The 56,366-nt window shown below is 73.1% G+C and carries 50 protein-coding genes and 2 pseudogenes; 27 read left to right on the top strand and 25 right to left on the bottom strand.

Features of this window, described 5'->3' with window-relative positions:
• Nucleotides 1–39: 39 nt before the first annotated feature.
• Entirely contained in the window at nt 40–1,008 is a 969-nt protein-coding gene (locus ACFV7Q_RS11950) for a DUF4344 domain-containing metallopeptidase (RefSeq protein ID WP_385427057.1), read from the bottom strand.
• Nucleotides 1,009–1,153: 145 nt separating this feature from the next.
• On the bottom strand, nt 1,154–1,636 hold the full coding sequence (locus ACFV7Q_RS11945; RefSeq protein WP_385427055.1) for a hypothetical protein: 483 nt from the start codon (nt 1,634–1,636) through the stop codon (nt 1,154–1,156).
• A 109-nt stretch (nt 1,637–1,745) separates the two neighbouring features.
• Between ACFV7Q_RS11945 and ACFV7Q_RS11940 the strand changes: the two are divergent.
• Together ACFV7Q_RS11940 and ACFV7Q_RS11935 are read left to right on the top strand one after the other, a co-directional pair.
• Nucleotides 1,746–2,143 (top strand): annotated as a pseudogene (locus tag ACFV7Q_RS11940) (GNAT family N-acetyltransferase).
• A gap of 161 nt (nt 2,144–2,304) precedes the next feature.
• On the top strand, nt 2,305–2,604 hold the full coding sequence (locus tag ACFV7Q_RS11935; protein ID WP_385427053.1) for an acylphosphatase: 300 nt from the start codon (nt 2,305–2,307) through the stop codon (nt 2,602–2,604).
• A 54-nt stretch (nt 2,605–2,658) separates the two neighbouring features.
• Here ACFV7Q_RS11935 and ACFV7Q_RS11930 read toward each other — a convergent pair whose 3' ends face one another.
• The 4 genes from ACFV7Q_RS11930 to ACFV7Q_RS11915 all read right to left on the bottom strand — a co-directional run bounded on the left by ACFV7Q_RS11930 (nt 2,659) and on the right by ACFV7Q_RS11915 (nt 5,968).
• Nucleotides 2,659–3,309 carry a LuxR C-terminal-related transcriptional regulator gene (locus ACFV7Q_RS11930; RefSeq protein WP_385427051.1) on the bottom strand — a complete coding sequence of 217 codons (651 nt, stop codon included), beginning with the start codon at nt 3,307–3,309 and terminating at the stop codon, nt 2,659–2,661.
• Nucleotides 3,261–4,547, bottom strand: a complete 1,287-nt coding sequence (locus ACFV7Q_RS11925) for a sensor domain-containing protein (RefSeq protein WP_385427049.1) — start codon at nt 4,545–4,547, stop codon at nt 3,261–3,263. The genes ACFV7Q_RS11930 and ACFV7Q_RS11925 overlap by 49 nt, the downstream gene beginning before the upstream one ends.
• Complete coding sequence (locus ACFV7Q_RS11920) at nt 4,537–5,310, bottom strand: CPBP family intramembrane glutamic endopeptidase (RefSeq protein ID WP_385427046.1); 774 nt, start codon at nt 5,308–5,310, stop codon at nt 4,537–4,539. The genes ACFV7Q_RS11925 and ACFV7Q_RS11920 overlap by 11 nt, the downstream gene beginning before the upstream one ends.
• 109 nt (nt 5,311–5,419) lie before the next feature.
• Nucleotides 5,420–5,968 (bottom strand): ATP-binding protein, encoded by a 549-nt coding sequence (locus ACFV7Q_RS11915; protein ID WP_385427126.1) that lies wholly within the window; start codon nt 5,966–5,968, stop codon nt 5,420–5,422.
• A 188-nt stretch (nt 5,969–6,156) separates the two neighbouring features.
• Here ACFV7Q_RS11915 and ACFV7Q_RS11910 point away from each other — a divergent pair, with 188 nt between their 5' ends.
• From ACFV7Q_RS11910 to ACFV7Q_RS11885, 6 genes are all read left to right on the top strand, one after another.
• The gene (locus ACFV7Q_RS11910; RefSeq protein WP_385427043.1) at nt 6,157–6,762 is read left to right on the top strand and encodes a TetR/AcrR family transcriptional regulator; all 606 of its coding nucleotides are present in this window, start codon (nt 6,157–6,159) and stop codon (nt 6,760–6,762) included.
• Between the two features lie 120 nt (nt 6,763–6,882).
• Nucleotides 6,883–7,797, top strand: coding sequence for a cyclase family protein (locus tag ACFV7Q_RS11905; protein ID WP_385427123.1), 915 nt, complete (start codon nt 6,883–6,885; stop codon nt 7,795–7,797).
• 165 nt (nt 7,798–7,962) lie between these two features.
• Nucleotides 7,963–9,543 (top strand): GMC oxidoreductase, encoded by a 1,581-nt coding sequence (locus ACFV7Q_RS11900; protein WP_385427040.1) that lies wholly within the window; start codon nt 7,963–7,965, stop codon nt 9,541–9,543.
• A 212-nt stretch (nt 9,544–9,755) separates the two neighbouring features.
• The gene (locus ACFV7Q_RS11895) at nt 9,756–10,550 is read left to right on the top strand and encodes an SDR family oxidoreductase (RefSeq protein ID WP_385427120.1); all 795 of its coding nucleotides are present in this window, start codon (nt 9,756–9,758) and stop codon (nt 10,548–10,550) included.
• 75 nt (nt 10,551–10,625) lie between these two features.
• A complete protein-coding gene (locus ACFV7Q_RS11890; protein ID WP_385427118.1) occupies nt 10,626–12,071 on the top strand; it encodes a cytochrome ubiquinol oxidase subunit I in 1,446 nt (481 codons plus the stop codon).
• Nucleotides 12,068–13,111 carry a cytochrome d ubiquinol oxidase subunit II gene (locus ACFV7Q_RS11885; RefSeq protein ID WP_385427038.1) on the top strand — a complete coding sequence of 348 codons (1,044 nt, stop codon included), beginning with the start codon at nt 12,068–12,070 and terminating at the stop codon, nt 13,109–13,111. Before ACFV7Q_RS11890 ends, ACFV7Q_RS11885 begins: the two co-directional genes overlap by 4 nt.
• Before the next feature lie 236 nt (nt 13,112–13,347).
• On the opposite strand, the gene ACFV7Q_RS11880 is transcribed toward ACFV7Q_RS11885, so the two are convergent.
• Together ACFV7Q_RS11880 and ACFV7Q_RS11875 are read right to left on the bottom strand one after the other, a co-directional pair.
• Nucleotides 13,348–15,192 (bottom strand): glycoside hydrolase family 15 protein, encoded by a 1,845-nt coding sequence (locus ACFV7Q_RS11880; RefSeq protein ID WP_385427036.1) that lies wholly within the window; start codon nt 15,190–15,192, stop codon nt 13,348–13,350.
• A gap of 223 nt (nt 15,193–15,415) precedes the next feature.
• Entirely contained in the window at nt 15,416–16,753 is a 1,338-nt protein-coding gene (locus ACFV7Q_RS11875; RefSeq protein ID WP_385427033.1) for a geranylgeranyl reductase family protein, read from the bottom strand.
• Between the two features lie 239 nt (nt 16,754–16,992).
• On the opposite strand from ACFV7Q_RS11875, the gene ACFV7Q_RS11870 reads away from it, so the two are divergent.
• Entirely contained in the window at nt 16,993–17,355 is a 363-nt protein-coding gene (locus tag ACFV7Q_RS11870) for a hypothetical protein (protein ID WP_385427031.1), read from the top strand.
• Nucleotides 17,356–17,390: 35 nt separating this feature from the next.
• Here the strand turns inward: ACFV7Q_RS11870 and ACFV7Q_RS11865 are convergent, their stop codons facing one another.
• On the bottom strand, nt 17,391–18,623 hold the full coding sequence (locus ACFV7Q_RS11865) for an FAD-dependent oxidoreductase (RefSeq protein WP_385427028.1): 1,233 nt from the start codon (nt 18,621–18,623) through the stop codon (nt 17,391–17,393).
• Nucleotides 18,624–18,887: 264 nt separating this feature from the next.
• Nucleotides 18,888–19,580, bottom strand: coding sequence for a lipoprotein (locus tag ACFV7Q_RS11860; protein WP_385427025.1), 693 nt, complete (start codon nt 19,578–19,580; stop codon nt 18,888–18,890).
• Between the two features lie 224 nt (nt 19,581–19,804).
• On the opposite strand from ACFV7Q_RS11860, the gene ACFV7Q_RS11855 reads away from it, so the two are divergent.
• Both ACFV7Q_RS11855 and ligA read left to right on the top strand, forming a co-directional pair.
• The gene (locus ACFV7Q_RS11855; protein ID WP_385427022.1) at nt 19,805–20,425 is read left to right on the top strand and encodes a carbohydrate-binding module family 20 domain-containing protein; all 621 of its coding nucleotides are present in this window, start codon (nt 19,805–19,807) and stop codon (nt 20,423–20,425) included.
• A gap of 51 nt (nt 20,426–20,476) precedes the next feature.
• On the top strand, nt 20,477–22,540 hold the full coding sequence (gene ligA / locus ACFV7Q_RS11850; protein ID WP_385427020.1) for an NAD-dependent DNA ligase LigA: 2,064 nt from the start codon (nt 20,477–20,479) through the stop codon (nt 22,538–22,540).
• Nucleotides 22,541–22,646: 106 nt separating this feature from the next.
• Here ligA and ACFV7Q_RS11845 read toward each other — a convergent pair whose 3' ends face one another.
• The 4 genes from ACFV7Q_RS11845 to ACFV7Q_RS11830 all read right to left on the bottom strand — a co-directional run bounded on the left by ACFV7Q_RS11845 (nt 22,647) and on the right by ACFV7Q_RS11830 (nt 28,763).
• Complete coding sequence (locus ACFV7Q_RS11845; RefSeq protein WP_385427017.1) at nt 22,647–25,214, bottom strand: ABC transporter permease; 2,568 nt, start codon at nt 25,212–25,214, stop codon at nt 22,647–22,649.
• Between the two features lie 66 nt (nt 25,215–25,280).
• Nucleotides 25,281–26,090, bottom strand: coding sequence for an ABC transporter ATP-binding protein (locus ACFV7Q_RS11840; protein ID WP_385427014.1), 810 nt, complete (start codon nt 26,088–26,090; stop codon nt 25,281–25,283).
• A 187-nt stretch (nt 26,091–26,277) separates the two neighbouring features.
• Nucleotides 26,278–26,973, bottom strand: coding sequence for a response regulator (locus ACFV7Q_RS11835; RefSeq protein ID WP_385427011.1), 696 nt, complete (start codon nt 26,971–26,973; stop codon nt 26,278–26,280).
• Entirely contained in the window at nt 26,970–28,763 is a 1,794-nt protein-coding gene (locus tag ACFV7Q_RS11830) for a sensor histidine kinase (RefSeq protein ID WP_385427008.1), read from the bottom strand. Before ACFV7Q_RS11830 ends, ACFV7Q_RS11835 begins: the two co-directional genes overlap by 4 nt.
• Nucleotides 28,764–28,898: 135 nt before the next feature.
• Here ACFV7Q_RS11830 and ACFV7Q_RS11825 point away from each other — a divergent pair, with 135 nt between their 5' ends.
• Nucleotides 28,899–29,456: a pyridoxamine 5'-phosphate oxidase family protein gene (locus ACFV7Q_RS11825; RefSeq protein ID WP_385427005.1), complete on the top strand. Its 558-nt coding sequence runs from the start codon at nt 28,899–28,901 to the stop codon at nt 29,454–29,456.
• A 62-nt stretch (nt 29,457–29,518) separates the two neighbouring features.
• On the opposite strand, the gene ACFV7Q_RS11820 is transcribed toward ACFV7Q_RS11825, so the two are convergent.
• From ACFV7Q_RS11820 to ACFV7Q_RS11810, 3 genes are all read right to left on the bottom strand, one after another.
• Nucleotides 29,519–31,210, bottom strand: a complete 1,692-nt coding sequence (locus tag ACFV7Q_RS11820) for an ABC-F family ATP-binding cassette domain-containing protein (RefSeq protein WP_385427003.1) — start codon at nt 31,208–31,210, stop codon at nt 29,519–29,521.
• Nucleotides 31,211–31,541: 331 nt separating this feature from the next.
• The gene (locus ACFV7Q_RS11815; protein ID WP_385427000.1) at nt 31,542–32,447 is read right to left on the bottom strand and encodes an aldo/keto reductase; all 906 of its coding nucleotides are present in this window, start codon (nt 32,445–32,447) and stop codon (nt 31,542–31,544) included.
• A complete protein-coding gene (locus ACFV7Q_RS11810) occupies nt 32,444–33,397 on the bottom strand; it encodes an NAD-dependent epimerase/dehydratase family protein (RefSeq protein ID WP_385426997.1) in 954 nt (317 codons plus the stop codon). Before ACFV7Q_RS11810 ends, ACFV7Q_RS11815 begins: the two co-directional genes overlap by 4 nt.
• A gap of 70 nt (nt 33,398–33,467) precedes the next feature.
• On the opposite strand from ACFV7Q_RS11810, the gene ACFV7Q_RS11805 reads away from it, so the two are divergent.
• The 3 genes from ACFV7Q_RS11805 (at nt 33,468) to ACFV7Q_RS11795 (ending at nt 36,090) form a co-directional block, all read left to right on the top strand.
• Nucleotides 33,468–34,382 (top strand): LysR family transcriptional regulator, encoded by a 915-nt coding sequence (locus ACFV7Q_RS11805; protein WP_385426995.1) that lies wholly within the window; start codon nt 33,468–33,470, stop codon nt 34,380–34,382.
• 170 nt (nt 34,383–34,552) lie between these two features.
• A complete protein-coding gene (locus ACFV7Q_RS11800) occupies nt 34,553–35,443 on the top strand; it encodes an arginase family protein (protein WP_385426992.1) in 891 nt (296 codons plus the stop codon).
• Between the two features lie 104 nt (nt 35,444–35,547).
• A complete protein-coding gene (locus ACFV7Q_RS11795) occupies nt 35,548–36,090 on the top strand; it encodes a nucleotidyltransferase domain-containing protein (protein WP_385426989.1) in 543 nt (180 codons plus the stop codon).
• On the opposite strand, the gene ACFV7Q_RS11790 is transcribed toward ACFV7Q_RS11795, so the two are convergent.
• Complete coding sequence (locus ACFV7Q_RS11790; protein WP_385426987.1) at nt 36,087–37,307, bottom strand: cytochrome P450; 1,221 nt, start codon at nt 37,305–37,307, stop codon at nt 36,087–36,089. The two genes, ACFV7Q_RS11795 and ACFV7Q_RS11790, sit on opposite strands and share 4 nt — an antisense overlap.
• A 74-nt stretch (nt 37,308–37,381) precedes the next feature.
• Complete coding sequence (locus ACFV7Q_RS11785) at nt 37,382–37,810, bottom strand: contact-dependent growth inhibition system immunity protein (protein WP_385426985.1); 429 nt, start codon at nt 37,808–37,810, stop codon at nt 37,382–37,384.
• Nucleotides 37,811–37,897: 87 nt separating this feature from the next.
• On the opposite strand from ACFV7Q_RS11785, the gene ACFV7Q_RS11780 reads away from it, so the two are divergent.
• Nucleotides 37,898–39,343, top strand: a complete 1,446-nt coding sequence (locus ACFV7Q_RS11780; protein WP_385426983.1) for a DUF6493 family protein — start codon at nt 37,898–37,900, stop codon at nt 39,341–39,343.
• A 53-nt stretch (nt 39,344–39,396) separates the two neighbouring features.
• On the opposite strand, the gene ACFV7Q_RS11775 is transcribed toward ACFV7Q_RS11780, so the two are convergent.
• Nucleotides 39,397–41,103, bottom strand: a complete 1,707-nt coding sequence (locus tag ACFV7Q_RS11775; RefSeq protein ID WP_385426981.1) for a WG repeat-containing protein — start codon at nt 41,101–41,103, stop codon at nt 39,397–39,399.
• Nucleotides 41,104–41,281: 178 nt separating this feature from the next.
• On the bottom strand, nt 41,282–42,214 hold the full coding sequence (locus tag ACFV7Q_RS11770) for a DUF1963 domain-containing protein (RefSeq protein WP_385426978.1): 933 nt from the start codon (nt 42,212–42,214) through the stop codon (nt 41,282–41,284).
• A 236-nt stretch (nt 42,215–42,450) separates the two neighbouring features.
• On the opposite strand from ACFV7Q_RS11770, the gene ACFV7Q_RS11765 reads away from it, so the two are divergent.
• Nucleotides 42,451–43,383 carry an ion transporter gene (locus tag ACFV7Q_RS11765; protein WP_385426976.1) on the top strand — a complete coding sequence of 311 codons (933 nt, stop codon included), beginning with the start codon at nt 42,451–42,453 and terminating at the stop codon, nt 43,381–43,383.
• Nucleotides 43,384–43,464: 81 nt separating this feature from the next.
• Here the strand turns inward: ACFV7Q_RS11765 and ACFV7Q_RS11760 are convergent, their stop codons facing one another.
• Nucleotides 43,465–43,860, bottom strand: a complete 396-nt coding sequence (locus tag ACFV7Q_RS11760; protein WP_385426974.1) for a hypothetical protein — start codon at nt 43,858–43,860, stop codon at nt 43,465–43,467.
• A gap of 400 nt (nt 43,861–44,260) precedes the next feature.
• Here ACFV7Q_RS11760 and ACFV7Q_RS11755 point away from each other — a divergent pair, with 400 nt between their 5' ends.
• Nucleotides 44,261–44,953, top strand: coding sequence for a DUF4232 domain-containing protein (locus tag ACFV7Q_RS11755; RefSeq protein WP_385426971.1), 693 nt, complete (start codon nt 44,261–44,263; stop codon nt 44,951–44,953).
• Nucleotides 44,954–45,184: 231 nt separating this feature from the next.
• Nucleotides 45,185–46,264 carry a PP2C family protein-serine/threonine phosphatase gene (locus ACFV7Q_RS11750; protein ID WP_385426968.1) on the top strand — a complete coding sequence of 360 codons (1,080 nt, stop codon included), beginning with the start codon at nt 45,185–45,187 and terminating at the stop codon, nt 46,262–46,264.
• Nucleotides 46,265–46,385: 121 nt separating this feature from the next.
• Here the strand turns inward: ACFV7Q_RS11750 and ACFV7Q_RS11745 are convergent, their stop codons facing one another.
• Nucleotides 46,386–47,303: an immunity 49 family protein gene (locus tag ACFV7Q_RS11745; RefSeq protein WP_385426965.1), complete on the bottom strand. Its 918-nt coding sequence runs from the start codon at nt 47,301–47,303 to the stop codon at nt 46,386–46,388.
• Nucleotides 47,304–47,582: 279 nt separating this feature from the next.
• Here ACFV7Q_RS11745 and ACFV7Q_RS11740 point away from each other — a divergent pair, with 279 nt between their 5' ends.
• Both ACFV7Q_RS11740 and ACFV7Q_RS11735 read left to right on the top strand, forming a co-directional pair.
• Entirely contained in the window at nt 47,583–48,749 is a 1,167-nt protein-coding gene (locus tag ACFV7Q_RS11740; RefSeq protein WP_385426962.1) for an alpha/beta hydrolase family protein, read from the top strand.
• 186 nt (nt 48,750–48,935) lie between these two features.
• A complete protein-coding gene (locus tag ACFV7Q_RS11735) occupies nt 48,936–49,796 on the top strand; it encodes a DUF4389 domain-containing protein (RefSeq protein ID WP_385426959.1) in 861 nt (286 codons plus the stop codon).
• 76 nt (nt 49,797–49,872) lie between these two features.
• Here the strand turns inward: ACFV7Q_RS11735 and ACFV7Q_RS11730 are convergent, their stop codons facing one another.
• Nucleotides 49,873–50,271: a hypothetical protein gene (locus ACFV7Q_RS11730; RefSeq protein WP_385426956.1), complete on the bottom strand. Its 399-nt coding sequence runs from the start codon at nt 50,269–50,271 to the stop codon at nt 49,873–49,875.
• A 770-nt stretch (nt 50,272–51,041) separates the two neighbouring features.
• Between ACFV7Q_RS11730 and ACFV7Q_RS11725 the strand changes: the two are divergent.
• From ACFV7Q_RS11725 to ACFV7Q_RS11700, 6 genes and pseudogenes are all read left to right on the top strand, one after another.
• Nucleotides 51,042–52,064, top strand: a pseudogene (locus ACFV7Q_RS11725) (alpha/beta hydrolase fold domain-containing protein).
• A gap of 249 nt (nt 52,065–52,313) precedes the next feature.
• A complete protein-coding gene (locus ACFV7Q_RS11720; RefSeq protein ID WP_385426953.1) occupies nt 52,314–53,204 on the top strand; it encodes a helix-turn-helix domain-containing protein in 891 nt (296 codons plus the stop codon).
• A gap of 669 nt (nt 53,205–53,873) precedes the next feature.
• Nucleotides 53,874–54,188, top strand: a complete 315-nt coding sequence (locus tag ACFV7Q_RS11715) for a hypothetical protein (protein WP_385426950.1) — start codon at nt 53,874–53,876, stop codon at nt 54,186–54,188.
• Between the two features lie 19 nt (nt 54,189–54,207).
• On the top strand, nt 54,208–54,987 hold the full coding sequence (locus ACFV7Q_RS11710; protein WP_385426948.1) for a hypothetical protein: 780 nt from the start codon (nt 54,208–54,210) through the stop codon (nt 54,985–54,987).
• A gap of 268 nt (nt 54,988–55,255) precedes the next feature.
• Complete coding sequence (locus ACFV7Q_RS11705) at nt 55,256–55,519, top strand: hypothetical protein (RefSeq protein WP_385426945.1); 264 nt, start codon at nt 55,256–55,258, stop codon at nt 55,517–55,519.
• 39 nt (nt 55,520–55,558) lie between these two features.
• Complete coding sequence (locus ACFV7Q_RS11700) at nt 55,559–55,924, top strand: hypothetical protein (RefSeq protein WP_385426942.1); 366 nt, start codon at nt 55,559–55,561, stop codon at nt 55,922–55,924.
• 82 nt (nt 55,925–56,006) lie between these two features.
• Here ACFV7Q_RS11700 and ACFV7Q_RS11695 read toward each other — a convergent pair whose 3' ends face one another.
• On the bottom strand, nt 56,007–56,210 hold the full coding sequence (locus ACFV7Q_RS11695) for a hypothetical protein (RefSeq protein WP_385426940.1): 204 nt from the start codon (nt 56,208–56,210) through the stop codon (nt 56,007–56,009).
• Between the last annotated feature and the right edge of the window lie 156 nt (nt 56,211–56,366).

Raw genomic sequence — 56,366 nt, 5'->3', positions numbered from 1 at the left:
GACCAGTACTTCACTGCTCGGCGTGAGGACGGATGCAGCTCATTGACCGCTGCGGATCTCGTCCAGCTTTTCCGCCAGGGCCTTCATCTCCGCGATCATCCGGGCGCGCGCCTCCTCCTGGCTCATGTCGCCCTGCGCCTTGAACGCCTTGCGGAAATGCGGCTTGAGCTGGGTCCACCAGCCGTGGTCCAGCATCGCCCATGCCTGCGGGCAGAGCGGGGAGCGGGATTTCGGTAGGTAGCCGGCGCCGACCAGCGGGCCGTCGAACTTCTTCGGGTCGCTGCCGTGGAGGTAGCAGAGGAAGTTGAAGACCCGCTGCTGGGTGACGGGATGATCGCTCGACAGCCCTTCCAGCGTGAGCTCGCCCTCTTTGCGGGCGAGCGCGTCGAAGACCATCGCGCTGGCGAGCGAGGGGCCGGGGCCGGCCTCGTTGACGGTGTGGAACGAGGCGAACCCGTCGGCGGCGTCCTCCTCCAGGCCGAGGTTCGGCAACTGGAGCTGGCGCTGCAGGGCGTGGCCCACCTCATGGCCGAAGATGAACCGGGTCGACAGCGCGGTCAGGTCGTCGGCGTTGAACTCGCCCGCGGGGACGAGGGCGGGCCGCTTCACGGTCTTGGCCACTTCACCGGCGACCCCGTGGAGCCGGGTCAGGAACGCGGGCGGCACGTAGATCGTTCTGCCGTCGGGCTGGGTGACCGCGTCCGTCACCCCGGGCGGGACCTCGTCGGTGACCTTGACGACCAGATCGTGCGGAAGGGCGACCGAGGTGTTCACCCAGTCGGCCGTCCGTTCGAGCACGCGGGACTTCCGGATCACCTCCACCGCCCGGCGGTCCTGCGGCTTGGTCGCACCGTCCTCGTAGACGACCGTGACCTTGCCCTCGCCGTCACCCCCGCCTTCGTCCTCGCCCGCGCTGCCGCTCCACGAAACGACCGCGAGCCCCACGGCGAGCAGTGCCCCCGCCGCAGCGGCCCGCGCCATGATCGAACGCCCACCACTGATCGGCACCCCGGCCGGCTCCTTTCCTCGGTCGAGGCACCCACCCACGGGGCCCGCACCCGACACGCGGATTATGATCGACCGGCCGCAGGCCCGCAATGACCGATTTATAACGTTTTGCCGCACTGGTGGCGCCGGATCCAGGGGCGACGGGCTACGTCCCCGTGCCGGACTGCTCGCGGGGGCCGTTCTCGGAATCCAGGGCCACGACGGTGAAGCAGACTGCGCCTCCTAGGCCGAAGAGGAAGAAGACCGGGTTGACGTATCCGGGGACGGAAGTGGTGTAGTCGCCGACGTCCTCGGTTTCGCACACGAACCGCAGGGGCACGTACTCCACCCGGTAGCCGGAGATCCCTTCCCCGCGGTACTCCCAACCCGAAGTGCGGCAGGGCCGGATGGGGATCGAGTCCGTCCCGCCGTCCTCTGCCGACATGACCGCGCCGGTGAGGTGCAGCAGGCCCCAGGCGTACACGCCCACCGCGACCGCCGCTTGGGCGAAGCCGGCGGCCCGCAGCCACGCCGCGCTGTCAGCACGTCGCGGACCGCCGACACGGGCCAGAACACCGACGGCCCGCCCCGCGAAGACGAACGGGAGGACCAGACCGGCCGGGACGAGGAGCAACAAGAAGTACGCCATCGCCCGACTCCAGCAGCACACCGGCCGTGAGCGCTGTGCCGGAGCCCACAGCTCCTGGAACAACTCGGTAACCGTTCGACAGGGCGTGGCACCGGCATACGATCGAGGCGTGACGATCACCTACGAGTGGCGGGGACCTTCGACGACGACGCCCTCGACGCCCTGCACGCCGACGGCTTCGACCACCCGGTCACCCCGACCGAGTGGCGGGAACGACTCGAACGCCACAGCCTCGGCTGGGTCTGCGCGCGGGAGGACGGCGGCGGTCTGATCGGCTTCGTCAACGTCGTCTCGGACGGCGGGGCCCACGCCTTCGTCCTGGACACGGTGGTCGCCCGGCACCACCGGTCGAGCGGGGTCGGTGCCGCCCTCGTCGCCACCGCGGCCCGCGAAGCCCGCGCCGCGAACTGCGCATGGCTCCACGTCGACTTCGAGGAACACCTGCGGCCGTTCTACTTCGACGCCTGTGGCTTCCAGGCGACGACGGCCGGGTTGATGGCCCTGTAGCGCCCCGCCCCCGTTGCCGCCCAAGGACATCTTCGAGCACGGCTGGTCGTGGCCCGCACCGGCTCCCACCCTCAGCACGGTGCTCCCCCGAACGGGGGCGGTCCGCGTGCCCCCGCGCGTCGCGCAGCGGGACGGCAGCGGGAACGGGGCAGGGTCGGGGCATGGTGCGGAAGCGTGTGATCGTGTCGGGGCGGGTCCAGGGGGTGTTCTTCCGCGACAGCTGTCGGAGTGCCGCCCTGGAACGGGGGGTGTCCGGGTGGGTGCGCAATCTGCCCGGCGGTGAGGTCGAGGCGGTGTTCGAGGGGGACGAGGAAGCCGTCGCCCGGATGGTCCGCTGGGTGCACACGGGGCCGCCGGCGGCCGCGGTCCTGGGTGTCGAGGTGCACGAGGAGCCCCCGGCCGGATCGGGAGCGGCTGCCGAGGGGTTCGAGGTACGGCCGACGCCGTACGGCGGCGGCTGACCGCCGGCCGGGACGCAGCGGGTCGGCCCCGCGCCGCATGCGGCTCCGGAGGGGTCAGCGCTTGAGGTAGGCCAGGACGGCCAACACCCTGCGGTTGTCGTCCGACGACGGGCTGATGTCCAGCTTGGCGAAGATGCTCGCGGTGTGCTTGGCGACCGCGCTCTCGCTGATGTGCAGGCCGCCCGCTATTGCGGCGTTCGATCTGCCCTCCGCCATCAGCTCCAGGACGTCGCGCTCACGCGGCGTCAGGCCGTCGATGGTCCCGCGGGCGTCGCCGCGCGACAGCAGGCGGGATATGACCTGCGGGTCCATCACCGTGCCGCCGGCGGCGACGCGGCGGACGGCGTCGATGAACTGCTCGGTGTTGGTCACCCGGTCCTTGAGCAGGTAGCCGACGGCGCCCTCTCCCCCGGCCAGCAGCTCGTTGGCGTACAGCTGTTCCACGTACTGGGAGAGGACCAGGACCGGCAGGCCGGGCGTGCGGCGGCGGGCGGCCAGGGCCGCCTGGAGGCCCTCGTCCGTGAAGGTGGGCGGCAATCGCACGTCCACCACCGCCACATCGGGCGCTTCGTCCCCTTCGGCGAGCAGCGCCCGGCGGAGGGACGGCCCGTTGTCCACCGCCACGACCTCGCAGCCGTGCTCCTGCAGGGTGCGGGTCAGCCCGTCCCTGAGGAGGAAGAGGTCTTCGGCCAGGACAACGCGCACGGTATCTCCATCGCCACGGTGGTCGGTCCGCCCTGCGGGCTGTGCAGGGCGAGGGTCCCGTCGAAGGTATCCAACCGCTGCCGCACGCCGGCCAGTCCGGTGCCCCGGGACGGGTCGGCGCCGCCGTGCCCGTCGTCCGTGACGGCGATGTGCAGCAGGCCGTCGTCGTACGCCAGGGCTATGCGCACCTCGCGGGCTCCTGAGTGCTTGGCCGCGTTCGCCAGCGCCTCGCTCACGGCGAAGTAGGCCGCGGATTCGACGGGGGCCTGGAGCCGGCCCGGCAGTCGGGCCTCGACGTGGACGTCGAGGAAGCTGTCGAGGGCCAGTGACCGGACGGCGTCGCCGAGGCCGCGGTCGGCGAGGACCGGTGGGTGGATGCCGTGGACCAGGTCGCGCAGGTCCTGCAGGGCCCGCTCGGATGTGCTGCGGGCGTCCGACAGGAGCTCGCGCGCCGCGGCCGGGTCCGTGTCCAGCAGTCGGGCGGCCCGGTCCAGGGTCATGCCCATGGCGACCAGCCGGGCCTGTGCGCCGTCGTGCAGGTCCCGTTCGATGCGCTGCAGTTCGGCGGCCAGGGTGTCGAGGGCCCGGCTCCTGGTATCGGTGAGCCGCTCGATCCGCCGGGCCATTCGGGTGCTGCGCGGTGCCGAGAGCAGCCGTCGGCTCAGGCGGGCGTGCAGCCGGAGCACGGCGGGGGCCGCGTACAGGCCGGCGGCTACGAAGGCGAGCCCCAGCGCCAGCGCGGCGAGCATGGTGGCGGTGGTGTGCACGGGGACGAACGCGTACCAGTTGCCGTCGTTGACGGTCCTCCAGATGAACGGCTGCACCAGCGCGCCGAAGACCCCGTACCAGGCCAGGGCGAGCGGGACGGCGACCAGGAGGCCCCCCGTCACCGGCTCCAGCCAGGCCCATGCCAGGTCGCGCCAGAACCCGTCGTCGGCCAGGATCCGGCGGGACCGTTCGCGGGCGCGCGCCTCCCGGTCGGCGGGCAGCGGCTCGGGCGGGCTGATCCGGACGCCCGTCCAGCTCGCGGCCCTTGAGCGGGAGCGGTCGGACAGTGCGCGCAGGGCCCGTGCTGCGGGCGGGAGCAGCCGGAAGCCGATACCCACAGGCAGCAGGAGTACGGCGAGCACCACCAGCGAGCCGGCCGCGGACACGACGAGCGCGTGCAGGCTCGCCAGCTGGCAACGGCGGAGGGCGAGGCAGGCGCCCGGCAGGGCCGGGCGCGGTCTATCGGACATTCTCCATGATCGCGGCGAGCCTATCCGGTGCCGGTGCCGGTGCCGTCCGGGCGGTCCGCCCCCGGCGCATGCCCGACCACGTCCACAGGGCCGCTGCCGTCAGGCAGGACGCGCCGAACAGCACCATGGGGGTGACGGTGCCGGCCTCCTCGTCCATGAAGAGCAGCATGCCGATGTTGACGAGGGCGTGGAACCCTCCGGCGAGCAGTAGCCGGGACGCCCCCGTCCCGTCGAGCGCCCAGCCCATCACGACCGACAGGGACACCGCCGTGATCAGGAAGGCCGTGGCGTACAGCGGGTGCTGGGTGAAGACCTGGACGTGCCAGACGCCCCACACCGCGCCGACCGCCACCGAGGTCCCCAGGGGGCCGAAGCGGGGGCGCAACAGCGGCTGGAGGAGGCAGCGCCAGCCGATCTCCTCGGCGCATGCGCCGATCAGTTGCGCCGCGGCGACGAGCGCGAACGGGGCGTCCGGTCGTACCGGACGCGCATGCCCGCCGAGTACCGCGTACGTGGCGGCAGCGGCCGCGATGACCAGCGGCGCGGTCAGGATCAGGAGGGCTCCGCGGCCGTCGCCGCGGGCCGGGCCGCCGGCGAGCAGCGCCCGTACGCGCCCCGGCCACAGCAGTGCGGCGGCGCCCACCCCCAGCGCGGGTCCGAACTGTGTCAGCTGGAGGACCTCGGGAGGTATGCGGGTGGCGGGCTGGGCCGCCCCCAGCAGGCCGGCGGCGAGGAAGGCGACGGCGAGGAACGTGGCCGTCATCTTGTGATCCACGGGTGTCATTCGCATGGCACAGACGATGCCGCTCCGCAGGGCCGCGGCCCCTGTGCCTGATTGCCGAGCCGGGGTGTACCCAGGTACACCCTCCGGTTCAGCGCTTCGCGGCGGACAGTTCGAACCAGGTGGTCTTGCCGGTGGCCGTCCGGTGGCTGCCCCAGGCCTCGCTCAGCAGGTCGAGGAGTTCGATGCCGCGGCCGCCCTCGGCTCCCCGGTGCGCGGTGCGGCGTACGGGGTCGGCGTCGCAGGCGTCCTCCACCTCGCACAGCAGCCGGTCGCCCGCCACCCTGAGGTTGAGCCGGACCGGGCCGCGCGCGTGGCGCAGGGCATTGGTGACGAGTTCGCTGACCAGGAGTTCCGCGGTGTCGGCGAGCCCGCCCAGGCCCCAGTCGCGCAGGCGGCCGGTCACGACGCGGCGGGCACGGCCGGCCGAGGTGAGGTCCCGCACCAGGGGCCAGGAGGCCTCCCTGGCCGTAGCCCGGGCAGCGGGCGCGCAGAGGGGGCGCAGGGGCTGCAAGCTGCGGGCCCAGAGGCCCAGGTGCCGTGCGCGCCACGACGTCGATGCGTTCTTCGCGACCCACTCCCTGCCGCGTTCGGCGAACCCCTCGTCGACTGGGCTTCCTGCCCGGTCCTGCCGATGCATACGGAAGACGGTGAGGTGGGCCATGCTCATCAGTCCCTTCTGTGCCGGGTGGCCCGGCCGCTCGTGGCGAACGTTCGACGTTCCTGTAGCACTCGCTACACCAATAGATTACATGTAGCGGACGCTACGGTAAAAATTGGGGCAAAACAGACGCCTGTCCGTAGGTGTTCGATTCTGGGGAGGTCCCGGTGCCACGTGCCGCTGACCAGGACAAACGTCGCGATCTGCTGTCCCGGGTACGCGCATACCTGCTCCGCAACGGCCTGTCCGGTCTGTCGCTGCGGCCGCTCGCCCGGGCCCTGGGCACCAGCGACCGCATGCTGCTGTACTACTTCGGCACCAAGGAGCGGATGGTCGCCGAAGCCCTCGCCCTCGACGAGCGGCGTCCCCTCCTCAGGCTGCGGGCGCTGCTGGAGGCGCGCGGCGCGCCCCGGGACGCCGCGGGGCTGAGGCGTCTCCTGGAACAGGTGTGGGAGCAGTTCGGCGCCACGGACCGGCGGGCCGTGCTCCCGCTGTACCTGGAGATCATGACCGCGAGCCTGATGCACCCGGACCGGTACGGACCCGTGATGCACGACGTGGTGACCGGCTGGACCGACCTGGCCGCCGGGCTCCTCGCCGGAACGGGCCTGTCCGAGGCGCGGGCCCGCGACGAAGCCACCCTCCTCGTCCACAGCGCCTTCGGGCTGCTCTTCGCCCCGCTGGCGGACGGCGACCGGGACCGGGCGGACGCGGCCTTCCGCCTCCTCCTCGACCGCCTCGAACCCGGCTGGCGCCCGACCGCGGAGGAATGACGCCGTCGGGATGCACGGGCCACAGCGGCGCCGGACAGTGGAGGCAGGCCCTTCGGCCGAGCAGGAGGAGCCGGCGTGACCGATGACAGGACGCCCCGCCGCACGGCCCCGGCGCACCCCATGGCGGAGGAGGCCTTCCGGTCCCTCTACGTGCACCTGCGCCACGGGGCGCGGACCGGCGAGGAGCGCCGGCGCGGGGCCATCGCCCACCTGACGCCCGAGCGGGTCGCTGCGGCCGCGGCCTCCGTCCGCCACGGCCGCACCGTGTCGCTGGCCGCGCCCATCGGGACGCGGCCAGGGCCGGACGATCCCCAGCCCGCCGTCCACCACCTGACCGCACCGTCCGCGCAGGACACCCGGGCCCCCGGTCTGCACTTCGCCCTGGACCGGTTCGCCATGAACGTGCACGGGAACGCCCACACCCATCTCGACGCCCTCTGTCACGTCATCTTCGACGGCGAGCTCTACGGCGGCGTCCCGGAAGGCGCTCTGCGGGCGGGCAGCGACCGCGGGATCACGCTCGACCTCGTCCGGGGCGGCATCGTGGGCCGCGGCGTGCTCCTGGACGTCCCCCGGCTGCACGGCGTGCCCTGGCTCGAACCCGGCGACTGCGTGGACGCCGACGACCTCACCGCGGCCGAAGCCGCCCAAGGGATACGTACCGGTCCGGGCGATCTGCTCTTCGTACGCGTCGGGCACTGGCGCCGGCGCCGGGAAACCGGCCCGTGGGACGTGGCGCGGGCCCGGGCGGGCCTGCATCCGGACGCGGTGCGGCTCCTGGCCGAACGGCACGTCGCCGTCCTCGGCTCGGACGGCAACAACGACACCGCCCCCAGCCCGGTGGCCGGCGTCGCCTTCCCGGTGCACGTCCTGACGATGCACGCCCTGGGCATGCACCTGCTCGACTACCTGGACCTGGAGGAGCTGGCGCACCTGTGCGCGGAACTCGGGCGCTGGCACTTCCTGTGCACGGTCGCGCCGCTGCGGCTGCCGGCAGCCACCGGCTCCCCCGTGAATCCGATCGCCCTCCTCTGACCGCAGGGGCGCAGGGCCGCAGGGCCCGCAAGGTCGCAGGAGCACTCCCGCACCCCTCCGGATGCCGCAGCTGCGGGGGGCGTATACGTTCGAATGGGATCCCGCCGTGACGGACAGGCCCGGTGCGGGCGCGACACCACAGACCGAGGACGGACGGTGGTCGCCGTGAGCGACACCCCCCACTACGACGTCATCATCATCGGCACCGGCGCGGGCGGCGGCACGCTCGCCCACCGGCTCGCCCCTTCCGGCACACGCCTGCTCCTCCTGGAACGCGGCGACTACCTTCCGCGCGAGCGGGACAACTGGGATTCCACCGCCGTGTTCGTCAGGGGGAAGTACCGCGCACCGGAGTTTTGGTTCGACCAGCACGGCCGCGAGTTCCCGCCCGAGGTCAACTACTACGTGGGCGGCAACACCAAGTTCTACGGCGCGGCCCTGTTCCGGCTGCGCCCGCAGGACTTCGGCGAACTGCGCCACCACGACGGGATTTCGCCCGCCTGGCCGATCCGCTACGAGGACCTGGAGCCGTACTACACCCAGGCGGAACACCTGTACCTGGTCCACGGCAGGCACGGCGAGGACCCCTGGGAGGGGCCGGCCGGCGAGCAGTACGCCTACCCGCCGGTGGAACACGAGCCGCGCATCCAGCAGTTGAGCGACGACCTGGAGCAGCAGGGCCTGCACCCGTTCCACCTGCCCATCGGGGTCGACCTGACCCAGGACGGACGGGGGCGGGCGACCCGTTCCAGCACCTGCATCCGCTGCAACCGGGTGGACGGCTTCCCCTGCCTGGTCCGCGGCAAGTCCGACGCCCAAGTGATCTGCGTGGAGCCGGCCCTGCAGCACCCGAACGTCGAACTGGTCACCGGCGCCCACGTGGTCCGACTCGAAACCGATCCGACGGGGCGCACGGTGAGCGCGGTCGTCGCCCGGCTGGACGGGGACACGGAGGTCCGGTACGCGGCGGACCTCGTGGTCGTCTCCTGCGGGGCGGTCAACTCGGCCACGTTGCTGCTCTCCTCCGCGAACGACCGCCATCCCCGGGGGCTGGCCAACAGCTCGGACGTGGTCGGCCGGTTCTACATGCGGCACAACAACCTGGCCCTGATGGCCGTCTCCGAGGAACCCAACGACACGCAGTTCCAGAAGACCCTGGCCCTGCACGACTGGTACCTCGGCGCGGACGACTGGGACTACCCCCTGGGTGGGATCCAGATGCTCGGCAAGTCGGACGCCGAGCAGATCCACGGCGAGGCCCCGCGCTGGGCCGGGGCGGTGACCCCGAACATGCCGTTCGAGGTCATGGCCCACCACGCCGTCGACTTCTGGCTGTGCGGGGAGGACCTGCCGCTGCCCGACAGCCGCGTCACCCTGGACGGCGACGGCCGGATCCACCTCGCGCTCGACGAGACGAACAACACGGCCGGGCTGAAGCGGCTGCGGCACAAGCTGCAGCACATGCTCGGGAAGCTGGGCATGCACGAGCACCACCTACTGGACCACAGCATCTACCTGCACAAGGGCATGCCGATCGGGGCGACGGCGCACCAGGCCGGGACCGTCCGCTTCGGCACCGACCCGGCCTCCTCGGCCCTGGACGTCAACTGCAAGGCACACGACCTGGACAACCTGTACGTGGTCGACACGAGCTTCTTCCCCAGCATCGGTGCCGTCAACCCGTCCCTGACGGCCATGGCGAACGCCCTGCGGGTGGGCGACCACCTCCTCGACCGGATGGGCTGACACGCGGCGGAACACCGCCGACCGGGCGAAGTCGCTCAGCCGGCTGGTGCAACACGGATCGCGGCGCGCCACCGTGCCCCGACCGCGCTGGTTGTGTGAGGTTCGAGCCCGCTCGGGTGTCCTCGCCCGGACCGCGCGGGGTCCCGCCGTCGAGGAGGCAGGCTGTCGTGAGTTCCACCGAGGACGTACCCCGGCGCGTGATTCCCGCGGACCTGCTCCGGGGCCAGAAGGCGCTGGTGACGGGCGCCAACTCGGGGATCGGCAAGGCCACCGCCATCGGCCTGGGCCGGGCCGGCGCCGACGTGGTCGTGAACTACGTGGCCGGCCGCGAGGAGGCCGAGAAGGTCGTCGCGGAGATCGCCTCGTTCGGGGTGCGCGCGGCGGCGTACGAGGCGGACGTGTCCGACGAGGACCAGGTCGTCGCCATGACGAACCGCATGGTCGAGGAATTCGGGACCATCGACATCCTCGTCGCCAACGCCGGGCTCCAGCGGGACTCCGCCTTCACCGAGATGACCCTCGCGCAGTGGCAGAAGGTCATCGACGTCAACCTGACGGGTCAGTTCCTGTGCGCCCGGGAGGCGACGAAGGAGTTCCTGCGGCGCGGTGTCGTTCCGGAGGTCTCCCGCTCCGCCGGCAAGATCATCTGTATGAGCTCGGTGCACCAGATCATTCCCTGGGCCGGGCACGTGAACTACGCCTCCTCCAAGGGCGGCGTGCAGATGATGATGGAGACCCTGGCCCAAGAGCTCGCCCCGCAGAAGATCCGCGTCAATGCGATCGCCCCCGGCGCCATCAGGACGCCCATCAACCGCAGCGCCTGGGACACCCCCCAGGCCGAGCAGGACCTCCTGAAGCTCATTCCGTACCGCCGCGTCGGCGACCCGGAGGACATCGCGAACGCGGCCGTCGGTCTGGCCTCCGACCTCATGGACTACGTCGTGGGGGCCACCCTGTACGTCGACGGGGGGATGACCCTCTTTCCGGGCTTCGCCACCGGCGGCTGACCCACCCGCCTCGGCCCCCGGGGGGAGACACCCGTGCACACCACGCTGCACCTGCTGGCGGAAGCACCGCCCCAGATGCTTCCGGCCAGATCGCTCATGGCCTTCACCCTCGCCTCGCACATCATCCTGGTGCCGTTGGGCGTGGCACTGCCGCTCATCACCCTGATCATGCACGGCTACGGGCTGCGCCGCGGCGATGCGACCGCCCTGCTGCTGGCGCGGCGTTGGTCGGCGGTGATGGCGGTGCAGTTCGCGATCGGCGTCGTCACCGGCACCGTCCTGTCCTTCGAGTTCGGCCTGTTGTGGCCGGGGCTGATGGGCAGGTGGGGCGATGTCTTCGGGCTCGGCTTCACCGTCGAGGCCTGGGCCTTCTTCCTGGAGGCCGTCCTCATCGCCGTCTACCTTTACGGCTGGCGCAGACTGCCCGCCCGCACGCACTTCCTGCTCGGCCTGCCCCTGCCGGCCACTGCCCTGCTCGGGACCTTCGGCGTCCTGGCGGCCAACTCCTGGATGAACACGCCACGGGGCTTCACCCTCGACTCCGAGGGCAAACCCGTCGACGTGGACGTCCGCAAGGCGATCTTCACTCCGATGTTCGGGCCGGAGTACTGGCACTTCGTCGTGGCGATGCTGCTCACCGCCGGATACGTCGTGGCCGGCGTCTACGCCGTCGGCTGGCTGCGCGGCCGCCGCGACCGCTACCACCGCCTCGGCTTCACCGTGCCGTTCACGGTCGCGGCCGTCTTCACCCCGGTCCAGCTCGTCCTGGGCGACGCCATCGCCCGTGCCGTGTTCCACCAGCAGCCGGTGAAGTTCGCCGCGATGGAGATCGTCTGGAACACCGACACGCACGTGCCGGAATACCTCTTCGGTCGCCTCCACCCCGACGGGAGCATCTCCGGCGGCATCAAGATCCCGCAGCTCGACTCCGTCCTGGCGGGCTTCAGCCCCGACACGGAGGTGACGGGACTGACCTCCGTACCGGCGGACCAGCGGCCGAACGCCGCTCAGGCCACCATCACCCACTGGGCCTTCGACATCATGGTGGGCATCGGCACCGCGCTCGTGCTGCTCGCCCTCTGGTACGGGATCGTCTGGTTGCGCCGTCGCCGACTGCCCGCCTCGCCGTGGTTCTACCGCAGTGCCGCGTGCGCCGGAGTGGCGAGCGTCATCGCCGTCGAATGCGGCTGGATCACCACCGAAGTGGGCCGGCAGCCGTGGATCGTCTACCAGAACATGAAGGTCGCCGAAGCGGTGACCGCGACCCGTTCCGGTGCCTTGTGGTCCATGTTCGCACTGGTGGTCGTGGTGTACGTGTTCATCTTCGGTTCCTTCCTGGTCGTGCTGCTGAAGATGCGCACGCGGTGGCGGCTGGACGACGAGCGGCGCAGTGGGGAAGGAACGACGGAGACCCCGGAGACGGACACCCCGTACGGCCCCCGCTCCGCGGTGACGGCCGCCAGCACCCCCACCGCCCGCGACGGCGACGGCCCGGAATCGACCGGGGCAGGCCGCCGGTGACCGCCGATGTGGTGGCGGCCGTCCTGCTGCTCGCGGTCGCCGCGTACGCCTGCGCGGGCGGTACGGACTACGGCGCCGGCTTCTGGGACCTGACAGCGGGCGGAGCGGAGCGCGGGAAGCGCCCCCGGTGGCTGATCGACCACGCCATGGCGCCCGTCTGGGAGGTCAACAACGTCTGGCTCATCTTCGTCTTCGTCATCATGTGGACCGGGTTCCCGGTGCTCTTCCAGACGGTGTTCCTCTCGATGTGGCTGCCGCTGGCCCTCGCGGCCGTCGGCATCGTGCTCCGCGGCGCCGGATTCGCCCTGCGCAAGCCCACCCGCAGGATCGCCGGACGGCGGGTCTACGGGGCCGTGTTCGCGATCTCCTCGCTGCTCACGCCGTTCTTCCTGGGGGCCGCCGCGGGCGGGATCGCCTCCGGCCGGGTGTCGCCCGGCACCGAGCCGTCGGCGCACGCCTGGGCCAACCCCACCTCCGTGCTGTTCGGCCTGCTCGCGGTCGTAGCCACGGCTCTGCTGGGGGCCGTGTTCCTGGCAGCGGACTCCGTGCGCTTCGAAGCCCCCGACCTGCACGCCTACTTCCGGTGGCGGGCGGTCGCCGCGCTCGCCGGACTGGCCGTGCTGGCGGTGGTCACACTGGTCGTCACCCACGGCGACGCCCCGCACGTGTGGCGCGGCCTCACGCACGGCGCCGGGCTGCTCTTCGTCATCGTGTCGGTGGTGGCGGCGCTGGTGACGGCTTGGCTGCTGCTGCGCACCTCCGGCGCGTGGTCGCGGGTCTCGGCCGTGGGCATCGTCGCCGCGGCGGTCATCGCCTGGGGCACGGCGCAGCGCCCGTACCTGATCCCGGGCTCGCTGACGGTGGCCGAGGGGGCGGGCGCTCCCGCCACCCTGCACTGGCTGGTCATCGTGACCCTCGTGTCCGTCGTGCTGGTCTTCCCCGCGGTGGTGCTGCTGTACCGGCTCGACACGCGCGGGACGCTGGAGCCCCTCACCGACGCCGACCTGCGGCGGGGCGGCGACCCGGAGGGCCGGGGCTGACCGGCCGTGGCCCGGGCCGCGGAGGCGCAGGAGGGACGAGGGGTCCGTGAGCGAACAGCAGATCCTGCTCGGCACCGCACTGAACCGTCGTCCTGGCCGTTGGGCTCCCAGATCCTGGCGAGCCGGCTGCGCGTCCCGTCGCTGCGCGACGCCGCCCCGGCGGAAGGCGACGCGCTCGTGCTCCTCGGGCCGGTGCCGGCCGGAAGGGCGGACCCCGCCAGGGGGGGCGACGCTGACTACCGGTGTGCCGAGGCCCGGTTCAGGGCCGCGTCGAGGGTGATCGCCGCGTCGATGAGGGCCAGGTGGGTGAACGCCTGCGGGAAGTTGCCCAGTTGGCGTCCGGTCAGGTCGATCTCTTCCGAGTACAGGCCGAGGTGGTTGGCGTACCCCAGCATCTTCTCCAGGACGAGGCGGGCCTGGTCGAGCCGCCCGGCGCGGGCGAGGGCGTCGACGTACATGAAGGTGCACAGCGAGAAGGTGCCCTCGGAGCCGCGCAGCCCGTCGGGCGACGCCTCGGGGTTGTACCGGTACACCAGGCTGTCGGTGACCAGCTCGTTCTCGACCGCGTCCAGGGTGGAGGCCCACATCGGGTCCTCCGGGGTGATGAAGCCGACCGTCGGCATGCGCAGCAGCGACGAGTCGAGGACGTCGCTGCCGTAGTGTTGGACGAACGCCCCGCGCGCCTCGTTCCACCCCTTCGCCATGACCTGCTCGTAGATCGCGTCCCGGGTGCTGCTCCAGCGCTGTGCGTCCGACGGACGCCCGGTGTCCTGGGCGAGCCGCAGCGCGCGGTCGAACGCCACCCAGGACATCACCCGGCCGTAGGTGAAGTCCTGGCGGCCGCCACGGGTCTCCCACAGGCCTTCGCCCGCCTGGTCCCAGTGGTCGGCCAGCCAGTCCAGGACGCGGAGCAGCCCGGTCCACCCGTGGTACCCGAGGTGGATGCCGTGGCCGTGGGCGAAGGAGATGCTGTCCATCGCCTCGCCGTAGATGTCCATCTGGATCTGGGTGGCGGCGCCGTTCCCGATGCGCACGGGGGCGGACCGCTCGTAACCCTCCCAGTGCTCCAGGCTCTCCTCCTCCAGGTCGGAGGAGCCGTCGACCGCGTACATGATGTTCAGCGGCCCGGATTCCCCCTCGCCGCCGGCCCGTTCCTTGATGCGGTCGTCGAGCCAGCCGATGAAGGCCTTGGCTTCTTCCGTGAACCCCATGCCGAGCAGGGCGTACACGGAGAACGAGGCGTCCCGGATCCATGTGAACCGGTAGTCCCAATTGCGCTCGCCGCCCAGCTGCTCGGGCAGTCCGGCGGTGGGGGCGGCGACGACGGCGCCGGTGGGCGCGTAGGTCATCAGCTTCAGCGTCACGGCGGACCGCTCCACGGCCTCGCGCCAGCGGCCCCTGTAGCGGGACTTGGCCAGCCAGGACCGCCAGTAGCTGATGGTGTCGTGGAAGAGCTCCTCGTACTCGGCGAGGCGCATCTGGCGGGGCGGCCCGTCTGCGGCGGACTCCAGGACCAGCCCGCGCTGCTGGCCCGCCTGCAGGCTCAGCGTGAGGTGCAGGTCGTAGTCGCCGCTGAGGGAGTGCACCAGTCGCTCGTCGTCCTGCTCGCGGACCGTGTGCACGGTCAGGGCCGATCCGTCGGAGGCGAACACGGCCCCGTTCTCCGTGACGTGCAGCTCGTGGGGTTTGCGCCCGTAGTCGAAGCGCGGCGCGAGGTCGACCTCGAAGGTCATGCTGCCGCGTACGCAGCGGACCATGCGGACCAGGCGGTGGCGGTCCGTGGCCGTGGGGCTCGTCAACGGCATGAAGTCGACCACCTCGCCGGCGCCGGCCTCGGTCATGAACCGGGTCACCAGGACCGCGGTGTCGGGAAGGTACAACTGCTTGGTCGCGTACGTCGTGTGCGCGGGGCGGACCGTGCAGTGCCCGCCCTTGTCATGGTCCAGCAGGGCGCCGAAGACGCTGGGCGAGTCGAAGCGCGGGCAGCAGAACCAGTCGACCGATCCGTCGGCGGTCACCAGGGCCGCGGTCTGCAGGTCGCCTATCAGGCCGTGGTCCTCGATCAGCGGGTACTCGTCCATCAGGGCGTCCCTTCCGGCACGCGGCGTCATCCGGATCAGCTCCCCCGACCAGCCTAAGCCGGGGACGCGGCCCCGCCCCGCCGGGCCCCGTCCGGCCGCCCCTGCGCGGGGCGCCAGCACCGGAGTTCCGCACGTGACCACGGTGTCCCGGCGCGGCGGGCAGCGGTCGGTGCGCCGGGGCCCCGGGGAGGGTCATCCCCCGGAGGATCCCGGGGCGGGCGTCTCAGCGCCGCGGTGCGGGGACGGCGCGCAGGAGGGTGTGGACGACGGCGTCGATGCCGTCCTGGGCAGGCTCGTCGGCGACGTGGGTGAGGAGGCGGGCCAGGGTGCGCAGGAGCGGTGGCGAGGCCATGACGCGCGGGTGGAGCAAGGGCCGGTAGCCGTAGCGGCCGAGGACGAGGTCTCCGGCGAGGGCGCCCAGACGGTAGTAGCGGCCCCAGCGGCGGCGGAGCTCCGCCGGGTACTGCTGGAGCGCGTGTTCCCGCCGGGCCCCGGCGGGCCGGGCCAGAGCCAGGGCGATGGTCTCCGCGGCCACCTCGGCCGCTTCCAGCGCCTGGGCGATGCCCTCGCCGCTCCAGGGGCTGACCATGCCGGCGCTGTCGCCGACCAGGAGCAGACCGCGCCGGTACTGGGGGCGCCGGTTGAGGCCCATCGGCAGGGGTGCGCTGCGCAGCGGCGAGGCGGCGCTCTCCTCGTGCACGCCCCAGGTCGCGGGCAGGCGCGGCAGCCAGTGCTCCAGGGCCGCCCTGAGGTCCACGGGCCGGCGTCCGCGGCGGGGCAGGGCGCCGAGGCCGATGTTGATGCGCCCGTCGCCGAGGGGGAACACCCAGCCGTATCCGGGCAGGTCCAGTTCGGTGCCCGGGCAGCGCAGGTCGGCCCACAGCTCCAGGTACGGGTCGTGGGTGCGGGCCTCGCTGCGGTAGTACCGGCGGGCGGCCGTCGCGACGGGCAGGGCCGCGTCCCGCTCCAGTCCCAGGGCCAACGCGGTGCGTGCGGAGGCGCCGTCGGCCGCGACGACGAGCGGTGCCCGGTAGTACACGGGTTCCCGGCCGGCGCCGCGGGTGGCCGAGACCCCCGTGATGTGGCCCGCCCGGTCGCACAGCGGGGCGGTCACCTTCACCTGGGTACGCAGGCGGGCTCCGGCGGCGCGGGCGTGGGCGGCGAGCAGTTGGTCGAAGTCGTAGCGGCTGCGGGTGAGCCCGAAGTCCGGGTGGCTGCCCAGCCGCGGCCAGTCCAGCTCCACCTCGCGGCCCTCGCACACCCAGCGCATGCCCTTGTTCCGCATCCAGCCCGGTGCGTCGATGTCGATGCCCAGCCGCACCAACTGGCGTACGCCCCGCGGGGTCAGCCCGTCGCCGCACACCTTCTCGCGGGGGAAGCCGCTCTTCTCCAGCAGCAGTACGTCCACGCCCGCGCGCGCCAGGTGCGCCGCGGCGGCGGATCCGGCGGGTCCGGCTCCGATGACGATGACCTGTGCTTCCTCGTCACCGGCCCCGTCCGGTTGCGGGGAGGTGCCGTCCGTGGTGGGTTCGCCGCTTGCGTCGTCGCGTTCGCTGGTCACTGCACCACTATGCCCGGTCCGGGCCCGGCGATCCCGTCCGGCAGGGCCGATGACGCCGGCGGCGGGCGGTCGGGCGGGTGACCTGCGCCGGGAGCGGCATGAACGGCCCTAAACAGTCGCACTGTTGTGCCCAAAATATGACTGTCTGCGGCCGGGCGGGTCGGATAGCAATGGGGGCGGCACCTGGGCACGGCCCGTCGACGGTCGACGGGTTCCAGCGCGCCCGAAAGGAAACCCCCTTGATCCGCACCCGCTTCGCCGCCCTCGCCACCATGGCGTTCACCGCCCTCGCGGTCGCCGCGACCCCTGCCTCCGCGGCGCCGGGCACGACCCAGAACATGTGCGCCAGCACGCTCACGCCCAGCGGTTGGGTGGACGTCCAGTGGTGGAACAGTGCCGGCTGCGGCTCCGGCTTCACCCCCAACACCAAGCAGATCAAGGACCTGACCGGGTACCCGGTCGGCACCCAGGTCAACGCCTGCGCCTCGACGTGGCCGCCCGCCGGCTGGACCATCGTCAGCAGCTACTACTCGAGCGGCTGCCGCTACTCCGCGGTGCCCAGCTTCAACGCCAACAGCTGGACCCTGAAGCGCACCTCCTGACGCCCGGGCGGAGTCGGCCGCGGCGGACGGCCCGTTTACCGGAGCGATTCCCGCGGGGGCCGCTCGCGCAGGGCGCCGTAGGCGACGAAGTAGGCCGGGATCCGGTTCAGCCAGCGTGATTCGGTGACGAGCTCCGTCAGCCGTTTCACGCGCTCCGGATCGCCGAACGCGGGGCGGCCGGCCAGCAGCGGCTCGATGACCTGGGCGTGGGCGAGGCGCTGGAGGCCCTGGGTGGCCACGGTGGTGGTCCAGCGGCGCCGCTGGACCCGGCGCACGTCCCGGAGTCCCACGGTGCCCTCGCGCAGCGGACGCACCAGGTGGCGGGCCGCGGCCACCGCGTCCTGCACGGCGAGGTTGATGCCGATGCCGAAGACCGGTGACATCGCGTGGGCGGCGTCCCCGATGCACAGCAGCCCCGGGCGGTGCCAGCGGCGCAGGCGGTCGAGCCGTACGTCGAGCAGCTTCACGTCGTCCCAGGACGTGAGGCTGTCGGCCCGGTCCGCGAGCCAGGGGACGGCGGCTCCGAACCGGGCCATGAAGGCCTCCAGTCCCTCGGCGCGCAGGGCGGCGTCGGCCCCCTTGGGAATGAGGCCCGCGCACTGCCAGTAGTCGCCGCGGTCGATCAGTGCGGTGAAGAAGCGGTCCCCCACGCCTCCCACGAGCCCGCTGGGGTCCTCGTCGCGGCGCGGCAGCCGGAACCACCAGGCGTCCATGGGACACGGGAAGCCCTCCAGGCCGAGCTCGGGCAACGTCCTGGCGAAGGACCCGCGGCCGTCGCAGGCGACGGTCAGGGTGGCCCTGAGCTCGCCGGTGCCACCGTCCGCGGTGCGGTAGCGCACACCGTTCACCCGTCCGCGTTCGATGAGGAAGGACGTCGCCTCGGTGTTCATGTGCAGGCGGAAGGACGGTTCCCGGCGGGCTTCGTCCGCGAGGAGGTCGAGCAGGTCCCACTGGGGCACCATCGCGATGTAGTCGTACTTGCCGTGCAGCGCACCGAGGTTCCCGACGGTGACGAGGGACCCGTCCGGCCCGATGGGCAGTTGCACCGAGGTCACCCGGCGCTGCGGGAGCCGGGCGAACCGTTCGGCGAGGCCGATGTCGTCCAGCAGTGCGAGGGACGAGGGGTGGACGGTGTCACCGCGGAAGTCCCTCAGGAAGTCGCCGTGCTTCTCCAGCACCGCCACCTCTACGCCGGCCCGGGCCAGCAGCAGGGCCAGCACCATTCCGGCGGGGCCGCCCCCCACCACGCAGCAGGTCGTTCGCTCCACGGCAACCACTCCCTTCGCGGGCACCGGTGCGCCCGAGGAGGACGTATACCGCACCTGCGGTGGCGGCGGGGCCACATCCCTCCGGCGTGCCGTGGGGCGTACGGGAGCTGGGGCGGGGTCAGCCGTACGGGTCCTGCCTCCGGGCCTGACGGCCGGTACGGAGGACGGCTCGGGCGAGCACGGCAGCGGAGCGGACCGCCCGCAGCGTCAGGCCGACGCCTTCGAGGACGGTCGGTGTCGGGGAGGCGGCTCCGGAGCGACGGCTCAGTGGCCCGGCTTGAGGGACTGCTGGGCCAACCGGTAGGCCGGCAGCATCGCGTCGTGCTCGCCGGTGTCCAGCCCGCCCAGGTGCACGACGACGGCGGCGCCGCCCGGGGTGACGACGGCGAAGGCCCTTTCCTTCTTGGCCTCGTCGAGCGGGGCCGTCTCGTACGCGGCCTCGGCCACCGGCAGTGCAGCACCGCCCGTACCGGCCGGCAGCTCGGTGTACACGGGCGCGCCCGTGGCCTTCTCGCCGGTCATGAACGACTCCAGGACCTTGCGGGCGCCCCCGGTGCCGGTCGGCTCGTCGGCGACCCAGACCCGCAGGAAACCGAGGTTCCCGGCGGGCTTGGCGTCGATCTCGCAGGCCAGGGTCATCCCGCCCTGCTTGAACAGCGCGGCGAACGCGTCGTCTTCCGCATGCGTGACGGCCTTCGGCTTCCAGTCCTGCACGAGGTCGAAGGAGACGGGCAGCCGGCACGGGGTTCCCTCACCCCCGACGGACCCGCCGACCTTGACGCCGGCGCCCGGGCTCGGGGCAGGGGTCGGCGTGCCGGTGGCGGCTGCCGTCCGGGGCGGCGCGTCCCCTCCTCCCCGGGCGGCGCCGGACGTCGACGTCCCGCAGGCCGTCACGCCCACCGCCAGGATCCCTGCACCGACCGCCCGCATGGCCGTTCGCACCAGCCCGTGCCCCATCGACCGCACTCCCCCACCCGAAACCCCGACAGGAACGAAAGAGCCGTCAACCTAACAGGCCGCGCAGCCGCCCCCTGCCCCCTCCCCGGCGGCGGGGACGGCCGGGGCGGGGAGGAACGCCCGCAGCAGCAACACATCAAGATTTTTTGCAAGTTGCTGCAAGATCTTGCAGAGGTCGATAGGCTGCGCTCACTTCCCGCCCACCCGTGAAGGGACCAACACCCGTGCACAGCACGAAGAGCAGGCGCCTCGGCGTCACCGCGGCCGCACTGGCCGCCGCGGTCCTCTCCTGGCCCGCCGCGCCGTCCGCCGTCGCGAACACCCCGACGGGTTCGCCGATACGGTTCCAGGTCACGACCACGACCCAGTGGGGCGACCAGGTCTTCGCGGTCGGCAGCGTTGCGGCCCTCGGCTCGTGGGATCCGGCCCGCGCGGTGCCGCTCGACGCGCACGGCTACCCCCAGTGGGCCGCCGGGGCCGTCGTCCCTTCCGACTCCCCCGTCGAGTACAAGTACCTGGTCAAGGGGGCCGACGGAACGATCACCTGGGAGGACGGCGCCAACCGCCTCATGCAGCCCCGGGCCGGCGCCCCCGTCACCACCCGGGACACCTTCCGCCTCACGCCCGGCACGCCTGCCTCCGGGATCGCGCCGACGTGCATCACCTGGTCCGAGACCTGGCGCTACACCTCCGTCCACAACGGCTGCGGCAGCGCCTACGACCTCCGGGTGCTCTACCGGGACGGCAGCAGCTCGACCTGCAGGCCGGTCGCCGCCGCCGCGACCGCCACGTTCGCGGGATACGGCCCGTACGAGAACCGCCCCGTGGCCCTCGACCACTGCTGATGCCGCAGCTGCCGGAGGCCATTGTCAGACCCCCGCGAGAGGATCAGCGGTATGACGATCCTTACCGCCGATGAGGCGTTGTTCCGCATGTCCGACCGCACCGGCTACGTGGCCGCTCTCCAACTCCTGCGCGAGGCCTCGCAGGCGTACTACGGTGACGGTGACAGCGCCCTGGACGACGCCTCGTACGACCGGCTCCGGCTGGCCGTCCTCGCCTGGGAGCAGGAGAACCCTGCCGAGGTCTCCGCGGACTCCCCCACCGGTCTCGTCGCCGACGGGGCGGCCCCGACCGGGGACGTCGCGCACACCACCCGCCTGCTGAGCCTGGACAACGTCTTCGACGCCGAGGGCCTGCTGGCCTGGGGTGCCTCCGTCCAGCGCCGGTTGGGCCGTGCCCCGGAGGGCGGGTTCACCGTCGAGCCGAAGATCGACGGGGCGGCCGTGGCCGCCCGGTACCGCGACGGCCGACTGGTGCAGGTCATCACCCGCGGCGACGGCAGTCACGGCGAGGACGTCAGCCATGTCATCGGCCAGATCGACGGGCTCCCCGAGCAGCTGGCACAGGCGTCCACCGTGGAGGTCCGCGGCGAGGTGGCCTTCACCCAGGAGCAGTTCGAGACGGCGAACGAGGTCCGCACCGCCCACGGTGCGCAGGTCTTCGCCAACCCCCGCAACGGTACGGCGGGCACCCTGCGGGCGAAGGACCGGCCGTACCGGCTCCGGATGACGTTCTGGGCGTACGGTGCGGTGGAGCTGGACGGCGAATCCTTCCTGCCGGCCGGCTGCACGCACGCCGAGGCCCTGGCCGCCGTGGCCGCGGCCGGAGCGCAGACGACCGCGGACTCCGCCGCCGGGCTCCGCGTGGTCGCCGACCTCGCCGGGGCGCAGCAGCAGGTCGACGCGATCGCTGCCGTGCGGGCAGAACTGCCGGTCGGCATCGACGGCGTCGTCGTCAAGCTGAACGACACCGCCGAACAGGAAACGGCCGGGTTCGGTACGCGGTTCCCGTACTGGGCCGTCGCGTTCAAGCTGCCCGCGGTCGAGCGGCAGACGGTGCTGGAGGACGTGGTGTGGGAGGTCGGCCGCACCGGGGTCCTCGCTCCGACCGCGATCCTCGCCCCGGTCGAGATCGACGGCACCACCGTCACCCGGGCCACCCTGCACAACCCCGCCGACATCCGCCGCCGCGACCTCCACCTCGGCGACACCGTGACCGTCTACAAGGCCGGCGACATCATCCCGCGCGTCCAGGCGGCCGTGGTGCGACTGCGCCCGGCCGGTGCGGCGGAAGTGCCGCTGCCCGATTCCTGCCCCCGCTGCGGCGGCGAGATCAACAAGGCTCAGGAGCGGTGGCGCTGCGCGAAGGGCACCTCGTGCGCGCTGCCGGCGCTGATCGAGTACGCCGCCGGTCGCGAGATGCTCGACATCGACGGGCTCGGCAAGACGTACGTGGCGGCCCTCGTCGAGTCCGGCGCCGTCACCGATGTCGCCGACCTCTTCACCCTCACCGTCGACCAGCTGACCGCCGCGTCCGGCAGCGCCAAGCGGGGCGCCAAGCTCGCCGAACAGATCACGGCCGCCGCGTCCCGGCCCCTCAGCCGCGTCTTCTGTGCACTGGGCGTGCTCGGTACCGGTCGCAGCATGTCACGCCGCATAGCCCGGCACTTCGGCACGATGGAGGCGATCCGCGGGGCCGACGCGGCGGCGATGCAGGACGTGGAGGGCATCGGCCCGGAGAAGGCGCCGGTCATCGTCGAGCAGGTCGCCGCCCTGGCCCCGGTGATCGACAAGCTGATCGCGGCGGGGGTCAACATGACCGAGCCCGAGGAGCCGTCCGCAACGCAGGGTGCGGGGCCACTGGACGGGAAGGTCGTCGTCGTCACCGGCAAGATGGCCGGCCCTCTGGAGGCGTTCGGCCGGTCCGAGATGAACGCGCTCATCGAGAGGGCGGGAGGGCGCGCGGGCAGCAGCGTCAACTCCAAGACGTCCGTCCTGGTCGCCGCGCCTTCGGCGAGCGGCAAGCCGAGCTCGAAGGCGGTCAAGGCCGCCGAGCTCGGCGTGGAGGTCCTCACCCCGGAGGCCTTCGCGGCCCTGGTCGCCGACCATCTGGGCTGACCCGGCCACCGCCGTACGACGTCTCCCCGCCACCATCGACCGCCGGGCCGACGACGGCCCGGGGAACACCCCCGGGCCGTCGTCCGGTCTGGCGGGGCCGGGGTGCTCAGGCGTGCGCGACGGCTTGCAGGGGGCCCAGGGCCGCGGCCCGACGGGCGGGGAGGGCGGCCGCGGCGGCGCCGACGGCCAGGGAGAGGGCGACGACGAGGGTGAGGGTGCCCCAAGGGAGGGTGAAGGCGTACTGGGGGATGGCTCCGTTGGCCAGGCCACTGACCCTCCACGCGCCGAACAGGCCGCCGGCCAGCCCCAGCAGGGTGCCGTACGCGGCGACCGCGAGGGATTCGAGGCGGATCATGCGGCGGATGCCGGCACGGTCCATGCCGATGGCGCGCAGGACACCGATCTCCCGGGTGCGTTCGGAGACCGACATGACGAGTGTGTTGACCATGCCGAGGGAGGAGATGACCACGCCGAGGGCGAGGAGCCCGAAGACCATGGTGATCAGTTCGCCGGCGGTTCCGGCCTGCTCCCTGACGAGTTGGGCGCGGCTCCGGACCTTCAGCAGGGGGCTGTCGTCGACCGCGCCGCGCAGCCGCTTCTCCAGGTCCGCCGGGGCTGCGCCGTCCTCGGTGCGTACGAGGACGCGCTGGACGGAGTCGCGCAGGTGGCCGTTCTGCTGGACGTCGCCGCGCCAGGCGAGGACGTCCTGGGCGGTGGGGTTGTCCTGGTAGATGCCGGCGACGGTGTAGGGGCGCTCGCGGTCGCCCTGACCGGGGCCGATGCTCGCGTCGATACGGCCGCCGGTGCTGATCCGGTTCTCGCGGGCGAAGCTGCTGGAGACGGCGATCCGGCCCGGTCCGATGTCGGTCGCGGAGCCGCTGGTGAAGGTCAGCTCCATGACCTCCCGCACGGTCTTCGGGTCGACGCCCGAGACCTGTCGGACGAGCGCGCCCGTGGAGAGGGTCGAATCCGCGACGGCGGAGACGGTGGTGACGCCGGGGACGGCGGCGAGGCGCTGGAGGGCGGCCGGGTCGACGGCGGTGGTGGTGTTGCGGGTGCTGATGACGTAGTCGGCGCTCAGGCCGGCGGCTGCCTGGGAGTCCAGGGCCCGGCTGGAGGAGTGGTCGATGGCGGCCAGTCCGGAGACCAGGGCGGTGCTGATCATCAGGGCGACGGCGGTGGTGGCGGTACGGCGGGGATCGCGCAGGGCATTGTCCTTCGCGAGGTCGCCGGCGGCGCCGAGGCGTGAGGTGAGCCGGCCGAGGAGGCGGATCACCGGGCCCGCCAGGAGCGGGGCCAGGAGGATCAGGCCGGTCACGAGGATGCCGCAGCCGAGCAGCGCGGTCCGCAGGTTCCCGTCCGAGGCGTCCTTGGCGTCGCTCAGCGAGAGCAGCAGGCCGGTGCCGGTGAGGAGTACGGCCGCGCCGACCCCGCCCCGGATCCGGGACAGCGCCGCGGGAGCCGGCTGCTCGGCGGTGCGCATCGCCTCCACGGGGGCGATGCGGGACGCGCGGCGGGACGGCAGCCATGCGGCGAGGACCGTGACGCCGACTCCGACGGCGAGGGAGGCGAGCACCGGGGCGGGACCGATCACCAGCGGTCCCTGCGGCAGCAGATCGCCGCCGGTACCGAGCAGGCCGGGCAGGGCGGTGGCGACGCCGAGCCCGAGGGCGAAACCGAGTAGGGATGCGCCGAGGCCGACGAGGGCCGCCTCGGCGAGTACGGAGCCGACGACCTGGCCGCGGGTGGCGCCGATGGCCCGGAGCAGGGCGATCTCCCGGGAGCGTCGCGTGATGAGCATGCTGAAGGTGTTGATGACGAGGAACGAGCCGATGAAGAGCGATACCGCGGCGAAGAGCATGGGCAGCCGGGCAAGGCTGCGTGTCTTGGTGTCGATGAAGACCTGCTGCTGGTCGGCCTTCGCGGTCGCGGTGGTCGCCTCGGCCCGGTCGGCCGGCAGCAGCGCACCGATGCGCCGGGCGAGTTCGGACGGGTCAGTGCCGGGCACGGCGGACAGGTCGATCCCGGTGTAGCCGCCCGGGTGGGCGAACAGCCGCTGTGCGGTGGCCTTGTCGAACACGGCGAGGGTGCCGCCGGAGGTGACCCGGGTGTCGTCGGTGGAGACGAGGCCGACGAGCCGCATCCGCAGCACGGGCCCGTCGGTGGCCATGGTGACGGAGTCGCCGAGGGAGTACCTGCCGGCCGCTGCCGTGCCCCGGTCCAGGGCCACCTCGCCGTCGGCGCGCGGGGCGCGGCCGGCCGTCAGCGGGTAGCGGCCGTCTTTGCCGTCGGTGCCGGGGACGTACGCGGCGGCCAGTTTGCCCATCGCGTTGTCGGCACGCATCGGCGAGCCGTCCTTGGCGGCCAGCGTGACCGAGCCGTCGACGGTCGGGCGGGCCCCGGCGACGCCGGGTACGGCGGCCAGCCGGGCCACGAGGGCGTCGTCGAGGGCGGTGGTGCGCTCGCCCAGGGGGGTTCCCGGGGGGTACTTCGGGTCCACGGTGACCGCGGTGCCGGCGTGGTTCTTCGACAGGGAAGCGCGGTGGGCGGCGGTGGTGGAGTCGACGAAGACGAGCGAGCCGGAGATGAACGCGACCCCGAGGCAGACCGCGAGGACGGTCATGGTCAGGCGGGCCTTGTGCGCGAGGGCGTTGCGCAGGGCTGTTCGCAGCATGGTGGACTTTCGAAAGGGTGCGGAGGGAGCGGGAGGGGAACCCGGCGGTCCGGGGGCGGTACGCGGTCAGCGGTGGGCGCGGCCCTGGGCTTCGAACGCGAGCATCCGGTCCAGGACGGCGCCGGACGTGGGCCCGTGCAGTTCGTCCACGAGGCGGCCGTCCGCGAGGAACACCACGCGGTCGGCGTAGGAGGCGGCGACGGGGTCGTGGGTGACCATCACCACGGTCCGGCCCAGTTCCCGTACCGAGTCGCGCAGGAAGCCGAGGACCTCGGCGCCGGATCGGGAGTCGAGGTTGCCGGTCGGCTCGTCGGCGAACACGATCTCCGGGCGGGAGACCAGGGCGCGGGCCACGGCGACGCGCTGCTGCTGGCCGCCCGAGAGTTGGGTGGGGCGGTGGGCGAGGCGGCCCGCGAGGCCGACGGTGGCGACGACGGTGTCCAGCCATGCGGGGTCGGGCTGCCGGCCGGCCAGCCGCAGGGGCAGGGTGATGTTTTCGAGCGCGGTGAGGGTGGGCAGGAGGTTGAAGCCCTGGAAGACGAAGCCGACCTTCTCCCGCCGCAGTCTGGTGAGCTGCCGGTCGTTCAGGGTGGACAGTTCGACGCCGCCGATCCGGGTCGATCCCGAGGTGACGGTGTCCAGTCCGGCCATGCAGTGCATCAGCGTGGACTTGCCGGAGCCGGAGGGGCCCATGACGGCGGTGAACCTGCCCCGCGCGAAGTCCACGGTCACCGCCTCCAGAGCGGTGACCCGGGTCTCGCCCTTCCCGTACGTCTTGGTCAGGCCGGACGCGCGGGCGGCCGGCTCCGTACCGGGCGTGCCGGAGGAGAACGATGACGAGGAGGAGGAAGTGGAAGAAGGAAACGTCTGCGACATGGATGCTCCGCCCTGGCGTGCGACGGCCCGCAAGGAGTTCCGCGGGCCGGGGATGCATCCATCGTCATGGCCCTGAGCTGCGCAAACATCGCCCTGTAGGCGGGAGTTGCCCTCTACCGAAAGGGCAATGCAGGCGGTTTCCCCTCTACCGAAGGGCAGAGGAGCGGACGGGGCCTCCGCCCCCGGGTCAGCCGGCCAGGCCGGTCCGGTGGGCCAACAACGCGGCCTGCACCCGGCTGGTCGAACGGGTCTTGTCCAGGATGGAACCCACGTGGGTCTTCACCGTGCCGGTCCCGATGCCGAGCCGCGCGGCGATGTCCTGGTTCGACAGGCCCTCGCCGAGCATCGCCAGAACCTCCCGTTCCCGGCCGGTGAGTCGCGCGATCCGCTCGTCCGTGGCCGCGCCGCCGGCGTCGTGGGGGCCGCCGGCGCGCAGCATGCGGGAGATCACTGCCCCGGTCACGCCGGGAGAGAGCACGGCGTCCCCGGCGGCCGCCGCACGTACCGCGCTGATCAGCTCCTGGGGGCCTTCGTCCTTCAGCAGGAACCCGGCAGCGCCCTCCCGGAGGGCCCGGACGACGTTGTCGTCGTCGCCGAAGGTGGTCAGCATGACCACCCGCGGCGCGGGGTCGAGGGCGAGCAGCGGGGCGATCGCGGCCAGTCCGTCGCACCCCGGCATCCGGATGTCCAGCAGCACCACGTCGGGTCGGTGTGCGGCGGCGAGCTCGACGGCCTGCCGTCCGTCGCGGGCCTCGGCGACGACCTCGATGCCGTCGGCGTGCCGCAGGATCAGGCGGACGCCGTGCCGGATCATCGTTTCGTCGTCGGCGAGCAGGACACGGACGGGCCGGTCGGGCCGGTCGGGCCGGTCGGACTCGGTCACGGGGTCTCCCAGGGTGCGGCGTCCCGGACGGACGGGACGGTGAAGCGGTCGATGGCGATGAGACGCCGTGTGGCGTCGAAGCAGTAGCGGGCGACCCGCAGGGCGCCGGGGCGGGACTCGGTGCCGCCGTTGAACGGGTAGGTGCAGCCGGCCGTGCCGGCGGGGCGGGGCGGCTCGTGGCCGGTGGCCGCCGCCCGGACCGCGGCGTTGTCCAGGACGCCCAGTCCCGCGACGTCGTCGTACGTCATGCCGACGCGGGGCAGCGGGCGCGGTCCGGCGGAGTCCTTCCGCGGCGCGGTGGCGTGGACGAAGGCGGTCCCGAGGGCCATCAGCACGCTCAGCGCCAGCAGCCCGAGGGCGAGCGTCAACACGTGCGCGGCCCCTGCCCCGGCGTGTCCGGCGTCCTCGGCGTCCTTGGCGTCCTCGCCCCCGTCGGCGTGTTCGACGTCGTGTGCGTCCTCGGTGGCCGTGCCGTGCGTGCCGGGTAGCCCGTCCGCTTCCAGCGGTCCGGCTCCCGGTCGGCCGGGGGCCGGGGCGTCGCCGATTTCGGCCGGTACGACCGCGTCGACCCGGAAACCGCCGGTCGGCAGCGGGCCGGCGTCGAACGTCCCGCCCAGCAGCTCCACCCGCTCCCGTAGACCCGTGAGCCCACGGCCGGTGCCCCCGTCGGCTGCGGGCACGTGGGGCGGGGGCGGGGCGCCGTTGCGGACGGTGACCCGGACCGTCGCGCCGCCGTGCACCACCGTCACCGTGACGTGGGCGGCGCTCGCGTAGCGGTGCACGTTGGTCAGGGACTCCCGTACCAGCCGGTGCACTGCGCGGCGTACCGGCGCGGGCCGTGCGTCGAGGTCGGGACCGGTCCAGTCGAGGCGTACGGCGATCCCGCCGTCCCGGGACTCCGCCACCAGGGCCTCGACGTCGGCACGGGTCCCGGTGGCGTCGGTGAGCGCCTCGGGCCCGGTGTCGCGGCCCAGCGGCCCGAGCACCCCGAGGGCCTGACGCAGCTCCCGCATCGCGTCGCGGGTCGTCCGCCGCACCAGGAGGGCCTCCCCGCGCAGCTCGGGGTCGGCCCGCTCCAGGGCCAGTTCCAGCCCGCCGGCGTGCAGCGAGATGAGGCTGAGCCGGTGCCCCACCAGATCGTGCATCTCGGCGGCGATGCGCGAGCGTTCGTGGATGCGGGCCTCGCTGTCGGCGAGGCGGCGGGCCCGTTCGGCCGCGTCCCCGCGCTCGCGCAGGGCCCGTACGAGCCGGCGCTGCTGCCCGTGGGCGGTGCCGACCAGCCCGGGGACGATCACGGCGGTCGGGGCGAGGATCAGCCCGAGCGCGAGTCCGTACGGCACCTGCCCCGGACCGGGCCACGGTGCGGCGACGGCCGCGGCGACGACGAGCAGAGCAGCCGCGGCCGCCAGCAGCCGGGCCCGCCGCCGCGCCACGACCGTCCGCCGCGCCACCGTGTAGGCGGTCGCCGCCGTGACCGGGCCGACGCAGAACGCCGGACCCGTCAGCGCGGCGAGGGCGAGGAGCACGGTCGCGGGGAAGCGGCGGCGCAGCGGGAAGAGCGCAGCACCGAACGCCAGCGCCGGCACGGGCGCGTACGGGTGGGGCAGCAGCTCCAGGCCCGCGACCGCCACCCACACGCCCAGCCCCGCGAGCACCACCCCGACCGTCTCCACCGACGCGCGGACGGCCCGGCCGGAGGGCCCGGCGGATGGACGACCAGGGACAGGGCGACGGAACGGAGCGGTACGCAACACGCTGACCAGTATCGATACCGGAAGAGGCGAGGGCATGCACCTCACGGCGGATCCGCCCCTCTACCGAAAGACAGAGGCGCGAGCTGAGTCCGGACGGACCCGAACGGGCGCGCCGGTGATCCCGGTCCGGGCGGCCGGTCGTTACGGAGGGCAACAGGAAGGAGAACTGCCATGCCGACCCACGGATCCGCACAGCAGCCCACGACCGAGCTCGACGCCCGCTACAGTTCCGCGCTCAACCCCCGCCCGGGGGCCGAGGACGTCACCCCCACTGACTGGGCCGATGCCCAGCGGCACCTGGCGACCGCCGAGATCTTCTGGGTCTCCACGGTGCGGCCCGACGGAAGGCTGCACGTCACGCCCGTGATCACCGCCTGGCACGATGGCGTGCTGTACTTCTCCACCGGCCCGGGCGAACAGAAGGCGAAGAACCTCGCCCATGACACGCACTGCGCGCTGACGACCGGTGGGAACTCGCTCACCGAAGGGCTCGACCTGGTGGTGGAGGGCAGGGCGCACCCGATCGCCGACCCGGCGGCGCTGGAGAAGGTGATCGCGGCGTACGAGGCGAAGTACGGGGCGCACATCACCTCGCCCGAGGGCACCTTCCACGGGATCGGTGACGCCTTCCGTCAGGGGAAGGCGGTGGTGTTCGCGGTGGCCCCGACCACCGCGTACGGCTTCGGCCGCGACAGCGGGGTGTACACCCACACACGCTGGACGTTCTGAGGACGTCCCCGGTCGGGCCGTCCGCCACGCGTGGGCTGCCGCGGCGGCCCACGCGTGGCCGTTCAGTGGAGCGGCGGTCGAGGAGCGGCCGGACGGCCGGCCACGAGGTGGAGGCGGGCGCCCGGGAAGGCGTCCACCAGTGCCCGGTCGTGGGTGACGAGGACGACGGCGCCGGGGTAGCGGGTCAGCGCCTCCTGGAACTCGTCGGTGAGGGCGGGGGCGATGTGGTTCGTCGGCTCGTCCAGGACGAGCAGGTCGGTGGGACGGGACACCAGTCGCGCCAGTTCGATCCGGCGGCGTTGACCGGCCGACAGGCCGGCGGCCGGGATCAGCAGGTCTTCCGGGCGGAAGAGGCCCGTGGCGAGGAGTGCGTCCGCGTGGTCGTCCGCCGGGCCGGGGCGGCCGGCGGCGTACGCGGAGAGGAGGGTGGTTGCGGGGCCGGCGGGCAGGGGGGCCGGTTCCTGCGGGAGGTAGCCGACGCTGGCCCGGACCCGGACGTGTCCGGCGTCGGCGCGACGGATGCCTGCGAGGAGGCGCAGGAGCGTGGTCTTGCCGGCCCCGTTGGGGCCGGTGACCAGCAGGCGGCCGCCGGCCGGGACCTGCAGTACGGGCACCCGGAGCCGGTCGCCGACGACCACCCCTTCGACCTCGATCACCGGTGGGCGCGGCGTCTCCGCCGCCGTGTCCGTGAGCGGGCTCAGGGTGGCGGTGAAGCGGAGGGGGTCCGGGGGCGGGCACACCGGGTGGGCGCGGAGGTGTTCCAGTCGGGCCCGCGCGGCCCGGACCCGGCCGGACAGTTTGGCCTCCGAGGAGCGCCGGTGTTTGCCGAAGCCCTGCCGGGGGTCCTTGCCGGTGCTCGCGAGCCGGGTGCCGGTCGTGTCGACGAGGGCCTCGGCGCGGGCCGTCTCCTCCAGCCACTCGCGGTGCTCCTGGGCGAGCCGGCGCCGTTCGGTCTCGCGGGCGGCCCGGTAGCCGTCCCAGCCGTCGCCGTAGCGGCGCACGGTGCGGGTGTCCGCGTCGACCTCCAGGATGGTGGTGGCGTACGCCCGTAGGAAGGCGCGGTCGTGCGTGACGGCCAGGACCGTGCCCCGGTGGGTGGCGAGCCGGCGGTGCAGCCAGGTGACGGCGTCGGCGTCCAGGTGGTTCGTCGGCTCGTCCAGGAGGAGGAGTTCGGCGCCCGCGCAGAGGGCGCCGGCGAGGGCCAGCCGGGAGCGTTCGCCGCCGGAGAGGGTGCCGAGGGGCCGCTCGCGGTCGATCCCGCCGATGCCGAGCCCGTCGAGGGCGGCGGCTACCCGCGCGTCCGCCTCGTACCCACCCCGTTCGGCGAAGGTCTCCAGCAGTTCGCCGTAGTGGGTGAGTGCGTCAGTCGAGGCGTCGGCGAGGGTCTGTTCGGCGCTGCGCAGCTCGCGTTCCAGGGCGCGCAGCTCGGCGAGGTCGGAGTCGATGGCGTCGCGGACGGTGGCCGTGGGCGGCAGGGGGGAGGTCTGGGCGAGGTGCGCCACCCCGCCGGGGGCGTGGAGTGTGACCTCTCCCGCGTCGGGGGCGTCGAGGCCGACGAGGAGGCGGATGAGGGTGGACTTACCGGACCCGTTCTCGCCGACGACGGCGACCCGCTCGCCGGGGCGGACGGTGAACGAGACCCGGTCGAGGACGCGGCGGGGCCCGAATTCCTTGGTGAGGTCGCGGACGGCGAGCTGGGATCGGCGGGCGGGCGCGGTCGGGGGGACCGAGGGGTGGTGGGCGCGGTCGCGCATGTTCTTCTTCCCTGACGTGGCGGCGGCCGGCGGCCGGCAGGCCCCGGCGGAGGGGGCCCGGCCGCTGTGGGCACTGGGACGTGTCGTGGGAACGTGCGACCCTGGCGCACCTCGCACTGCGTGCGGGCGCCGTGACGGCCGACCGATCAGCGGGAACGCTGGATCGGTGCGCTGCCGGGGGTCGGTGTGTTCCCGGTCCCGGGAATCAGAGGAAGAAGTGGAAACTGCCCATGCGCCCACCGTAGCGGTCAGCCGGGGACCGGGGCGTGTCCTTTTCGTGCGGCCGGCAGCCGGCGGGCGGCCGTGCAGTGGCCGCCCGGCCGGTGCGGAGTCAGCTCGCCCCTGCCTTCCAGCCCTCCACAGTGGCGTCCAGGCGGGCCATCTGGCCCGCCGTCAGCACCAGGCTGGCGGCGGACGCCGAGTCCCGGGCGCTGTGCGGGCGGGAGGCGCCGGGGATCGGGATCACCACCGGTGCCCGGGACAGCAGCCACGCCAGACACACCCGCTGCGGGCTGACCCCGTGTTCGGCGGCGACCTCGTGGAAGGCCGTGCCGGACGACGTCGGGCCCGACGGGCCGTCCAGTGAGCTGCGCGAGATCCCGCCCAGCGGGCTCCAGGGCAGGAAGGCGATGCCGAGTTCGGCGCAGCGGCGCAGCTGCGGTTCGCTGTCACGGACGGCGGGCGAGTACTGGTTCTGTACGGAGACCAGCAGGTCGCCCAGGACCAGCCGGGCCTCGTCGAGCTGCCCGACGGTGACGTTGGAGATCCCGGCCGCGCGGATCTTGCCCGCCTCGGCCAGTTCCCGCAGGGCGCCGACGGATTCCGCCCAGGGCACCTGCGGGTCGGGCTTGTGCAGCTGGTACAGCCCGATGGTGTCGACCCCCAGCCGGTGCAGCGAGGCCTCGCAGGCGCGCCGGAGGTGCTCGGGACGGGCGTCCACGGTCCACGAGCCGTCGCCGGGCCGGCCGCGGCCGCCCTTGGTGGCCACCAGTACGGTGTCCCGGTCCTGGCCGCGGTCGGCCAGCGCCCGTGCGATGAGCTGCTCGTTGTGGCCGGTCTCGCCGGCATGCCAGTGGTACGAGTCGGCCGTGTCGAGGAGGGTGACGCCGGCGTCCAGCGCGGCGTGCAGGGTGGCGAGGGCCTGCCGCCGGTCGGGGCGGCCTTCCACGGACAGGGGCATGGCGCCGAGTCCGACCGCCGACACCCGCACCCCGCCGATGAAGCGTTCGACCGTCACCGCGCACCCCCGCCCCGGATCGCGTCCGGGCGCGCGGCGAGGGCCTCGTCGACCGCCTGCGGCATCCAGTCCGTCACCCGGCCGAAGGCGAAGCCCAGGCGGGTCGCCCGCCCGTTGTCCATCGGGTAGTGGCGGTCGTACGAGAACGGCGACGCGGCCGCTCCGGCCTCCACGAGCGTGTAGCGCGGTGTCGTCCCGGCCCGTTCGGCCACCAGGTCGCCGAGTCCGGTCACGGTCAGCGCGCCGTGCGAGCAGGCGTTGACCGGTCCGGTGAACGACGCCGCGGCCGTCCAGTGCAGGAACTCGGCGATCTCCCGGTGGTGGATGAACGTGGTCGGGTACGCCCGCCGGTGGGCCAGGACGGGCTCCCCGGCGGAGATCCGGTCGGTGTAGTGCGCGAGCCGTCCGGTGAATTCGGCCCGGCCGCCGCCCAGGACGTGGGCGGTACGCACGACGGCGGTCGGGAAGACCGGGTCGGTGAGGAGCACGCTTTCGGCCTGCCGCTTGCCCTCCGCGTACGCCGTCGCCCCGTCCGTGCCGGCCGGGACGCCGGGCACGGGTCGACCGACCGGGTCGAGGAGGTCCTCGGGGACCGGGATCCCGGCGCCGCGGGCCGGGGCCGGGGCCGGTGTCCGCGTCGCCGGGTCGTACACCTCGACCGTCGAGGTCATCACGTAGCGGCCGGTCCGGCCGGCGAAGACCCGGCGGGCGACTGCCGCCTGCCCCGGCGCGTAGCACACCTGGTCGATGACCGCGTCGAAGGTCCGGGAGCCCAGCACGGCGCGCAGCTGCCGCTCGTCGTCGCGGTCGGCGACCAGGTGCGTGACCCCGTGCGGTGCGGGAGCCGAGCCCCGGTTGACCACCGTCACGCGTGAGCCCGCCTCGCGCAGCCGTTCCACCAGGTGCCTGCCGAAGTAGCGGCTTCCACCGATCACACATACGTTTCGCATGCCTCGACTCTGCCGCTGTACGGTCCCCAGCAGAACTGGTCTCCTGCTGAACGCGTATGAAGGAAAACTGATGATCGATGTGCAGCGGCTGCGCGTCCTGCGGGCGGTGGCCGAGCACGGCAGTTTCAACCGGGCCGCGGCCGCGCTCCTGCTCACGCCCTCGGCCGTCTCCCAGCACATCGCCGTGCTGGAGCGCTCGGTGGGCCGGCCGGTTGCGATCCGCAGCACCCGCGGTGTCACCCTCACCGACGCCGGGCGGCTGCTGGTGGAGGCCGGCGAGACCATCTCGGCCGAACTCGACCACGTGCGCCGGCAGATCGACCGGCTGAACGCCGAGCGGCCCCGGCTGACGGTCGCCACGTTCACCAGTGGCGGCCGCTACCTCCTGCCCGAGGCGCTGGCCCGGTTCGTGGCCGCGCACCCGGACGTGGAGCTGACCGTGCGTGAGAGCGAGCCGGAGGGAGCCCTGCCGATGCTCCGGCGCGGCGAGGCCGATCTGGCGCTCACGTACCACTTCGACGGCCCCCTCCCGGTCCCGCCCTCCGAACGGCCCGGCATCGACTGGACCCCGCTGATGGACGATCCGCTCTCGGTCGTGCTGCCGCGCGGCCACCGCCTGTCCGGGCGCGCCGGCATCGAGCTCGGGGAGCTGGCCGCGGACCGGTGGGTACTGGGCTGCCTCAAGACCGAGGCGTACCTGCGCCGCCATGCGCAGCGTGCCGGTTTCGACCTCCAGGTGGCCGCCTCCACCACGGACTACTTCTTCGCCCAGACGCTGGTCGCGGCGGGGGTGGGGGTGTCGCTGGTCCCGAAGGTGTCGCTGGCCCCGGCACCGGGGGTCACCGTGATCGACGTCGAACCCCCGCGCCCGGCCCGACACGTCGGCGTGGCCGTTCCTCGGCGCCGCCGGCCTGCGCCGCACACCGCCGCCTTCGCGGAGGCGCTGGCCGCGGCCGCGGCCCGGGCCCACCGGGCAGAACCGTGAGGCCCTGACGACGGGCGCGCCCGCCCGTCCGGCCAGCGCCCGGTTTCGCCGATGCCGCACGTCCGAGGCGTCCCGGCACGGATCGTGCACCACCATGGGCAGTGGCGGCGCCGTCCGGCCGAGCAGCGCCGACCGGTCCGTTGCTGCCCGACGACGGAGGGAAAGGGAACGTGCAGGAGCTGGCGATCATCGAGGCACCGTCCGTGCTCGGCCTACGGCCTTCCGGCGTCGAGGACCTGCCGGCGGCCCTGCTCGGCGCAGGCCTGCTGGACCACCCCGGGGCGCTGCGAGCCGACCGGGTCGGGGCTCCTGCCTACGACCCGCGGCGGGACCCCGAGACGGGGGTCCTCAATGCGGCGGGCATCGCCCGGTACTCCGTCGGGCTCGCCGATGCGGTCGGCCGGGCCCTCGACGCCGGGCGGTTCCCGGTGGTCCTCGGCGGCGACTGCAGCATCCTGCTCGGCAACCTCCTGGCCCTGCGCCGCCGGGGCCGCTACGGGCTGCTGTTCCTCGACGGCCACACCGATTTCTACCAGCCCTCGGCAGAACCGGCCGGCGAGGCGGCGTCGATGGAACTCGCCCTGGCCACCGGCCGCGGTCCTCGGCTCCTCACCGACCTCGAAGGGCTCGGTCCGCTGCTCCGCGACGAGGACGTGGTCGTGTTCGGGTTCCGGGACGCCGCCGAATCGGCCGAGGTCGGGATGCAGCCCCTGCCGGTCGGGCTGTACGCGATCGACCTGGAGGGGGTGCGTACCGTCGGAGCCGCCGCGGCGGCGCGCCGTGCGGTCGACCGGCTCACCCGCGGCGGCGCCGCCGGGTACTGGATCCACCTCGACGCCGATGTCCTGGACGACGCGGTCATGCCCGCCGTCGACTACCGGCAGCCCGGGGGATTGACCTGGTCGGAGCTGGAGGCCGTGCTCCGGGCGGCGCTGGCCGACGAGCGGGCCGTCGGCCTCGACGTCACCATCTTCAACCCCCGCCTCGACCCCGACGGCGGGATCGCGGCCCGGCTCACCGAGTGCCTGCGCCGGTCACTGTCCGCACGGCCCGATCGTTGACTCCCGTCCCAAAGGTGGCCGGGACAGACCCCCAGAAGTGACCCGCTCCCGCCACCGGAAAACGAGCTGCTCCTGCCAGGGGTCGCGGCATAGTCTGCTCGACCGTGGACGAAGAACGCAGCGCCCGGCAGCTCCAGCTGATCGGCGAGACGGTGGGGATCGCGCAGGCCCTCGGTGTGGAGTTGTGGCTACGCGGGGGCTGGGCCATGGACTTCTTCCTCGGCGAGGTCACGCGTGACCACGAGGACATCGACTGGTTCGCCCGGGCGGAGGACGCCCACGCCCTGACCGACGGCCTGCTGCGGGCCGGCCACGAACCCGTGCCCGGGCCACCTGCCGACCAGCAGGTCGACTTCCGCAAGCAGGGCGTGGAGAGCAGCTTCGCGCTCCTGGCCGCGGACGGTTCCGGGCGCGCCGTGGTCGCCGGCGGCCCCTGGGCCGGGGAGCCGTGGCCGGAGGGCATGCTCGATCACCCTGATGGCCGAATCGGGGCAGTGGGGTGCCGGATCATCAGCCCCCGCGCCCAGATCGAGATCAAGCAGATGACGCCGATCTGGATTCCGGGCCGCCCCCGCCGCAGGAAGGACGCCGAGGACGTCACCCGGCTGGAGGCGGCACTGCTGGAGCGGGAAAGGACGCGTTCCTAACCGCCCGGGCTGAAGGTCACCGGGAGGCTTGCGGGGCCGCGCAGGCCGCCGGGGCGCCAGGGGATGTCGCCCGGCGCCACGGCGAGGGCCAGCCCGGGGAGGCGGCGCAGGGCCGTGCCGATGGCGATCTGGCCCTCCAGCCGGGCCAGCGGCGCTCCCAGGCAGTAGTGGGCGCCGTGCCCGAACGCGAGGTGGGCGTTGTCCTGGCGGGTGACGTCCAGGCGGTCCGGGTCGGGGAACCGGGCGGGGTCACGGTCGGCGATGGCCGAGGCGACCAGTACGGTCGCGCCGCGCGGGACGGTCACGCCCGCGATCTCCACGTCCTCGCGGGCGAACCGGGCGATGCCGGGACTGACCGGGCCGTCGTAGCGGAGGAACTCTTCGACCGCGCCCGGCAGCAGCTCGGGGTCGGAGCGCAGCCGGTCGAGCTGGTCGGGGTGGGCGAGCAGCATGGCGATGCCGCCGCCGATCAGGTTGACGGTGGTGACGTAGCCGGCGGCGAGCAGCAGGAACACCATGGCGATCAGCTCGTCCTCGGTGAGCTGCTGCTCCTCGTCACGGGCCGTGATGAGGCCGCTGAGCAGGTCGTCCCCGGGGTGGGCGCGTTTGTCCCGGATGAGGCCGGTGACGTAGGCCCGCATGTGCCGCCACGCCTCGTTCACCACGGCCGGGTCCACGGGCTCGGCGCCCCGCATGAGCATGCGGTCGGTCCAGTGCTGGAACTCGTGGCGGTCGTCCACCGGCACCCCGAGCAGTTCGCTGATCACCGTGACCGGGAGCGGCAGCGCGAAGTCCGCGACGAGATCGGCGCGGCCGTTCGGGACGACCGCGTCCAGCAGCCGGTCGGTGATGGCCTGGATCCGGGGCCCCATCCCGGCCACCCTGCGGGCGGTGAACGCCTTGGAGACCAGGCGGCGCAGGCGGGTGTGGTCGGGCGGGTCGCTGCGGAGCATGTTGCTCAGCATCGACTCGCGCTCAGTTTCAGGCAGCTGCCGCAGGAGCCGGGGGTCGGAGGCGTCGCGTACGTCGCTGCTGAGGCGGGGGTCGGAGAGGGCCGCGAGCCCGTCCTCGTAGCGGGTGACGAGCCAGGCCTCCACGCCGCCCGCGATGACGGCGCGACGCACCGGGCCTTCCTCGCGAAGCTGTCGGTACAGCGGGAACGGGTTCGCGACGAAGGCGGGGTCGGCGTAGGGCAGGACGGCCGGCTGCTCGCTCATGGTGCCTCCCGGAGTGCGTCGTCCTTCACCATCGAGAGCGAGGATATATCTTCAGGTTTGTCCGTATATCGGTTTCAGGTGGGCGTTTCGGTCCGGGCGACGAAGCGGGCGAGCTCCTCGACGGCGCCGCGGGGCAGCTCCGCGACCGCCGGCTCGGGGAGGGTCTCGATCACCGTGCGCAGCCGTGCGCCGAGGTGCGGCTGCAGCACGGCCCACGCCGAAGCCGGGGCTGCCACTGCCGCGAGGAGCAGGTCCCCTTCGTAGAAGTACGCGTCCAGCAGCGGTTCCTCGACGAGCAGGCGCACGGCGAGGGGAAGCACGTACGGCAGTGCCACCTGCTGCGAGATCAGCGTGCGCAGGTCCGCCGGGCGGAGTTCCCCCAGCGGCACGGAGCGCAGCGCGTGCACCTTGCGGACGAGGTGCGTGGCGTCGGGCGGCGGAGCCGTCCAACGGGGCGGGTCCAGCTCGTCGAGGGTGCGGCCGAGGTGCAGCAGGTGATCCATGGGCCGCATTCTCCCCGGCCCGTCCGCCCGTGTCCCCTCCCTGGACGTGCACCGGCGGGTGTCAGTGGGCGCCCCTAGCCTTGCGGCATGATCTGGACCACCGCCCAGGACGCACTCCCGCCCGCCCCGCCCGCGCGGCGGCTCGCCGCCGCACCCGCCGGGCTCGCCGAGACCGTCGAGCTGACGGAGAGCCAGTCAGGCGCCGCGTCCCACACCGTGGAGGGGTTCGAGCGGGCCCTCGACGGGCTCGTACGGCAGGCGCAGCGCGACCGCATCACCCTCACCACGGCCCTGCACGCCGCGTTGGGGCACCGCTACCCCGAGGAGATCGAGGCACACCGGCTCGCCCCGTTGGACGTCGTCGTGGCCACGCTGCTGTGGCGGGTACCGGGGTACGGCCTCGGGCCCGGGTCCGTGCTGGAGCAGCGCGGGCACGAGGAGTGCGGGCAGGGCGGGCTGGAGCGGGTGATCACGGCGCGCGTGCGCGAGATCGGGTACGCACTGCTGTCCAAGCACCCCCTGCCGTTCCTCCTGGCCACGCCGACCTGGGACACGGGTGCGCTGGCGGCGGGCGAGCTCGTCGAACGGCTCGCGCAGTACGACCGGTTGGGCATCCGGCCGGGACCGGCCGACTTCGGGCAGGCACTCCTGCGCATACGCCGTGACGATCCGGACGCTCCGGACGCCGCCGGAGCGGCGGCCCGCCTCGGTACCGCCGAGGGTGACCGGCTCGCCGCCTGGCTCGGCCCCGACGGCGAGCCGGGCACGGCGCTCCGCCGGACCGCCCACCCCGACCCGCGGGCCCACCGGGCCTGGGCGCGGGCGGGCGCCGCCGTGCCGCAGGTCGTCTTCTCCAGTGCTGAACGGCCGGTCCTACGACGGGACTTCCCGGACGCCTTCCACTGGCTGGGCCGCCCGCACGAGGGATTCACCCAGTGCTACCACTGGCACGAAGGACATCCCGTACGGGCGTCGGTGCTGCCCGAGGACCGGGAGACCCAGGCCGCGTGGCTGCTGCCCTCCGTGACGCTGGCTGCGACGGTCGGCGACCACGGCGGCGCCTGGATGCTGCCCCACCTCGCCCGGCTGGGTGGGCCTGCGGGGCCCGCGCTGCACGCCGCCGTGGCGGCCGGGCTGGGCGGGCGGTACCCGGAGAGCCGGAAGCCGGCCGTGGACGCCCTGCTGGTGCTGGCGATGCGGGGGGAACTCGACGCCCCGCTACTCGGGAGGGAGCTCGCCGCAATGGTGGCGCTCGGCACGGTCAAGCCCAACCGGCTTGCCGAAGCGGCGCGTTCTGCTGCGGCCGCAGGTGCGTACGCCACATCGTGGGCCGTCCTCGCCGGGGTTCTGCCGGCCCTCCTGCCCTCGCTGCGGGGAGCGGGCGAGGTCCTGGCCGTCGCCGCCGACTGCGCGGAGCGCTGCGGGGCGACAGGTCCGGTCCCGCCCGAAGTGGCGGCGGTCGCCGCCCGCCCCGGGTCCTCCCGGCTGGTCACCGAGGCCCGCCGCCTGAGCCACGCGCTCACCGCCCCGTAGCCGACGGCTGCCGAGGGCTGGTCCCGGGCGTCGAAGCCGTACCGCCTGCACGGTCAGGGCTCGGTGACGGCCAGCCATATCTGGAACTCGAAGTCGCCGTCGCCCACGAGGGCGTAGGACTGGAGGACCAGGTGGCGGCCGTCCTCCGTCTCCCAGGTGGCCGACCATTCGCCGTCACCGCCGCGGAGGCAGCTCACCACGTCCGAGAGGGGAGCGCCGAAGCACTCGCGCAGGCGCCGCTCCAGGGTGCTGACCATCTCGTCGAAGCAGTGCTGGGTGTTCTCCAGGAGGAAGGGGTACTCGGAGAGGCATTCGGCGGCCAGCCAGATGCTCGCGACCACGTGCATCGCGCCGTTCTCGGTGCGCTCCAGGTCGTACTCGTCGAGCTCGGAGAGGTCGTACGGGTCCTCGTTGCGGTCGAAGATCAGTGAGCAGGGGTAGAAGGCGCGGGCCGGCATGTCCAGCAGTTCCTGCACGACCGCGGCGATGTCGCCGTCCCAGGCCTCGGTGTGGTCGATGTACGTCCGGGGGTCTCCGGTGAGGAAGGGCACGTGCCGTTCGAAGGTGCCTTGGGCGGCGATGCCCTGCCAGACGGCCCCGCCCGCCGCGTCCCGCAGGGTGACGGTGCCGCCGTCCGCGGCGGAGACCTCGACGCGGCACACGTCGCGGCCGTCACGGCCCACGTGGACGACGTCCCCCTCGTCGGTGAGGAAGGGGGCGAGGCCGTGTCCGCCGTCGAAGCCGATGATCCAGCGCTCGGAGTCGATGAGCGGTTCCCGGTGCGCGGTGGGGGTGAACGAGCCGTCCGCGCGCAGCACGCCCCACGCCCGGGGGTCCAGCATCCGGGCCACGGCCGCGCCGCCGGCGTCGAAACGGTCGGTCCATTCGTACTCGTCCGCGATCGCCCACGCGCCGGTGGCGTCACGGAAGCCGCGTACGTAGTCGTCGCCGACCCTCAGCAGGCCGCAGCTCAGTCCGTCGTCCATCTCCCCCTCGCGCCGGATGACCACCTCGCCCCGGGGGTTCACGAATCCGGCGAACGTGTTGCCGGTGTCGCCGCCGATGACGTACGCGAGCCCGTTGTCGTCGAATGCGTCGAACAGGCTGAAGCGCGGCTCGACGACCCACTCCCCCGTGGTGTCGATCAGCCCCCACTTCTCGCCGAGCAGTGCGGGCGCGGTGCCCTCCGCGTGGAACGGGCGGGCCCCGTCGAAGCGGGCGGCGATGACGAGGTGCCCCGCCCGGTCGACGTAGCCGCAGCGGCCGTCCGCCAGCCGGACGGCGCCGAGACCGTTCGGCCCGAACTGCCCGGCCTGCAGGTAGGCTCCGCCGATCACGACGGTGCCGGTCGGGTCGACGTACCCGACGCCGGTCTCCGTACGGACGACCGCCAGCCCGTGCCGGAACGGTCCGGCTTGCTCGAAGCGGGCGGAGACGACCGCGGCCCCCGAGGTGTCGGCGTACCCCCACTTCCCGCCGGCCAGGAACCGGGAGAGGCCCGCGCCGTCGAAGTCGGTGGTGTGCTCCAGGGCGGGGTCGGCGAGCCAGCGGCCCCGCCCGTCCAGGTAGCCCCATCTGCCGGCGAGGTCCGCGGCGGGGGCCGCGAGCCCGCCACGGCCGTCTTCGTGGAACGGTCCGACGGCAGCGAGGTCCGGCGGGCGGAGGAGGTGCCCCACCCGGTCGACGAGCGCGAAGCGCCGGCCGAAGGGCGCGCAGCCCTCGACGGGGACGGCGTGGGGCGCGGGCGGGGCGGTGTGCACGGTGGTGCTCTCCTTCGAGGCCCGCCGGACGAGTGCGGGACCGGGGAAGAGCGTAGGCGGGCCCACTGACAGCCGCCCTGGCGGGCGATGGCCCCGCCCTGCTCCTCCCCCACCCACGCCACGCTCGGGCCACGCCCATGCCGACGCCGATGTGGACGCCCACGCCGACGCCGACGGCTCAGAACTGCCTCAGGAGGACGGCGTCGTCGAAGCGGCCCCGTGCCAGGTCCTCTCGGCGGATCACCCAGACCAGGGTGCCGGGCCGCCGGTCGCCCGGCGGGGCCGGCTCCTCCAGCGGGTCGCACCCCAGCACCCCCTCGGCCGGGTCGCATCGGAACTGTGCCAGCAGCGTCCACTCCAGCGCCCGCGCGGTCTCCCGTGGACCGGCCGTCCGCGGCTCGACCCGTGCCGTACTTCCGGCGCGGTGGGCAGCGGCCTCGTACTCGACGTCGCCGGCACACACCGGGTACCCGCCGACCCGGTGCTCGAAGCGGTGCCCGTACTCGGCGAGTTCGTCGAGGAAGTCGTACTCGTACAGGGGGTGGGCATAGGGGCCCTCCCAGGTGTGGGCGGCGAACGCGTCCCGTACCCGCGGGTGGTCCGGGAACGGTGCGACCACTTCCCGCTGGGCGATCAGCCGGACGGAGGGGAAGACCGGGACACCCGGCGGGGCGGTGCGCACGCTACCGGGCGTGTCCGCGGGGACGTGGACGACCCGACCGGGCGTGGGGCCCGTCTCCCCGGCCCGGTACCGGCCCTGGGGGCCCTCGCCCAGCGGCGTGGAAGCGAAGAAGGCGAGCACACCCTCTGCGGGCAGGGGCACGTCGAGCGCCCCCGCCGGGAGGGACCCGCAGTCCACCGCCGCCACGAACGCCAGCCGGACGCCCTCGGGACCGGTGGGCCATTGCGTCCCGTCGGGCAGCCGGGGCAGCCCGCCCAGGCGTGCGGCCGTCTGCATGTCCGCCGCGTCCCACAACTCGGCCTCGGCCGCCAGTCGAACGCTGGGCCGCAGCAGGGCGACCCAACGCGCTGCGTCCTCGGCCGCTAGGTACCGCCGGGGTATCTCGCGCAGCCCGCTGTCCCCCACGTCTTCGATCCGGTCCTCGTCCATGGACCGATCATGCAGGAGGGGGCCGACAGCGGTACACGACGTCCTCGCGACCGTTGCCGGCGACGAACCGGATGCCGACCGGGCGAGCGGGCCCATCGAGAGGCGCGGCTGACCGCCGACGGAAATTGGCGGGCCGGGGCCGTCGGGGTGGGGCCGGGAAGGTCGGGGTGGATTCCCCTTTAAGATCCACTCGAATTGATGCACCATCAGGCTCCACAAGGATGAGGACCTCCTCGATGCCACACCGGTCCGGCCCGTCACGCCGCGCCCTGGCCGCCCGCAGCCGGCGGATCGTCGACTCGGCCGCCTTCACCACCACCGTGTTCTGCCTCATCGTCGGCAACGCCGCGCTCATGGGCATCGAGACCTACGACGGTGTCGTGCGGGACTGGCACGACGGCCTCAAGCTCGCCGAGCACCTGTTCCTGGCCGCCTTCACGGTCGAGATCCTCCTGCGCGCCGCCGCACACGCCGACCGGCCCCGGCACTTCTTCCGCGATCCGTGGAACGTCTTCGACCTGGCCGTGATCGTCCTCGCCCTCACCCCCTTCGCCCGTGAGAACGCCACGGTGCTCCGGCTGCTGCGCCTGGCCCGGGTGCTGCGCGCGGCCCGGTTCCTGCCCCAGGTCCGCATCGTGGTCGTCGCCATCGGCAAGAGCCTGCCGGGCACGCTGAGCTTCCTGCTCGTCGGCACCCTCCTGCTGTACGTGTACGCCATGGTCGGATGGGTCTTCCTGGCCGACGACGACCCGGAGCACTTCGGCTCACTGGGCCGCGCCGCTCTCACGCTGTCTCTGCTCATCACCCTGGACGGCCTCGGCGATGCGGTCCGGGCGGGGCTGGAGGTCTCCCGTTGGACGATCCTCTACTTCGCCTCGTACGTCCTCCTCGGCTCCTTCGTCCTGGTCAACCTCCTCATCGGCGTGGTCATCAACTCCTTGGAGGAAGCACGCCAGGTGGAGGCCGGAACCGCCGGAACCGCCGGAACCACTCCCGCGGCGGCTGCCACGGACGGGCAACCCGCTGACCTCGAAGAGATCCGCAGGCGCATCGGCGAGGCCCGTGCCGCGCTCGACGCCCTGGAGCGCGGGCTCCCGGCCACGACCGCAGCGGCCGGCCCGACGAGCGGTGAAGTCCGCACCCCCGCGGTGTCGGCCGTCCGGGCCTGACGGAATTGCCGAAAACACGGGCACGACCCCCGGCCGGGACCGGTCGGGGGTCAGCACCATTCGGACGTAATTCCGGCCCGTCTACTTGGTGAGGACTTTCCAGCGCTTCACGGTGCCGTGCCCACTGCAGTCGCCACCGAATTTCCAATAGCCGACCCCGACGAAGGGCCCCTTGATCTCCGTACCGTCCGAGCATTCGGTCCACGCGGCGGCCTGCCCCCGGATGACCTTGCAGTTCGCCGTCCACTTCTTACCGTGGTTGACGAAGCTGTCGCACTGGGTGGAGCCGCCCGCAGCCAGGGGATCCTCCACGACCCCGCCCAGGGCCCGCACAGGCCCCGCCTCGATCGACACCCCGGGAAGGGGGCTGGGCTGCGCCACGGTGGCGGCGGTCGAATTCCCTGCCAGCGCGAGGACCGAGCCGACCGCCACGGAAACGACGACCGCGGCCTTCCGAATTCCTTCGAGTTTCTTCATGCGCCCCAACCTAGGAGGGTCCGGCGGGCGCGCACAAGGACGCATTTCCCGCCTTTTCCGCCGTCACATTCCGCACAGGTGACGGACTTTCGTCCACACCCCGGCGCGTTTCCCACTCTGGACCAGCACGGTCGACCCGTCCTCCACAACGGAACGGTATGACCGGAATCGCCCGCGTCTCTGACGCGATGTGCCGTCTTGCGGTCGGCGGTCCGTCGCCCTCGCGCAGGTCACCAGGTCACCAGGTCACCAGGTCACCAGGTCACCAGGTCACCAGGTCATGAAGGTGTCACGGGAGGAACACAACAGTGTGGCGGCGGGAACTCCGGAGCGGTGCGGTGGTGTGTCCGTGGGCGTACGGGCCGCCGTGGGCCCGGTCGTGGGCTCCAGGAGGTATCCCGTGCAGTACGCAGCAGGTGTCCGGCAGACCGTGGCCGCGCTGGTGGCGGCAGTGGCGACCACCGCCCTCGTGGCGGGCTGTACGCCGTCCGGGGAGGACGACGCACAGCCCGCCGGGCCCTCGCAGTCCGCTCAATCCCAGGCTCCGGGGGCGACCGCGGGCGGGTCCGGTGGCTCGGGATCGGCGACGCCCACCGCCCCGGGCTCCCCCACCGCCTCCGGCTCCCCCACCGCGACCGGCGGCGGAGCGAAGCCCTGCACGGTCAAGGAGGTCAAGGTCACGGAGGCCCGCCAGGCCGCGGTCCGGCCGCAGGGTACCGGCACCGGCGCCGCCGTCATCACCGTCACCAACACCTCGAAGAGCACCTGTACGGTCCAGGGCTTCCCCACGGTCGCCGGTGCGGGCAACGGGTCGCCCGACAAGAACGTGCCGCTCGCGACCACCCACAGCGGGTCGGCCGGCGTGGTGTCGCTGGCGCCGGGCGCCCGGGCCTGGACGAAGCTCACCTTCGTCAACGTGCAGGGCGAGGCGGACGGCTACTGCGTGTCCGGGGCGGCACCCGCCTCGTTCCCCACCCTGGTCATCGGGGTGCCGGGCGCGGGCGCGCACCAGATCGCCCTCGACGACGGTGTCTTCGCCCTGTGCGACGGCAAGGCGACCGTCACGGCCTATTCGGCCGTCAAGCCCTCCTGACGGGCGTCGCCCCGGGAGCCGCGAACGGCCGTGTCCGCCGGGACCGCGATCCGGGTGCGGGGTGAAGGGGCAGGGCCGGCCGGCGGTCGGCAACATGCCGCGTTCGGCGTACTGGTCGGTTCGGCCCGCCCCCCTCCTCAGGCTGTGACCGTCGGCAGGCTCGTGTCAGGAGGCTCGTGTGCCCAGGTCCCGGCGGTGGGCGGCGGTGCGGACTGCGTCCGGGGGCGGACGGTGAGGCGCCGGCCCCGGGGCGGACCCCTCACGGTCGGCGCGGACCAGGACGGCTTCGCACCGCCCGCGCCACCTCCGTGGATGCTGTGGCTGCCGTTCGTCTACGTGGGGCTCGTCCTCTTCCTGGAGGTCACGATCAAGAAGGAGTGGGCGGTCAGCCTGTTCCTCGTCGCCCTGCCCGCGATCGCCTCGTACGCCTTCGGGCCCGTCGTGGTGGCGGTGTTCACGGTGTTCGCGATCCTCCTGGAGGGCTTCCTCGCGGCCGGCGCCGACCACTTGGGGGAGACCCACCACGTCGCGGCGGACATCGCCACCGCCGTCGTCGGCGTCCTCGCAACGGCGCTCGCCGCGCACCGGACCCGCCAGGAACGCAGCCTCGTCCACGCCAACTCGGTCGCCGAGGCCCTGATGCGGGCCCTGCTGCGGCCGGTACCGCACGAGGTCGGGCACGTGCTGGCAGCCGGTCTGTACCGGCCGAGCGAGGCGGGGACCATGGTGGGTGGCGACCTCTTCGACAGCCGGGCCACGCATGCCGAGGAACGCGCCATCATCGGCGACGTCCGCGGCAAGGGCCTCCAGGCGGTCCGGACGGTCGCGGCGATCCTCGGGAGCTTCCGCGAGGCCGCGTACGAGGCGGAGGACCTGGCGGCGGTCGCGGCCCGGCTGGAGCGCCGGCTGGCCCGGGAGGCCGAGGAGATCCCGGACGAGGAACTCTTCGCCACGGCGGTGCTGGTCGAGTACGACAGCCTGGCCCAACAGGTCACGTTCACCAACCACGGGCACGTCGAGCCGGTGCTGATCTCGCGCGGCGAGGTGCGCGTGCTGGAGGGACCGCCGGCGCTGCCGCTCGGCCTGGGCGGCCTGGCCGCGGCCGACGGGCCGGTGGTGTGGAGCCACCGGTTCACCCGGGGCGACGTCCTGGTCCTGGTCACGGACGGGCTGGTGGAGGCCCGCGACCACAACGGCGACTTCTATCCGCTGTTGGACCGGCTCCACCACCGCTTCGCGGGCCGTCCGGCCCCGGGACCGGCGGAGGTGGCCAACTTCCTCAACGCCGACCTCCCCCCGCCACACCCGTAACCTCCACGACGACGTCGCCCTCCTCGCGATCGCCCCGCAGGGCCCCGTCTGACACCGCGGCGGGCGCCGCTCCCCCACCCGGCAGGCCCGGGTCGCCCGCCGGCCCCGCCCCGGCCTCCCGCTACGGCGCCACCGCAGACCCCAGCAGGTCGGGCGGCAGGTACGGGGAGCGGATTCCCAACTCCCACCCGTGCACCTGGACCGCGAGGGCGGCCAGGGCGAGCGTGTCGAGCGGCAGCAGCGTCCGGGGTGCGGGATCCGGTCCCGCGCCCTCCCGGTACTCGACGAGCCGGGCCGCGAGGGCCCGCTCGAAGGCGTGCCGGTCGTCGTCGAGGAGTACGCGCAGGAGGCGCTGGTCCGGCGTCAGGGGGCCGGCCGCATCCAGCCGGGCGGCGGCTTCCGCCCGCTCGCCGGCGCCGGGCTTGCACAGGGGCACCCGGGGCCGGTCCCGGGGCAGGTGCCCGCGCGAGGGGGTCAGGTAGCCGCACAGGGCGTCCATGGCAGCGAGGTCCGCCGGGGCCGAGGCCGAGGTCAGGCGCGAGTACGGCAGGCCGTCGTGGATCGTGGGGGCGTAGTCGTGGCGCAGGAGCAGGCCGACGACCCGCTGCCGGTCCCGGGTCAATCCGCTGACGAGGCATATCGCGAAGGTGTCGAGCCAGGTCCGGGCCGTCGGCGCCTCCACTCCGGGGGTGTACGCGATCACGTCGCCGAAGTCGATGTCATCGCTGTTGAGCTCCTCGCCGATGAGCGGGAAGCGGATCTCCTGGTCGCCTTCCGGGAAGCAGCCGAGGCTCAGCACTCCGAGGCCGCACTCGGCCGCGGTGCGCAGCGCCGTACGCGACGGCCCGTCCAGGGCGGGGCTCTCCACGGTGCGGGCGGCCACGTAGTCGAGGAGCTCGTCACGCATCTCCTCGATCCTCCGCGGGGTCGGGTTGTCCCAGCGCATCCCGTGCCAGCGGCCGCGGGCCCGCCGGTTGATGTCCTCGAGCGCCTCGGAGATGCGCTCCGCACTGATCTGGTGGCGCGTCACTTCCTGCACCGGTGCCGTCCTCTCGTGATCTTCTCGACCGGACGCACGGCACGCTAGCAACGGGCTCTGACATCGATGCCGATCCCGGGCGTCGTGAGTGCTGGGCCGGGTACGCCGGGCGCTGCTCCACTCACCGGGGGCGGGCGACACGGCGCAGGGCGCGCCGCCCTGCTGGACGACACCGCCGCCGCCCGTGCGCCCTGCCGCTCACGACGCGGGAAAAGTAGTTGGGTTAGGTTAGCCTACCCTCATGTACGGTACGGTGCGGGCCTGAAGAAGATCATCCGCGTGCTTGCCGCAACCACGGCAGGGCTGCTGCTGGCGGGCGCGCCCGCGGCGGTCGCCGCACCCGCGGCCGCCCCCGTCGGCCCGGCACCGTCCGCACAGAGCAGTGGAAGGCTGGAACTTCCGCACCCCACCGGTCCGTTAGCCGTGGGACGGGACACCCTGCACCTGGTCGACCGGGCCCGGAAGGACCCGTGGGTGCCGTCCGCCCACCGCGAGCTGCTGCTGTCGCTCTACTACCCCGCGGTCGCGGGCACCGGGAGGCCCGCCGACTACATGACCGTCGCAGAGGCGCAGGCACTCCTCGCCGACCGGGGCGAACTCGGCCGGTACGCGACCGCCGAGCAGCTCGCGGCGGTTCGTACCCACGCCCGCGCCGGTGCCCTACCGCGATCCGCGCACGGGCCGTACCCGCTGGTCATCCTCTCCCCCGGATTCACACTGCCACGCGCCTCGCTGAGCACGCTCGCGGAAGACCTCGCCTCCCGCGGCCACGTGGTCGCCGCGGTGGACCACGCGTACGAATCGGACGGCACCGCCTTCCCGGGCGGCCGGGTACTCGGCTGCCGGGCCTGCGAGCTGGTCTTCCCCGACCGGTCGTTGGGGAGGGTGTCCGACGCCCGGGCCCTCGACGTCGCCTTCCTGCTGGACCGGCTCACCGGGGAGCGCCCCGCCTGGCGGTACTCCCGGCTGATCGACACCCGGCGCACCGGCATGGCGGGCCACTCCATCGGCGGGGCGTCCGCGGCGGCGGCCATGGCCGCGGACCCCCGCGTGGACGCCGGGGTGAACATGGACGGGACGTTCTTCACCCCGCTCCCCGCCGGCGGGCTGGGCGGACGCCCCTTCCTGCTGCTCGGCGGCGACCCGGCCCTGCTGCCGCCGGACTTCGAGGACAACAGCTGGGAGGAGGCCTGGCCACGGATGGACGGCTGGAAGAGGTGGCTGACCATCAGCGGCAGGGGACATCCGGGGTTCACGGACTGGCCCGTCCTCGGTGACCAAGCCGGATACGCGCACCCCGAGACCCCGCTGTCGGGGACCCGCGCCCAGCAGATCACCCGCACCTACGTGGGCGACTTCTTCGACCGGCACCTGAAGGGGCTGCCGGCGCCCCGGCTGGACGGGCCGACGCCCGCCGACCCGGAAGTGGTCTTCACGCGGCGCTGAGCGCACGGTGCCCGGCCGGACCGGCGGATGCCTCCGGCCGGGCCAACTTGGCGTTCAGGTGCTTTGACCGGCAGGCACGGCGAGGTACGTATGTCTTCGCCTACGCGCGGAACCCCGGGAGGTTCCCGAACGGGTACCGCGGGTGGTGTTCCCGTCCCTGCCCACCGCCACCGTAAGCAGGCACCCATGACCACAGGCTGGACCCCCCGCCCGCCCGCCGCCGAGCACGGGCTGCCGGAAGGCGAACACCTGCCGGAGCTCGACGTGCCGGCGCCGGGCCGGCAGCGGCGCTGGACCGTGCTGCTGCGGTGGCTGCTGCTGGTCCCGCAGATGATCGTGGTGGCCGTGCTCGGCATCGCGGCCTTCTTCGTGACGATCGTGGGCTGGTTCGCAGCCCTGGTCCAGGGGCGGCTACCGGAGGGCATCGCCCGCTTCCTCGGCGACTACCTCGCGTACGCGACCCGGGTCACGACCAGCTCGATGCTGCTGGTCGACCAGTACCCGCCGTTCGCGTTCGCCGCGCCCGGCTACCCGGCGCAGATCGAGCTGCGGCCCGGCGAGCTGAACCGGCTGGCCGTACTGTTCCGCTTGATCCTGATGATCCCCGCCGTGTTCGTGAGCACCCTCCTGCAGTACGGCTGGGCCGCCATTTGCTGGGTGTTCTGGCTGATCACGCTCGTGCTGGGCCGGATGCCGCAGGCGGTGTTCGAGGCGTCCGCCGCCGTGCTCCGGTTCCGGATGCGGACCCTCGCGTACGTGATGATGTTGACCTCGGCCTATCCCAAGCGGCTGTTCGGCGACGCGCCGTCCCGAGGCCCCGGGTACGGCGCGCCGCCGCCGGCGCGGACCCCGGTTCCGGGCGCCCGGGCGGCGGGGTCCGCCACCCGGCCGCTGGTGCTGGGCACCGGGGCCAAGGTGCTGGTCGTGGCCTTCCTCGTCCTCGGCCTCTTGGCGGGCCTCTCCACCAGGGTGCGCAACGAGGGGTACTACGACGACGAGATGGGCCGGGCGGCGCACGTGGCGACCCGGTACGACGCCGGGAGCTGAACCGGCGCACCGCACGGCCCGCACCGGCTCAGGGGGACGCCGGCCCCTCATGCGGTGCGCCGGATCAGGGGCTGCGCTACCGGCCCAGGCGACGCAGGCGCAGCGCCAGCCAGCAGCCGCCGGAACGCTTGTCGGTGTCCACGCGGACCGTCACGGGGGCGGCGGAGGAGGCCGTGCGGTACTGGCCCGCCGGCAGGTGGCTCGGGCACTGGCCGAGGTCGTCGTCGCCGTAGGACTGGACGTCGAGGCCGACGTCGGTGCGGCCCGACACGGCGAAGGTCAGGTCGCAGCCGCCCGGTCGCCCGTCGGTGTCGACCCGGATGTGGTTGCCGACGGCACGGACGGGGGCCACGGGCACCACGTGGGTGCCGTGGTTCCCGCACTGGCCCGCGTCGCCGCCCTGCCAGGCCTGCCAGGTGTAGGTGACGCTGACGCCCGCGAGGGCGCCGGAGGGATCGGCGATACCGAACGCCATCTGGCAGCCGCCCGGCCGGTTGTCGGTGTCGAGGCGGACCGGGGAGGTCCAGTCGGGAGCCGGGCTCCACTGCTGGCGCGTCCCCCGGCACTGGCCCGGGTCGTCGTCGGCATGGTCGATCCCGACCTCGGGGGCGGCGCCCCTGGTGGAGCGGTCCCCGGCGCCCGGCCAGGCGGCGCGGGCGGTGTGCGGCCGTTGCCGGCCATCACCGGTTCAAGGGCCTCGCGGGCGGTGTGCGGCCGTTCTCGGCCACCGCCGGTGCATCCGGGGGCCCCGGGCTCCGGCCACCGATGGGTGCCTGGTCAGCGGCCGAGGGTGTTCATCAGGATGATCGCCGCGAGATCCGCGAGGATGACGCTGACAACGGTGATGATCGTGGCCCAGGCCCTCTGGGACTCGTCCAGGTGCACGCGCCACCTCCCGCCGGAACGTGCCGTCGCTTTTCGATCGGGGCGCCCGCGAACAGGCCCGCGGGTGCCCTTCCCTTTCCGCCATCATGGCTCGGTTCCGCCGGGCGCACAGCTCGGACGGTGCGCCCCCGGGTGACGTGCGGGCCGTGTCGCACCCCACCACCCCGTCCGCACGGCCCGGAACACGCTGTGTACGTACCGAGCCGCTCCGCGGCAGGGCGGCGGCGCTGCGACACCTTCCCCGCGGGCGTCAACGGCGCGTCCACCCCGACCGCCGCCTTACGAAACCTCACCCTGAACGCCGCCCACCTCCAGGAATCCCCTGGCTGACCGGCGCCCCGCCCTTGCGGGGCCGGGCGGTTGACTACCGTCCATGGATGGCGCCGCCCGGGACGCTCCCCCGTCGACCCCGAACTGGCTGCCGCACTGGCGGCTTCGAGCACCGGGGCGAGGGCGCCGTTCACCCCGGAGAACCTCGCGGAACGGCAACAGCGGGATGCCGCGGCCAGGCCCGGGCCGACGGCGCGGGATCTTCGGGCCGACGGCCGGTTCGCAGGGGATGAGCTGCGTGTGCCGGGGGCGCCGGACGGGCCGGAGGTCACGCTCGTGAGCGCGCGCGGCCGGCCGGGACCGCCCGTCCCCTGCCGCTGCCGTACTGGATGCACGACGGCGGCATGATCACGGGCAATGCCTGGTCGGTCCTCCGCCGATCGCTCCGCGAGTGGTTCCTCACGCCGGAGTTGGTCGTCGTCTCCGTCGAGTACCGGCTCGCACCGCAAACGCAGTACCCCTGCCCGGTGGAGGACTGCGGGACTGCTACGCCGGGCTCCTCCGGGTGGCCGAGCACGCTGCGGAACCGGGCGTCGACGCGGACCGCATCGTCGTCGGCGGCAAGAGCGCCGGCGGCGGCCTCGCCGCGGCACTCGCCCTGCTCACCCGTGACCGCGGCGGGCCGGCACCGATCGGTCGGCTGCTCCTGTGCCCGGTGCTCGACGACCGCAACGACACGGTCTCAGCCACCGGATGGCCTGCATCGACACCTGGGACCGGACCTCCGACGCCACCGCCTGGCAGGCGCTCCTCGGCGAGCGGTACGCTGCCGCCGACCTGCCTCCCTACGCGGCTCCCGCCCGTGCCACCGACCTGTCCCGCCTGCCGCCGGCCCACATCGAGATCGGGTCGGCCGAGACCCTCCGGGACGAGGACGTGGCGTACGCCACCGCCCCGTGGCGGGCGGGCGGCCAGGCCGAACTCCACGTGTGGCCCGGCGCGTTCCACGGCTTCGACGCGCCCGCCCCGCAGGCCGCCCTCAGCCGGGACGCCCGCAACGCCCGCACCCGCTGGCTCCGGCGCATCCTGTACCGGCCGTGTCCGGTGCGGTGACGGTTCGTTGGGGTGTCACCGGGGGGTGTACGCGGAGCCGGTTTGCCGTGAGCGCGCTGGGGGGTTGCCGCGCCACTGACGCTGCATAGCACGGGGCAGGCGCTTCCAGCAGTGCACTTTGAGCCGGATAGGTGATCTTCGCCGTCGGTGTTCACTCCGCGTCGGTCCGGCTATGCAGAATGCTTTTGCCGCTTCGGCCCTGGATTGTGCATTCCTGCGTGAAATCTTGGAGTTGGAGGTAGACCGCCCATGGCGGCGAACGGAAGCCCCACCATCAGAAGGCGCCGCCTGGGCGCCGAACTCCGCCGGCTTCGGCACGCCGCGGGGATGACGCACCAGCAGGTGGCCGGCCGGCTCCTGGTGTCCCAGTCCAAGATCAGCCTCATCGAGACCGGACGCCGCGCCATCAACCCCCGGGACGTGCGCGATCTGTGCGAGCTGTACGAGGTCACCGACCGGGCGCTCGTCGGCTCGTTGATGCGGATGGCGAAGGAGTCGGGCCGCCGGGGCTGGTGGGTCGCGTACGGCGACGTCCCCTACAGCGTCTACGTCGGAATGGAGACGGAAGCAGCCTCCATTCACTCCTACGAGCCCCTCGTGATTCCCGGCCTCCTCCAGACGCGCGCCTATGCAGCGGCCGTCATCAGGGAGTCGGACCCGCACGTCACCGCCGAACAGGCCGCGGCGCGCCTGGAGGTACGGCTGCGGCGCCAGCACCGCGCCCACCACCCCGCCCGGCCGTTCCGGTTATGGACCATCCTCGACGAATCCGCCCTCCACCGCAGCGTCGGCACCGCCGACGTCATGCGTGAACAGCTCGAACACGTCAACCACTTGAGCAGTCAGCCGCACATCACCGTGCAGGTCCTCCCGCACACGGCGGGGGCACATCCCGGAGTCTCCGGCCAGTTCTCCATCCTCACCTTCCCGGACACCGACGCGGGAGTCGTGTACCTGGAACGGTTCACCAGCGACCTGTACCTGGAAAAGCCCGCCGACCGCCACCCGTACCACCTCATGTACGACCACCTGCAGGCACAGGCACTCGGCCCGGAGCAGAGCCGCCGGTTCATCAGCGACATCATCCGCTCCCACACGGGTACGGGCACCGGCACGGTCCGGCACCGCCGGATCCCGTGAACGGTGGGCAGCACTCCGCTACGGCTCGGCCCACCCGACGACACCGGACGTGGCTCCGCATGCCGCGCACTGCGCACCCCGGGGGAGTTCCGGTACGGGTTCGGCCACTGCTGCCGCTTGCTGGTGAGAGAGCCAAACGGCATGGGTATTGAGGGTCAGGACGTGCCGGAAGCGTTGCTGGCGCCTGAGTTCGAGGGCGTCCCTGTGACACAGTCCGCCCACCCCGGACGATCTCCACGCCGCCCCGAAAACCCCGAGCACGGCGCAGATCAACATGATCCTCAGGAAGACGTCTGCCACAGCGGATCCTTTCGGAAGGCGTTTCGATCAACAGGGGCCCGCAGCCGAGCCCTCGGCAACACCTCGAAATAACGCAGGGGCATATGCGGGGTTGCGCCTTGTCACCTCATTGCAGCCACCCGTTGCACTCCGCCGTGCGCCCGCCCCGCGTTCCGACGCGCCGTGGACCCGGGTCGCCATGAACCGCATTGCTGCACCGACGCGTTGCTGAGCTGCGGCAATGCAACGTGACCCGGATGGAGGCACGTCGTACTGCGTCGGCCCGGGCCGGCGGCACGGCCGCACCAGGACGGGTCAACCCTCGGGCGCCGCGTCATCATCACCTGCTTGGCGCATACCCACTGCGGCGCCGGGAGCGTTGGTTGGACTATGACAACAGCAAACCACTCAGCAGCCTTCCGTCGGCACGCGGAAGGGGAGGGCCACGCGTCCGGTTCAGGTGCCACCCGGATCGGGAGCTGGACGTTCACACCGGGTTCATCGGGTTTGGGCCTGGGGCCGGTCGCGCACGCGACCTTGCAGCACGACGGGAGGAAGATCGAGCTGAGCTACTCCTCCACGATCTTCGAGGACTTCCTGCACGCGATGAGTGCGATCCACAGCGAATTCAACCGGCGGTCGACACCGCCGACCGCATCCGGCACGCGCACCGACGAACGTGCAGGGGCGGCCTGCCGTGTATGAGACATACGGTCACCACGACATGAACGGCTCCCGCCCCCAGCCGGAGACCCGCGTGTTCTGGCCGGGCCCGGACGTCGAACAGCACGCTGCGACGGGGCCGTCGGCGCTCGGGCTGGGCCAGGTCCACACCCCGTGGGATCCGGCGGAGGAGCTCGCCTACCTCCTCCAGGACTCCATGGCACCCAGGCAGACGGATTCTTTCGACCGCGCCGCCTTCGACGAGACGACGGACACGGCCGGCACCGCCGCCATGGCGGCCGGACCACCGAGCGTCATCACGCTGCCGCAGGCGCAGCCCTCCGGCGGGCACCGCCACGCCGCATCGAAGACGCCGTTCAGCACCCTGCTGCGCACGGGCAGCCTGTTCACCGCCGTGCTCGTCGCCGTGATCGCCGCCGTGGTGAGCGTGTTCAGCGGCCTCGCCATCTGCGACGCCCTTCGTCACAGCGCCGCCCCTCGTACCGCCCATGACGTGGTCAGTTGGTGGCCACTGCTGATCTACGGACCCTGGATGGTCGCCTCCCTCTCCATCCTGAGGGCCGCCCTGCACCAGCGCCGCGCCGTCCATTCGTGGTCCATCGTCTTGTTGTTCTCCACACTCGCCACGTTCCTGTGCGTGGCCCAGGCGCCCAGAACGCTGGCCGCCCAGGCTGCGGCCACGCTTCCGGCCATCGCCGCGCTCGCATGCTTCCAACAGCTCGTACGTCAGATCACGCTCACCCGGCCACCCCGCAACCCCATGCCGCGCCACCGGAACCGGATGCCCTCCGCAGGTCCCACGTTCCACTACGGAGCATGACGGCCGCGTCCCGGACCTCCGCGCCCGGCGCCGGGGGCGAAGACGCGGACGAAGACGCGACAGCCGCTAACTGCATGGAGAACGCGGTCCTTTCCCGGGGCTCACCAGAATGATCGTTTTCACCTCAGGAACGACGGTCGAAACCAACAGGTCACGGGCTGATCTCAATCTCGACGACTGCTCTTCGGCACTGCCCGTGCGAAGGAACGCACGGAGCGCTCCTCTTCCTCCCCTTGCCCCCTCGCTCCTTGAAGAGAGGACAGCAGAAATGATGCACGAGCCCTCCTACGCCGAGCGGGTCCGGTACCGGCAGCTCCAGGACACCGCCTACCAGGCCGGCCAGGACGCCGTGGCCAACCTCCAGGCCGCTCTCGCGCTGGCCGGCCTGGTCCTCCCTTCCCTCGCCAACGACGGGCCCGTGGGCTGCCGCGGATTCGTCCGCCTCGGCGGATGCAGTGTGGCACTCGCCAACCAGCTCGCCGAGGTGATCACCGCCGGGGCACGTGCGCTGCAGGACCAGCAGCAGCGCTGACCCCCTGCGACCAGCGACAGAATTCCAGGAGGTTCTTGCATGAACACGTGGCGAGCTTCGTCCTCCGCGCCGACACCGCAGGACGCGCTCGACCCCTACCGCTTCCCCGGGGCCCGGGACTTCGAGGGCTACGGGAACCCTCCCGCCCGGCCCCCGCTGCCCGACCCCGACCCGGCCCCTGCCCCGGTGCGGGACCGCGAGGAGCGGCGTGCCGGCAGGCTCAGCGCGGTGCACCGCCGGCGCCTTGAGCTGCACGCGGCGCTGACCGCGGCCGGCATCCCGCCGCTCGCCGGAGACCTGCACGCCATCGAGGCCCTGTCGGCACTCGACGACGCTGCCAACGCGGCCGTCCAGCGCTGGATCGCCGGCGCCGGCGGGAGCCAGGGCGTGCCCGACTTCGCCTGAACACGTGACAGGACCCGGCCGAGGTGATGACGGCGAACCCCGGCCGGGCCCTGCGTGCGTGGACGTGACGGTGTCGTCCCGGTCAGCGCTCGTCGTCGCGCATCTCGTCCTCCTCGCGCCGGCGCGTCATCTCCTCCTGGCGGCGCCTGAGTTCCTCCGGGCTCTTGCCCCGGCCGCCTTCCTGGCCGGTGCCCGACTGGGTGGGGTCCTGGCCCGAGCGGTCCATCCGCTCCTGCTCCTCGCGGCCCTTGCCCGGCTTCTGGCGCTTGTTCTGCATACCGCCCATGACGGCGACTCCTCGTGACGAATGGATTCTCCTCCCCCACGGTGACACGCTTCGTGACACCACGCATCACGAGCATCACCGGTTGTAGCGGAGGGGTGGCGCTAGTTGTTCTGTCCCGGGAGGTTGTGGACGGGTGATGCAGGTCTCGGTTGAGGG

The organism is Streptomyces sp. NPDC059851 (assembly GCF_042732005.1).
Classification (GTDB): Bacteria; Actinomycetota; Actinomycetes; order Streptomycetales; family Streptomycetaceae; genus Streptomyces.
Note: the sequence above shows the minus strand (reverse complement) of the source record. Positions and strands in the feature narration are given on the sequence as shown.

Coding starts and splice junctions, on each gene's coding strand:
- ACFV7Q_RS11945 (WP_385427055.1), bottom strand. CDS start 1,636: ATGGCGTACTTCTTGTTGCTCCTCGTCCCGGCCGGTCTGGTCCTCCCG.
- ACFV7Q_RS11935 (WP_385427053.1), top strand. CDS start 2,305: ATGGTGCGGAAGCGTGTGATCGTGTCGGGGCGGGTCCAGGGGGTGTTC.
- ACFV7Q_RS11925 (WP_385427049.1), bottom strand. CDS start 4,547: ATGTCCGATAGACCGCGCCCGGCCCTGCCGGGCGCCTGCCTCGCCCTC.
- ACFV7Q_RS11920 (WP_385427046.1), bottom strand. CDS start 5,310: ATGACGGCCACGTTCCTCGCCGTCGCCTTCCTCGCCGCCGGCCTGCTG.
- ACFV7Q_RS11915 (WP_385427126.1), bottom strand. CDS start 5,968: ATGCATCGGCAGGACCGGGCAGGAAGCCCAGTCGACGAGGGGTTCGCC.
- ACFV7Q_RS11905 (WP_385427123.1), top strand. CDS start 6,883: ATGGCGGAGGAGGCCTTCCGGTCCCTCTACGTGCACCTGCGCCACGGG.
- ACFV7Q_RS11890 (WP_385427118.1), top strand. CDS start 10,626: ATGCTTCCGGCCAGATCGCTCATGGCCTTCACCCTCGCCTCGCACATC.
- ACFV7Q_RS11880 (WP_385427036.1), bottom strand. CDS start 15,192: ATGGACGAGTACCCGCTGATCGAGGACCACGGCCTGATAGGCGACCTG.
- ACFV7Q_RS11860 (WP_385427025.1), bottom strand. CDS start 19,580: ATGGGGCACGGGCTGGTGCGAACGGCCATGCGGGCGGTCGGTGCAGGG.
- ligA (WP_385427020.1), top strand. CDS start 20,477: ATGACGATCCTTACCGCCGATGAGGCGTTGTTCCGCATGTCCGACCGC.
- ACFV7Q_RS11845 (WP_385427017.1), bottom strand. CDS start 25,214: ATGCTGCGAACAGCCCTGCGCAACGCCCTCGCGCACAAGGCCCGCCTG.
- ACFV7Q_RS11840 (WP_385427014.1), bottom strand. CDS start 26,090: ATGTCGCAGACGTTTCCTTCTTCCACTTCCTCCTCCTCGTCATCGTTC.
- ACFV7Q_RS11830 (WP_385427008.1), bottom strand. CDS start 28,763: ATGCCCTCGCCTCTTCCGGTATCGATACTGGTCAGCGTGTTGCGTACC.
- ACFV7Q_RS11825 (WP_385427005.1), top strand. CDS start 28,899: ATGCCGACCCACGGATCCGCACAGCAGCCCACGACCGAGCTCGACGCC.
- ACFV7Q_RS11820 (WP_385427003.1), bottom strand. CDS start 31,210: ATGCGCGACCGCGCCCACCACCCCTCGGTCCCCCCGACCGCGCCCGCC.
- ACFV7Q_RS11810 (WP_385426997.1), bottom strand. CDS start 33,397: ATGCGAAACGTATGTGTGATCGGTGGAAGCCGCTACTTCGGCAGGCAC.
- ACFV7Q_RS11805 (WP_385426995.1), top strand. CDS start 33,468: ATGATCGATGTGCAGCGGCTGCGCGTCCTGCGGGCGGTGGCCGAGCAC.
- ACFV7Q_RS11790 (WP_385426987.1), bottom strand. CDS start 37,307: ATGAGCGAGCAGCCGGCCGTCCTGCCCTACGCCGACCCCGCCTTCGTC.
- ACFV7Q_RS11785 (WP_385426985.1), bottom strand. CDS start 37,810: ATGGATCACCTGCTGCACCTCGGCCGCACCCTCGACGAGCTGGACCCG.
- ACFV7Q_RS11780 (WP_385426983.1), top strand. CDS start 37,898: ATGATCTGGACCACCGCCCAGGACGCACTCCCGCCCGCCCCGCCCGCG.
- ACFV7Q_RS11770 (WP_385426978.1), bottom strand. CDS start 42,214: ATGGACGAGGACCGGATCGAAGACGTGGGGGACAGCGGGCTGCGCGAG.
- ACFV7Q_RS11765 (WP_385426976.1), top strand. CDS start 42,451: ATGCCACACCGGTCCGGCCCGTCACGCCGCGCCCTGGCCGCCCGCAGC.
- ACFV7Q_RS11760 (WP_385426974.1), bottom strand. CDS start 43,860: ATGAAGAAACTCGAAGGAATTCGGAAGGCCGCGGTCGTCGTTTCCGTG.
- ACFV7Q_RS11735 (WP_385426959.1), top strand. CDS start 48,936: ATGACCACAGGCTGGACCCCCCGCCCGCCCGCCGCCGAGCACGGGCTG.
- ACFV7Q_RS11730 (WP_385426956.1), bottom strand. CDS start 50,271: ATGGCGTTCGGTATCGCCGATCCCTCCGGCGCCCTCGCGGGCGTCAGC.
- ACFV7Q_RS11720 (WP_385426953.1), top strand. CDS start 52,314: ATGGCGGCGAACGGAAGCCCCACCATCAGAAGGCGCCGCCTGGGCGCC.
- ACFV7Q_RS11715 (WP_385426950.1), top strand. CDS start 53,874: ATGACAACAGCAAACCACTCAGCAGCCTTCCGTCGGCACGCGGAAGGG.
- ACFV7Q_RS11710 (WP_385426948.1), top strand. CDS start 54,208: ATGAACGGCTCCCGCCCCCAGCCGGAGACCCGCGTGTTCTGGCCGGGC.
- ACFV7Q_RS11705 (WP_385426945.1), top strand. CDS start 55,256: ATGATGCACGAGCCCTCCTACGCCGAGCGGGTCCGGTACCGGCAGCTC.
- ACFV7Q_RS11700 (WP_385426942.1), top strand. CDS start 55,559: ATGAACACGTGGCGAGCTTCGTCCTCCGCGCCGACACCGCAGGACGCG.
- ACFV7Q_RS11695 (WP_385426940.1), bottom strand. CDS start 56,210: ATGGGCGGTATGCAGAACAAGCGCCAGAAGCCGGGCAAGGGCCGCGAG.